Below are 57,671 nucleotides of genomic sequence, written 5' to 3' on the forward strand. Positions count from 1 at the left end.
GTTGAGGCCGGGCGGTAAAAATGGGCTCACATCGCCGCCGCTGCGGTACACATCGCGCACTATGCTCGAGGTGATGGGTGTGAGCTCAGGCGAGGTGAGCAGAAACACGGTTTCGATGTCGGCATCGAGCATGCGGTTTACCTGACCTATTCCGCGCTCAAACTCAAAGTCGGCCGAGGTTCGCAGCCCCCTCAGAATGTAACCGGCGCCAATGCGACGGCAATAATCCACCGTAAGCCCTTCGTAATGGTCAATGCTGACTTTGGGATAATCTTTGAAAATGCTGCTGAGCCATTCGAGTCTTTTCCCGAGCGGGAAAAAATACTGCTTCTGCGCATTATGCCCGATAGCTACAACCAATTGGTCGAACAGCGGCATGGCCCGAAGCACAAGGTGGTAATGTCCGAGGGTAACCGGATCGAAAGAGCCAGGAAAGACAGCGATCTTGCTCATTATTCTGCGATTTCGGTTCAAATATATTACAAAAGACAGGGTGGCCGCTCAACAACTTTTTGCAGGCCTCACTTCATGTAAGCTATGATGAATCCGACGAGCATTTCTTTGATTGACCGGTAGGAACCGTCCAACACCTTTTTTATGTCGTTAGGCTCCACCCACATGAGGTCGCTTATTCCCTCATCCAACTGAGGCTTAAGCGGTTGATTTGCAGATGCATGCATCACATACCAGCGGGTATGTTTGAGTTGCCACCGGCCCTCGAGCAGATAGGCGTGCCAGGTATCGGGAGCCTGCGCAACAATGGTCAGATTCCGGAGTCCGGTTTCTTCACTCACTTCACGGATGGCAGCCGATTCGGCCGTTTCACCCTCGTCGAGATGTCCTTTTGGCAAGTCCGGCATGCCGTTGCGCAAAATCACCAGCAAACGCCCCAACGGATCAAGCACCAATCCTCCAGCCGCTTCACGCTTGCGGTAAGCCGGAAAATATTTGTCGAAAAAAGCTTCCGGCCCGCCTTTACACCATATATAAATGTCCTCAGGTGCATCCGGTTGGAGCAATTTTTCCAGCTGCGCCGGAAGCTCATGGCTTTCTTCGCTGCATTTTTTTGTGTCGTCGCAATCGAGGTGAATGCAAGTATGGCCGATAAAAACTTTGTAATTTTGGGGCATGAATGTAGCCGACCCTTCCACAGACATTTTGGCAGGATATTTACTGCAAATTAAGGCAATAAAACTCAGTCCTGCCAATCCATTCACCTGGGCTTCCGGGCTGAAAAGTCCAATTTATTGCGACAACCGCATCACCCTCTCCTACCCTACAATACGCAACCACATCCGCATCGAATTTGTGCGGCTCATACAGGAGCATTTTGGCACGCCCGATCTGATTGCCGGGGTTGCCACAGGTGGTATAGCGCATGGCGTGCTTGTGGCCCAGGAACTTGGGCTGCCTTTTGCTTATGTGAGGTCGGAAAAAAAATCGCACGGCCTTGAGAACCTGATCGAAGGCGTGGTCAATCAGGGGCAGACGGTGGTTGTGATCGAAGACCTCATTTCGACCGGCAGCAGCAGCCTCAAGGCAGTGCAGGCCCTGCGCGATGCAGGCGCCAATGTGAAAGGCATGCTCGCCATTTTTTCCTACAACCTTGCACAGGCAACCGAAAATTTCAAAGTCCACAACTGCCCCCTCCACACCCTGACCAACTTTAACATCCTGGTTGAAAAAGCACTGAACGACAACTACATAGACGAACAGGCCTACGCTTCGCTGATCGAATGGCGAAAAGACCCCAAAGCATGGAGCGACGCGCGTTGAAAAAGTAAACCTCAGAAAAAAACATCTTCAATTATGAACTTTACCAGCGAATGGGTGAATGTGAATGCACCGGCCGAAAAGGTTTTTGCCAAAGCAACCGACCTGAAAAATCTTGGTGAGGTGATGCCGGAGCAAATTGTGAACTGGCAGGCCGACGACACGCATTGTTCGTTTACGATAAAAGGCATGACCAGCCTGAAGCTTAGGGTGGATGAGAAAAATCCGTCAAGACTGATGCGGCTCGTGCCCGATGGCAAGTCGCCTGTGGAATTCGAGCTTTTGTTTTATGTGAAGCCGGCGGGCGATCAGGCCTCGTCGGTAATGGTGGAAGTTGAAGCCGACCTCAACCCTATGCTTGCACTGATGGCCCGCCGTCCGCTGCAGAACCTGGTCGACACCATAGCGGCAGGTCTCGGCCGCTGGAATTATTGAACCATCCTGGCTTCCGAAAGGTCGTACGCTTGCAGCTGGCCGGGCGCAGTCGCAAGCTGAATGCGGCCAAACTCATCAACGCCCGCAATCTTACAATCCACCAGATTACCACCGATACGGAACTGCCTGATCTCGCCCAATCCCCGCAGGCGATTCAGATAGTTGATGCGCAGCAACTTCGCATCCCCCTGCTCAATGCGGCCGATTTCCTTTTTCATGTAATCCATCAGCTCAGCCAACAGGCCGTGGCGGTCGTAAATTCTGCCCGAAAGCATCCGCATCGAAACAGGATTAGGGAGCTCCTCCGGAAAATCCAATTGATTGACATTGAGCCCGATGCTGATGATGGAATGGGTGATGAGCGCACCCGAAACCGTGTTGCTGATCAGTACGCCGGCCAGTTTGCTGTTGCCCGACCAGATATCGTTGGGCCACTTGATGCTGACCGAGGGAATGGCAAATGCATCCATTAAACCCGCAATGGCGAGCGATACGGCCATAGTAATTTCAAACTGGCGTGAAGCAGCCAGGTGGCGCGGACACCAGCAAAAGCTCATCAAAAGGTTTTGACCCGGCGCGCTGTGCCAGGTGTTGTTTCCCTGACCACGTCCACCTGTCTGAAAATCAGCCGTAATCACTTTCCCGCAAACCGGTTCGCCCGCCTGAAGCATCTCACTCAGCAGCTTGTGGGTGGAAGTGGTCGGCCCGAGGCGCAGCATGTTATCCGCCATGAAGTCCGTCATTTTCCGGCAAATTTAAGGTTTGCCGCACTGTGCTTTGCTTCATCCCGCCGTGATAAACAATCCATAACAATAATTAACTGATTTTGAATACCTGATCAAAAGCAGCGCCGCAGGGGGTGTAAAGATTCTGTATTTTTGCAGATTCGAGCATCGGCTATAGCCGAACATTCGTTGTAAACCGTTTGTTTAAGGAGGACAATGCCCAGAAGAAAACCCCGGAAAACAGAAAACAGTATGCCCCTGCTGAGCACCGTTGTAGCCGCATTGCAGGATAAAAAAGGAAAAGACATTGTGAGTCTCGACCTCAGAACCACCCATTCATCGCTTACCGATTATTTTGTGATCTGCCACGGCACTTCCAAGACACAGGTAGATGCACTTGCCGGAGAAGTGATTGATAAGGCGCTGACAGTTGCAGGCGCAAAACCATACAACAAAGAAGGTTTTGAAAATTCGGAATGGATTTTGATTGACTTTGTGGACGTAGTGGTGCACATTTTCCTTGAGCAGACCCGGAAATTTTATCAGCTTGAGCAGCTCTGGGCAGATGCCGCACGCACCGAACATGCCTATGCAGAGTAGGCAGCAACAATTTTCTTACAAACCTTTGCACGACAAAAACCTCAAGATGAGCCAGGACAACTCAAATAAGACACCGAAAAAACCTCTGTCGCGGGAAAACGGCGACAAACCCAGGTTTAATTTTTACTGGATTTACGGCATACTTGCTGTGGTTTTTCTTTTGATACAGTTCTACAACTGGGAGCCAGGACCACAGCAGATCAACAAAGGCGAATTGCTCCGCATGCTGCAAAATGGTGATGTGCAACGCATCGACCTCGTAAACCGCGAAATTGCCGAGATCTATGTTAAACCCGACAAAATAGACCTTTATCTGCCAAAAGACGAGCAAGGCAAAAACCAGGAACGCCCGCTTGCTCCCAACAAACCGCATTTTACCTATCAGATCGGAGAAGTAGGCGCGTTTGAACGGGATGTAGCGCAAGCGCAGGAAGGTCAGGAAAACCCGATCTATGTGAACAACATCACCCGGCGCAACTGGACCACAGAAATCCTGGGATGGATCTTCCCGCTGCTGCTGCTCATTGGCGTTTGGTTTTTCATTATGCGTATGATGAGCCGTGGCGCCGGAGGCGCTGGCGGCCAGATCTTTAACATTGGCAAATCGAAGGCCCAGCTTTTCGACAAAAACACCATGGTCAACGTCACTTTTAAAGATGTTGCAGGCCTGGACGAAGCCAAGGTGGAGATCATGGAGATTGTTGATTTCCTGCGCAACCCGGAAAAATACACCAAACTTGGAGGTAAAATCCCGAAAGGCGTCTTGCTTGTTGGCCCTCCCGGTACTGGTAAAACGCTGTTGGCCAAGTCGGTAGCCGGCGAAGCCCACGTGCCCTTCTTTTCCATATCGGGTTCCGACTTTGTTGAGATGTTTGTGGGGGTGGGCGCCTCGCGCGTGCGCGACCTGTTCAAGCAAGCCAAAGAAAAATCGCCCTGCATCATCTTCATCGACGAGATTGATGCAATTGGCAGGGCGCGTGGCAAAAACCCGGCCACCGGCGCCAACGATGAACGCGAAAACACATTGAACCAGCTGCTTACCGAAATGGACGGCTTTTCCACCAACTCAGGTGTGATTGTGCTGGCTGCTACCAACCGTGCCGACATCCTCGACCGCGCCCTGATGCGTGCCGGCAGGTTCGACAGGCAGATCTATGTGGAATTGCCCGACCTGGAAGGCCGCAAGGAAATTTTTGCCGTACACATGCGCAATCTGAAACTCGACAGCAGTGTGGACAGGGACTTTCTGGCCAAGCAAACCCCCGGATTTTCGGGTGCCGACATTGCCAATGTGTGCAACGAAGCTGCCCTGATTGCTGCACGTCACAACCACGAGATGATTACCAAGCAGGACTTCATGGACGCCATCGACAGAATCATAGGCGGATTGGAGAAGAAAAACAAAATCATCTCGCCCAACGAAAAGAAAGTGGTTGCATACCACGAAGCCGGCCACGCCACAGTAAGTTGGCTGCTCGAGCATGCCCACCCGCTTGTAAAAGTAACCATTGTGCCCCGTGGCCGTTCGCTTGGAGCAGCCTGGTATCTGCCCGAAGAAAGAGCCATCGTAACTTACGAGCAAATGTTCGACGAAATGGTAGCTACGCTTGGGGGCCGGGCTGCAGAACAGGTCATTTTCGGCAGAGTGTCCACCGGCGCACTCAGCGACCTTGAGAAAGTAACCAAACAGGCCTATGCCATGGTTACCTACTACGGCCTGAGCAAAAGGCTGGGCAACATCAGTTTCTACGACTCCACCGGCCAGAACGAATTTGCTTTCAGCAAGCCATTCAGCGAAAAAACCAACGAAATCATTGATGAGGAAATCAGTTCGCTGGTTGAATCTGCTTACCAGAGAGCAGTACAATTGCTCGAAGAAAATAAAGAAGGACTGATCAGATTGGCAGAAAAACTGCTTGAGAAAGAAGTTATTTTCAGCGAAGACCTTGAAGCGATCTTCGGCAAGCGGCCCTGGCAACCAGAACCTGCCCAGCAGAACGTAGGCACGCCGGCTGCTCAACCAGAAACTGAGCCAGCCAACGAACCGGTAGCGGCCGAAGAACCAAACCAAAACCCGTCAGCCCATGAACATGAAAGACAGCACACCCAAGGAACAAATCCTGGCTAACATACGTAACGCTCTGATTGACAAGGCCACCAATGCCCACCCCGGAGTGGAAATGCAGGGACCTGTGTTCAAAGCTGCCGATCCCGACGAATCGCCGGACATCGTATTTGCCGACATGTTTTCGGAAGCAGGAGGTCAGTTTATTTATTGCGAAAACGAGTCGGTGATGGCCGATCTGCTTCAGCAGCTCATGCATAGCCGTGGTTGGACTGCCCTATGGTGCAAAAGCGAGCGCCTGGCCAATTTTCTCGAAGCTGCCGAGATCCCGTTTTTCATGCAGGCCCACGCCTCCGACGACGAGCTGGTAAGCATCACAACTTGCGAAAGGTTGATTTCCGAAACTGGAAGCATCATGATATCCGACCTGGTTGCCGGTGGACGTGAGCTTTATTCGATGCCTGACGTACACCTCGTGCTCGCTTTTGCCAGCCAGGTACGCACCTCGCTAAAGGCTGCTTTCAGCGACATGAAAGCCAAATATCCCAATGGCATGCCTCCCATGCTCACCACCATCACCGGACCCAGCCGCACAGCCGACATCGAGAAAACACTCGTCAAAGGCGCCCATGGCCCGAAAGAACTTTTCCTGTTCCTGATCGACGACCTGCAATAAGCTCCACTGCATTGGATACCAAGCTCAACAACCTGGTCACCCGCACCATTTATGGCCTGCTGTTTGCCGTAATCGTCGTTGGCAGCATGCTGTTTTCCAATGTGTTGTTTGCCGTGGTGATGCTCTTTGTGGTGTTCGAAGGCAGCCGCGAAATGGTCAGACTGCACAACAGTGTCAGGTTCAACCCGAACCACCGCACAGCCTTTTATCTCAATGCCCTGGCCGCCTACTTTCTGGCAGTTGTAGTATCAGCCGGGCTGATACACACCAAATGGCTCATCCTGTCGCTGCTTTCGTTGTTGTTTCCTTACATTCACGCGCTTTTCAGCAAGCGGCAGAACACAACTGCTATATTAATCGTTCATTGGCAGATACTTATTTTTATTGCGCTGCCGGCCAGCCTCATGGTCTTTCTTCAGCAAGGCCATATCCCTGCCGCCTCTTCAGGCGCTTATACCTTGCTCAGCATTATCCTGCTGATCTGGATCAACGATATTTTTGCTTATCTGACCGGCATTTCTTTCGGTAAGCACAAGCTGTTCAGCCGTATCTCGCCAAAGAAAACCTGGGAGGGCACAATAGGCGGACTGCTGGCTAGCCTCGCGGCAGCATGGGCAATTGGTCGTTACATCGGCTGGATTGCACAAGCCGACGCTATCCCACTGGCACTGATCATTGTGGTCAGCGGTAGCCTGGGCGACCTCACCGAATCCATGTTGAAACGGCAGTCGGGCATCAAAGATTCCGGCAGGCTCATCCCAGGCCACGGCGGCATACTCGATCGTTTCGACGCCAGCTTTTTCGCTGTGCCCGCAGCGTTTGTCTATCTTTTCTTAACTACCTGATTCACATGCACATTCACCGCGAAGGATTTAAAATCATTTTCACCACTGCCTTATTCCTTTTTGCAGTCAATGCTTTGATGTGGATGACCCTTCCTGAAACGGGGATCTTCCATTACATTATCCTGTTCATTTCGCTGGCCACTTTGGTCTGGGCTGTGAGTTTTTTCAGGGTTCCGCACCGGCAGATCATTGAAGCTGATGATGCCATTGTGGCTTCAGCCGACGGAACGGTAGTGGCCGTTGAAGAGGTTCAGGAAACTGAATATTTCAACGACAAACGCATACAGGTTTCGGTGTTTATGTCGCCTTTCAATGTGCATGTCAACTGGTTTCCATGCGATGGAACGGTGTCGTACGTCAAATACCATCCCGGTAAGTTTCTGATTGCCAACCATCCCAAATCGTCCACCCTGAACGAGCGGAACACCATCGTGGTGCGCGATACCAAAGGTCGTGAGGTGCTTGTCAGGCAGATTGCGGGCATGCTGGCGCGAAGGATTATTTGTTTTGTCGAACCCGGCGATAAAGCTACACTTGGTGGCGAATTCGGTTTGATCAGGTTTGGTTCCAGGGTAGATTTTCTGGTGCCAGCCGATGCAAAAGTGAATGTAAAGATTGGCGACAAAGTGCGCGCCAACCGCACCATCATCGCCTGGTTCAGTTAGTTTTTCACAGCAGGCTCATCAATTCCTTCAGGCTTCTGATTTCATATCCCGGCCTGATGGAGGTGCTTCGACCCCGGGCATTGTAATACACCGCATTGAGCCCAAACGCCATGGCACCTTCCACATCCACTTCCGGATCGTCGCCTACCATCAGGCTGTTGCTGGCCTCTGCCCCGGCCCGCTGCAATGCCAGGGCGAATATCCCGGGTTCAGGCTTCTTGACGCCGGCCTCTTCGGAGGTGATGATGTGTTCAAAATATTTTTCCAGGCCGGCTTCCTTGACCTTGGTGTACTGCACTTCGGCAAACCCATTGGTAATCAGGTGAAGTCTGTATTTCGGACAGAGGTACTCCAACACTTCGATGGCATATGGCTCAAGCCGTACGATGCGGGGCGCATGCCACAGATAAAAATCGGACATCTGCTCATCAAGCCCTGGCATGAATATCCCAAAGCTCTCCAGCGTCAGTCGGAAGCGTTTGCTGCGCAAGTCTTCCTTTTGTATTTTTCCTTCGCGATATAGCGCCCAAAGGGCATCGTTGTGCTGATGATAAATCCGGCTGAAATCGGTAAGGTTCAGGCCATGTATGGCTGCCAGACGAAAATGATCAAACATCAGCCGGAAAGCCTCGTTGGAGCTGGCCTCAAAATCCCAGATGGTGTTGTCGAGGTCGAAAAATATATGTTCAAGGCCCTTGGCAATCATGATTGGCGCATGTTTTGGAGCTTCTGTTGTATCCAGCCGAACAATACAAGTGCAGCGGCATGGCTTACATTGAGCGAGCGGGTAGGCCCCGGAACAGGGATATGCACACTGAGGCTGGCTCTTTGCAGCACAGGCGCGCTGATGCCATGCACCTCGTTGCCCACCACAAAAACCGGATGATCAGGCAGTTCTAAGTCGAACAGGCTTACAGAACAGCTTGTTGTTTCGATGGCCACCACACAGGCCCGGGATGGCAGGCTGTTCAGCCAGGTTTCAGTTTCCATGAATTTCCATGGCAGGTTGTTGCAGCTACTCGCCGCTACCCGTTTCACCCTGGAGAGGTTGACCTGTGTGCTGTCGCCTAAGAAAACAACTTCCGAAGCTCCGGCATTGTCGGCCAGCCGGATGAGGGCACCCATATTTTCGGGGTTACGCAGGTGGTCGGCCACCAGCACCGGGCGTCCATGCAATTGGAAGAAACGCTCCCAGGAATGGCCCGTAAACAGATCGTTCGACTTGATGTATTGATTTAGCAAGCGCAAACAGGTTTAAAAAAAAACTGCCCGGACATGCGGGCAGTCATAGATATTCTATCCAGGTCAGATGGCAGCCCTGGATGCCACTGTATGATCCACAAGGATACGTCCGCAGTATTCGCACACGATAACTTTCTTATGCATGCGGATATCCAGCTGGTGCTGAGGCGGAATCTTATTGAAGCAGCCACCGCAGGCATCGCGCTCAATCTGCACTACAGCCAGGCCGTTTCGTGCGTTATTCCGGATACGCTTGTAGGCGATCAGCAGGCGCTCTTCGATCTGCTCTTCGTAAAGCTTGGTTTTGGAAGCCAGTTCGAGCTCTTCTTTTTCAGTTTCTTCGATAATGGATTGAAGCTCTCCTTTTTTGACTTCGAGGTCCGAGTTCTTTTCGGCCAGCTTCTGGCGGGCAGCTTCAATCTCCCTGTTCAGCTCCTCGATGCGAGCGGTGTATTCGCGGATACGTTTTTCGGCCAGCTGGATTTCGAGCGTCTGGTATTCAATTTCCTTCGAAAGTGAGTCGTATTCGCGGTTGTTGCGCACATTCATCTGCTGCTCTTCGTAGCGTTTGATGAGCGCCTGGCTTTCCTTGATGGCGTTTTTCTTTTCTACAATGCTCTGGTTGAGGGCATTGGTTTCGTTCTCGAACTTTTCGATGCGCGTTTCGAGTCCGGCAATTTCATCTTCGAGGTCCTGCACTTCGAGCGGAAGCTCACCGCGAATACTTCTGATTTTGTCGATCTGCGAGTCGATCAGCTGCAATGAATAAAGCGCCAGCAACTTGCGTTCGATGCTGTACTCGAGCTGTTCGTCAACACTTGATGGGGAGGCCATGTTTTTGGCGTTGGTATCTTTCGACATATGTGCTATTGTGGTTTTACGAAGTAATGTACTGCCCTGTAGTCCTGCTCCGGAAACAGGACTGCAAAGGTAGGAAATTTTTCGTTGATGATGTTGGCCATGAGCTGAGTAGTAAACTGTTCGGTTTCGTAATGCCCGGCATCAACGAGCAGCAATCCGGCATCGAAGAAATCGTGGTATTTGACATCTGCTGTAATAAAAGCGTCGGCTCCGGCCCTGCGCGCATCGGGCAACAGAAAGGCTCCCGATCCTCCGCAAATGGCAACTTTTTGTATGCTTGCACCTTTCAGGGCGGTATGCCTCAGGGCAGGCGTTCCCAACACCTGCTGCACATGCTGCAGAAAACCTAACTCGGACATTGGCTCTGGCAGTATGCCAACCATGCCCGAACCCACTTTTTCGAAGGTGTTCTTCAGTGGATAAACATCGTAGGCCACCTCTTCGTAAGGGTGTGCGGCTTTCATGGCGGCAACCACCCTGCCCATAAGGTGCACCGGCAGAATAGTCTCGATGCGCAGCTCCGGCTCGGAGTGCACCTGACCATGCTGTCCGACAAAGGGATTGGTGCCTTCGCCAGCCCTGAACGTACCTGCACCCTCGGCATTGAAACTGCAGCTGTCGTAGTTGCCGATATGTCCGGCCCCGGCATCGAACATGGCCTGACGAACCTTGGCTGCGTAATCGACCGGACAAAATGTCACCAGCTTGCACAATGCCCCCTCAGCCGGACGTAGGATGCGCAGATCCTGCAAACCAAGGCGTTGCGCCAGCATATGGTTTACACCTCGGTACACATTATCCAGATTGGTGTGCATGGCCATGATGCTGAGGCCGTTGCGAATTGCGGAAACCACAATACGTTCCACTTCGGTGCGCGCACCAATACTTTTCAGACCTTTGAAAATGACAGGGTGATGCGAAATGATGAGGTTGCATCCTTTTTGTGCTGCTTCGGCTACAATGGCTTCGCTCAGATCCAGACAAAGCATCACCCTGTCCACTTCCTGATCTGGTGAGCCCACCAAAAGCCCGGCATTGTCGTAGCTTTCCTGAAACGAGAGCGGAGCAGTGGTTTCAAAAAGGTCAATAAAGTCTTTAACCCTTAATTTGCTCATGCGCAAAATTTATTTTGTAAAGAAAAGTGAATGAAACTATTATGCAAAATTAACGTATGAGTGTGCAATTACTGCACATGGCTTTTTAATTTAGCGGTCATATATAAACGATGCGAAAGTTATTATTACCGCTGGCGGCTGTTTATCAGTTAATTTTGATTATACGACACTGGTTGTACGACCTGGGATTGCTGAAAAGCAAGACCTACACGATCCCGCTGATTGGTGTGGGCAATCTGAGTTTTGGCGGAACGGGAAAGACCCCTATGGTCGAACACCTGGTCAGGCTGCTTGGCACCGCTTACACAACTGCCATTCTGAGCCGGGGTTATAAAAGAAAGCGAAAAGGGGCTTTTCTGCTCGACAGCAGCTCAAGTGCATATGAAGCTGGCGACGAGGCAAGACAATACAAGCTGAAATTCCCGCATATTCAGGTGGCTGTTGCCGAAAAACGCGTGGAGGGTATGAAACTTTTGCTCGATTCCATCAACCCGCCAGAGGTGGTTGTGCTGGACGATGTTTTTCAGCACAGAGCTATCAGGCCCGGGCTCAATATCCTGCTCACGGACTATCATAAGCTATATGCTGACGATTTCTTGTTTCCTGCCGGAACCTTGCGCGACACCGTGCTGGCCGCGAAAAGGGCTGACATCATCGTGGTAACCAAAACGCCCGCCGTGATGTCGCCCTACATATGGGAGGAAATCATGCGCTCGCTCAAACTAAAGCCACACCAAAAAGTCTTTTTGTCGTATCTGGAGTTTGGCGACCCTTACCCTATTGGCAAGCCCGACAAACCCCAGCCTTTCAAAGATTTCTCCAGCATCCTGCTGGTCACCGGAATTGTGAACCCTTACCCTTTGATTGAGCACGCCAGGAGAAAATGTAACGACCTGTTTCACAGAGCCTATCCTGATCACCACGCTTTTTCAGAAAAGGACTTATTTGAAATTCGCCAGGCTTTTCAGCATATCATCGGAAGCAACAAAATCATCCTTACTACGGAAAAGGATGCCGCCCGTTTGGCAGATTCTCCGTACTTTAGCCGACTTGAATCGCTACCCATACTCGTGCAGCCGGTGCAGGTAGCCTTCCATGATTCGGTGTACGGAAATTTTGACCAAACCATCATTGATTATGTTCGAAAAGCTTCAGCAAACAGTTGAATTTTTAAAAGCAAATACCAGTATCACCCCTGAAATCGGAATCATCCTCGGCACAGGTCTGGGAGGTCTTGTTGACGACATTGACATTGTGCACAGCTTTGGTTACGAGCAGATTCCCAACTTCCCTGTCTCAACTGTGCAGGGCCACCAGGGCAGATTGATTTTTGGCAGGCTGGCCGGCAGGGATATCGTAGCCATGCAGGGGCGTTTTCATTTTTATGAAGGCTACAGCATGCAGGAAGTTACCTTTCCTGTGCGGGTGATGAAAATGCTGGGCGTTCGGCTGCTTATTGTATCGAATGCCAGCGGCGGGCTGAGTCCGGATTTTGCCATTGGCGACCTGATGTTTATCCGCGACCATATCAACCTGATGCCCAATCCCTTACTCGGGCCGAACGACGACAGGCTGGGACCTCGTTTTCCGGACATGAGCGAAAGCTACGACCACAAGGTGTTGCAACTGGCCCACAAAGTGGCACGCAGGGCAGGCATCAGGGTGCACGAGGGGGTTTACGTGGCAGTAACAGGTCCAACCTATGAAACCCCTGCCGAATACAATTTCATCCGGGTGATCGGAGGCGATGCCGTGGGTATGTCAACGGTGCCCGAAGTGATTGTGGCCAGGCAGATGAGCCTGCCGGTGTTTGCAGTATCCGTGATTTCGGACTTAGGGGTGAAAGGCAAGATAGTCGAAATCTCCCACGAAGAAGTAATCGAAGCTGCCAAAGGCGCACAGCCAAAACTCAAAACCATCATTCACGAGCTCCTGAAAGAGTACACCGCCTGACGCATTCGTCTGATGCATCAAGTTCGACAGAAAACATATTTTGTCTCTGATTTTCATTTCGGGGTGCCCGACCATGCCTCGAGCCTGAAGCGCGAACGCTTGCTGGTGCGCTGGTTCGAACAAACCCGCGACAATGCCGCAGCCTATTATCTGATGGGTGATGTGTTCGATTTCTGGTTCGAATACAAAACCGTGGTTCCTAAAGGATTTGTACGTCTGCTGGGGACGATAGCCTCCCTCACCGACCAGGGAATTCCGGTGCACGTTTTCCGTGGCAACCACGACATTTGGGCATTCGATTACCTGTCGAAGGAAGCCGGGGTGGTGCTTCACCGCAAGCCCATGATCGTACAAATCGGCGGAAAAAACTTTTTCCTGGCACATGGCGATGGCCTGGGACCGGGCGATACAGGCTACAAGCTGATGAAAAAAATCTTCGAAAACAGGGTCAACCAGTGGCTGTTCCGCTGGTTGCACCCCGACATCGGCACCACCATGGGCCTGTATTTCTCGCGCAGAAGCAGGATAGCAAACATTGCCCGCGAACAAAAAGAAACCGGGCCACTGGTGGTCGAAAACGAAATGCTGTACGCCTATTGCCTGCGCAAACTGCAATCGCAGCCCGAAATTGACTATTTCATCTTCGGACACCGCCACAATCCGCTGATTCATCCATTGAACGAAAAATCACGCATGGTCATCCTTGGCGACTGGGTGAACCACTACACATACGCAGAATTTGACGGCAATAAGCTGGAACTCCTTTATTATAACGACATGGTTTAGACCGGCCTAAAAGGGAAACGTGCAGGGTCAACTTCTGCATCTATGCCGGATTTACCTTCCATAAGCTCAGCAAGATAACGGGCCAGAGGCGGGGCAAGCAACCCCCCACGGGAACCTAAACCATTGAAAACAAACATATTACCTACTGCCGGCAAAGCGCCTACAACGGGTCTTCTGTCGGCCATGGCCGGTCGCACACCAGCAGTATGCTGCACTACTTCGACCGGTTGACTGATCACTGTCCTGAGTTGTTGCAACAACTTCTCTGCCATTTCCGGACGGGGCACCTCGTCAGTAAACTCCCACACATAGGTGGAACCCAGCCTGAACATTTCGTCGCCCAATGGCACCAGAAAGAAATTTTTATTCAGTATGTATTCTGTTCTGAAACCGGGGATTCGAACGAGGAGCACATCGCCTTTCACCGGCCGGAAGGGGATAAAAGTCAACCAGGGATTGTCAACCGCACGGTAACCCTCGCAAAAGACAACTTTGCTGTAGGCTTTTTCAAGAAACATATAAACGCCATCCCTGGACTCAATTTGATTGTGACTCCAGCGGAACTCAGATATCAGTCCTCTGGCCGACAACAACTCACGCACTTTTGCCACAAACGCTGCCGTGTCGAGCCATGCAGCGGCCTGCACCACCCCAGCTCCAAATGGCAGCTCCGCTCCGGCCAAAGATGCGATAGGCTCTTTTTGCATGAAATGGTCAAAGGGTGAGGTTGAGGCCTTTTTTTCCCACATGGCCTGCTCGTCTTGCCCAAAAATCCGGAGCAGGGGCACCTCGTGCAGGATGCGACAATGCTGCTTTTGCTGAAACTGCCGGTAGAAATGTTTGCTGAAGTCGAGGTAATCCACTGCCCGCCAGCTCAGGGTGTAATATCTGAATATCAATGTATTAAGAATTCCTGCAGCCACCTTTGATGACATACTAAGCGTGGGATGATCCACCACATGAAACGGTAACCCACGGCCAAGCAACTCCAGTGCCAGGCAGCTTCCGGCCATTCCCTGGCCCAGGATCAGCACCGGGAGTTCATTCATTGTCTCAGGCATAAAGCTTTACAAGTTCTGCAAGGCGGCTGGCATAACCCATTTCGTTGTCGTACCAGGCCACCACTTTCACAAGACGTTGGTCTTCGCCCAGCACAACCGTTAGCCTTGCGTCGAAAACAGCGGAGTGTGTGTTGCCGATTACATCGACCGATACAATCGGGTGATCGGTATATTCGAGTATTCCTTTGAGTTCGCCCTCGGCTGCATCGCGAAATGCCCTGTTGATCGCCTCAATATCAGCAGGCTGGCGGAGTGTGCAAGTCAGATCGGTGAGCGAGCCGTCGGGTACAGGCACCCGGATGCCAGCGCCTCCAAGTTTCCCCCTGAGATGGGGAAAGATTCTGGTGGCAGCTTTGGCCGCTCCGGTGGTGGTTGGCACAATCGAAGTTGCAGCAGCCCTGCCCTTTCGCCAGTCTTTATGCGGACCATCCACCAGCAGCTGGTCTCTGGTATAGGAATGCACGGTGGTGATAAAACCTTCGCGTATGCCCCAGATGCGGTCGAGGATCATGATGAGAGGCGCCACATTGTTGGTGGTGCAGCTGGCGTTCGAGATTATCCTTGCTGATTTGTCGAGGGTGTGATGGTTGACACCAATCACGTAAAAAGGCACGCGTTGATCCTCGTCGGATGCAGGCGCACTGATGATCACTTTCCGGGCTCCGGCTTTGAGGTGTTGCGCGGCCTGATCATGCGCTGTGAACATGCCGGTTGATTCGATCACGATATCAATCCCAAGCTCTTTCCAGGGGAGTTTGAGCGGGTCGGGCTGGGTGAGTACCAAAACTCTCCGGCCGCTGCAACACATGGCTTCGTTGTCGTTTTCGAGTGGAAAAGGAAAACGGCCGTGCACCGAATCGTATCGCAGCAGATGCGTCAAGGTGTGTACATCCGCCAGGTCATTTATTGCAACAATCTCAATTTCAGAATGTTGCATCATACACCTGAAAGCAATGCGACCGATCCGGCCAAATCCGTTGATGGCGACTTTTATCATGACAATCCGAGGGAAATTTTGATGCAAGTTTACCGAATTTTTATGCTGGTCTTTTTGCCAGGCAGCGCTCCGGCCGGGTCTTTCCAAGCCCAATATGATTATTTTTGCTTTCTGCAAACTGAAGCTTGATGCCCCGGGCTATACTTTATGTAGTTTCATTTCTTCTGATTACCTCACTCCGCGTTGATGCACAGGTGGTTGAGCCGGCGCGCCTCGAACTTCCCGCACGCATCGACCAGCCTTCATACTATGTTGAGCCCCTTGGCGAAAAAGGCGTGCTTGTTTTCTACGAAAGCACCGAAACAGAGGAAAGCAGGCGCAAGTGGTATTTCAGCCTGGTGGATACCAGTTTGAAGGAAAAATGGTTGCAGTATGTGTTGTTGACCGACGGACTCGTACATCTGGCCACGCAATCGGATCAGAATCAGGTGGTCATGTTTTTTGGTCGCAGCGAGGGGAAGCGGCAAAATCAGAACACTTATGAACTGTTGCGCGTTGACCTTGGCACGGGCGTTATTGTACGATTCACCGGTCAGCTGCCCGACCGGGCCGAGCTCAGCAGCATGGCTGCACTGGGACAGGATGTGTTGCTTGGACTCAACCTGCCCGGCTACAATGCCGATTTGCTCCGCTTCAGCATGTCGGACGGAAGCATGCAGAGTTTACCCTTGGCCGGCGGAAGCCAGGCATGGGTGCAGGAAATTAAAGCCAAACCCTGGTCAGGCACTTATGTGATGGCCATTCGCCGGTTCGAACGCAACAGGCTCGTCGAAGACCTGTTTGTGGAGATCGACCGTCAGGGCAACGAGCTTAACCGATGGAGGTTTTCCGACGAAGACCATTTCCTATTAACAGTGAGCATGCTTCCGGAGGAAAATGCACTGGTGGTGAGCGGCACCTTCGACACCGACCGCCGCCGAATCAGCGCGCGCGAGCTCACCTCGATGGGTGAAGCAGGCGATGCCAAAGGCTTTTATTTTCTCAGGTTTCAGCCCGAAGCACCTTACAATGCCTCGTTCTGGCGCTTCGAAAACTTTACCAACCTCATCCGCAACCTGCCACCTGATATGGTGCTGCGCAACATCCGAAGCCGCAATTACCGCTACCGCATGGCAGAACCTGACCTTCGCATCGCCTTGCAGTTTTTTGCCGGCCAGTTGCTTAAAGTGGGCGACAAATATGTCTATTCGGCTGAAGCATTCCGGCCGCAATACCGGCTCGAGACGAGAATGGATTACGACTTTTACGGCCGGCTCGTTCCCTACACCTACAGTGTGTTCGAAGGTTATCAGGTTTTTGCCGGGCTGGCCGCGGCCTTTACCCCCGAAGGACATCTGACCTGGAGCCACAACCTCGAGCTCCGTCAGGTGGTTGTGCCCGCTGTACGCAGCATGGTCAGCGTAACAGTTGACGACCAGACCCTGGTGATGGCAAGCATTCAGCAAGCTGTGCTGACCAGTAAAATCATCGACAACAACGGACAACAGCTCGGGCAGACCGAACAATCGCGCATCGAACCCATCTATGCCGCCGATCGCGTGCTGGAAGAACGTTTCAGCAAGCTAAACCACTGGTATGCAAACTATTATCTGGCAACAGGGTATCAACGCATCAGCAACAACAGGCTGCGCTCCAACAACCCACGCACCGTATTCTATCTTCAGAAACTTGTGCTGGAATAAATGCTCCAGTTTAAAATGCAACCATTGGATGTTCTGATACATCAAAAGCATTTAAATCTCACTTGTTGTTGCATTCTACTACTTAATTACCGACACAAACTCCCCGAAATGCCTGATCACCTGTTCCGTTTTGTGAACCTGCTCGAATATCACACCCGAAAAAAGGGGCTGCACAGCCTGCATTCTCCCTTTGTTTATAAGCTGGCTACCGAAGTGCTCAGAAGTCGCGAGGCACACCCTTCGTTCGACCTGATTAAAAAAGCCAGACGCTTGATGCTCAGCAACCGCAATGTGATTGAGACAGTGGATTTTGGGGCAAATGCAGGAAACAGCGACTTCAAAACCTACCGGATCAGGGTAAACAAACTTGCAAAAAAAAGGATAAGTGGCCATAAGGAGATGGAAATCCTGAACAGGCTGGCCAGGTACATGGAGGCAAAACACATCCTTGAGTTTGGCACCTCTACCGGCCTGAGCAGCGTGGCCCTGGCCACGTCGCACTCTCAGGCTCACCTCACCACGATGGAAGGTTGCGCCTCGGTGGCTTCAGTGGCGCAGGCGGTTTTCGAGAAACTGGGGATCAGCAACATAGAGCTTGAGATCGGCAATTTCAATAGCTTATTGCCTATCGTTCTGCAAAAATTGCCCCGGCTGGATATGGTGTTTTTCGACGGCAACCACCGCAAACAAGCGACTATCAACTATTTCCACCACTGCCTGACCAAGGCGCACCCCGGAAGTGTGTTCGTGTTCGACGATATCCGCTGGTCGGCCGAGATGTATGAAGCCTGGAAGGAAATTGCTGCAGCGCCTGAGGTTTCGGTGAGCATCGAACTAAAAAAGCTGGGGATTGTTTTTTTCAGGCAGGGGATCGAAAAACAGCATTTTGTGCTGTCATAAAAGTATCTTTGCCCCTGCCTTAATCCGGATACAATTATGCCAGACGAAGTAATCAGGCTCAGAGGAATTTCGCGTCACTACAAAGTTGGGTCGGAAGTTGTGAAAGCACTGCGTTCGATCGACCTCGACATCAAACGCAATGAATATGTAGCGCTAATGGGGCCGTCAGGTTCGGGCAAGTCCACCCTCATGAACCTTATTGGTTGCCTCGACACCCCAACCTCGGGCTGTTACTGGCTGAATGGCAAAGATGTAAGCGGCCTCGACGATAACGAGCTGGCGGAGATAAGGAACAAGGAAATTGGATTTATCTTTCAGACTTTCAACCTGTTGCCAAGGTCAACTGCCCTGGAAAACGTCATGCTTCCGCTGGTTTATGCGGGTGTGAGCAAAGCCGAGCGCATTGCACGGGCCGAAAAAGTGCTTGCCGACGTGCAGCTGAGCGACCGCACCCACCACAAGCCAAACGAATTATCCGGAGGACAAAGGCAACGCGTGGCTATTGCACGGGCATTGGTCAACCAACCCTCCATCCTGCTGGCCGACGAACCGACCGGTAACCTGGACAGCAAAACCTCGATCGAAATCATGGCCTTACTTGAAGAAATCCACCGCAAAGGCAACACCATCATCCTGGTCACCCACGAAGAAGACATCGCCAAACATGCCCACCGTATTGTGCGCCTGCGCGATGGCAACATCGAATCGGATGAAATTAACCCCGACATCATCAGGGTAAGCAGAACCGTTACCGCCTGAACGGAACTTTTTTTGCCAATGGTTGTTTATTCAGCAATCACTTAGCACATGAAAATTTACACCAAGACTGGCGACAAAGGCCAAACCTCACTTATAGGCGGCACACGCGTACCAAAATACCATGAACGCATCGAGGCTTACGGAACAGTTGACGAGCTCAATGCCTTTATCGGACTATTGCGCGATTACCTCGAGTCCGGCGACCCTAACAGGGATGTGTTGCTCAACATACAGGAAAAACTTTTCCGGATTGAAGCACATCTGGCTGAAGATCCGGCAGGTGTGAAGACCAGGATGATGCCTTCGCTCACCGATGCGGATGTGCAGGTACTCGAGCAGGAGATGGACCGCATGAACGAGCGCCTGCCTGAGCTTAGCAATTTCATCCTGCCAGGTGGGCACAAGGTTGTTTCGTATTGCCATGTTGCCCGCACGGTGTGCCGCAGGGCCGAACGTATTTGCACGCGACTGGCCGCGTATAACGAAGTAGATGATCTCGACCTGAAGTATCTCAACAGGTTGTCGGACTACTTCTTTATGCTCGGACGACACTACAGCCAATATTACGGGGTGGATGAAATAATCTGGAAAACAAGAGATTAGACTGTTTTCTTAAATAAATTCAATCCACTTGACAAGCGCTGAAAATAATATACTTTTGCAAAAATTTTCACTAAACCCCTAAGCGATGTACTGGACACTGGAATTAGCTTCAAAACTTGAAGATGCTCCCTGGCCTGCAACCAAGGAGGAGCTGCTGGAGTGGGCCATCCGAACCGGCGTGCCCAAGGAAGTCATCGAGAATCTTGAAGAAATTGAAGATGAGGGTGAAGTATATGAAGGCATAGAAGACATCTGGCCGGATTATCCCACCAAAGAGGACTTTTTCTTCCACGAAGACGAATACTAAAATCGAACCGGCGCCTCGCCGGTTTTTTCCTGACTTCCGCAAATTAACACCCTATATCAAAGATTTGGGCCAGTTTCATTTGCTCTTCGGTCAGCAGTAGGATTTTCTTGATTTTTTCTTTTTGTTTTGGGGTGGTAATTTCGATTTCGTAAATGCTTTGTGCGATTTCAATTACTTTTTCTGCTGAGAGATCTGAACATTTCTCTTTTAACTGTCTTTCAAGCTCTTTGAAAACTTTATATGCCACAAAATTCAGGCAGATGTGTGCTTCAATCCTTCTTTGCTTATAGTGGAAGATTGGTCTGATTTTCAGATCTGTTTTAGCAATTCTGAAAGCACGCTCAATTAGCCACAGTTGGTTGTAGTTTTCAAGTATTTCCTCTTTGGGCAGGGTAGAATTGGTCAAGTATCCCTTTAAGCCATCCCATCTTTGGTCTTGCTGTATCTTTTGCTGATCAATGCGAACTTGAACTTGCCCATCTATTTCCAGGAATTTGTTGTAGCCTCGATTGTTGATAGCTGCTTTTGTAAGCCTGCCTGTCTTGATTGCTTTTTCTAATCGTTTAAGCCCCTTTTCCCGGTTGTATTTATCTTTTTCTGCTCTTTGATGGGAGTAGTTGACTAAAAGCCTGAACCCTTCTTTCTCAATGACTATTGTGTCACCATCATTAAAAGTATGGCTGCAGATCTTTTCTTTTATCCACTGAGCTTCATTTTGATCCTTGCTCCTAAAATAAAATCATGTCCGTTGACTGTAAGCTCTTCAATGTTAGATTGCGACAGCAAACCTGAATCAGCTACAACAGTCAGTTTTTCGATGTTATACTTTTGCTTGAACCCATTGATAACGGGTAACATGGTATGCCCTTCGAATTTTTTCCATCAAAAACATCGTAAGCCAAAGGATAGCCTCCTTGACTGACAAGCAGCCCTAAAACAATTTGTGGATTTTGATGCCTTCCTTCTTTCGAAAATCCCGTGCGCCGAAAATCATCTTCACCGTCGGTCTCAAAATAAATCGTCGTTACATCATAAAACACCACTTGAACCCTTTGGGCAAGTATACGCATCGTGTGCTTATAGCTGATTTGCTGAACAAGCTCCTTCTGAGTGTTATAAAGCTTGTCCATGTATCGATAAATATTGTCCTCCGAAATGGATTTCTGGGCATACCGGTAAAGGTATTCTGTTGTCTTTAATTTACTCCTGGGATAAACCAACCTGTACAAAACCAAGTATTTAAACAACGGATCAATGACCTGATTAAAACCAATCTCATCAAATATCTTTCCCAGAATCAGATCGATACCAACAAGCTTGTGGGATGTGATAGCGTCGAGCAGACCCGCATAAACGGCTCTCTCCTGGTCAAAGTCAAACTCCGCTAACGACTGATACTCTTTAATCCATTGTTGAGCCCGTCTTACCAGAGCCTCTAAAGCATCCTCATCAGTGGCAGCCCCAAAACTCTTCCTAACTTTATACTTGCGGTTGAGCTTCTCAACTACTTGTACATAGATCCTGCCGCTTTTATGCTTTAGCTTCCTGACAAACACCCGCAAATATCATAACAAAAACCAAATTAACACCCAAAATTCCAAACACCCAATTTTTAAAACACAGACATACAACAACTTACAATGCAAAATTCAAAAATTCAAAAAAGTCTGCGGAAGTCAGGAGATTAGACTGTTTTCTTAAATAAATTCAATCCACTTGACAAGCGCTGAAAATAATATACTTTTGCAAAAATTTTCACTAAACCCCTAAGCGATGTACTGGACACTGGAATTAGCTTCAAAACTTGAAGATGCTCCCTGGCCTGCAACCAAGGAGGAGCTGCTGGAGTGGGCCATCCGAACCGGCGTGCCCAAGGAAGTCATCGAGAATCTTGAAGAAATTGAAGATGAGGGTGAAGTATATGAAGGCATAGAAGACATCTGGCCGGATTATCCCACCAAAGAGGACTTTTTCTTCCACGAAGACGAATACTAAAATCGAACCGGCGCCTCGCCGGTTTTTTATTTCCTGAAGAAGCTGAAGTTGACCTTGCTGTAGTGGCGATGGTCAAAAAATCCGGGTACATCATTGAAGGCCACCGAGGAGGGATGCTCAATCACCAGCAAGCCGCCATTGGCCAGCAGGTTGGCACTGAGGATGATCTGTGGCAGCAACAGGAACCGTTCGGGGTCCATGTCGTAAGGCGGATCGGCAAAAATCAGGTGGAAAGGCCTGAGAGGCTGAGTAAGCCATCGAAATACATCGGCTCGTATCGCACTGAGCTCCTGCATATTAAATTGCCTGGCGGTGTCGGTTATGAAACGCACACAACGCGGGTTTTCGTCCACCGCAGTCACGCTTGCGCATCCCCTCGAAACGAGTTCGTAGGCGATGCTCCCGGTGCCGGAGAAAAGGTCGAGGGCGCGCAGGCCTTCCAATCCAATCAGATTGTCCAGGATGTTGAACAAGCTTTCTTTGGCAAGGTCGGTGGTCGGGCGCACGGGCAAGCCTGCGGGTACCCTGATGATGCGTCGTTGAAATTTACCCCTTATAATGCGCATTGCAAGGCAGAGAAGAGCAGGTAAAACTGGTGAAGCTGAATATCTTCGAGCACATAGCTGTATTCGAAAGCCGGATTGGGGGCAGCAAACTGCACATTGCGCACATACTTCCAGACTGCTTCATAAACCGGGTGATCGGGCGTGATATTGCCCATCAGCCGGAGCTGGGTGGTTTCGGGATTCAGGCCCTGCTGGTCGAACGAGAAGAGCAGGAAATAGAGGAAGTCTTCAGGATTTCTGGCTTTGAAATAATTGTAAAACAGCAATTTATCACCTGTAGTCGTGACAAGGTCAAAACCATTAGAACGCACATGGCCAAAAGCTTCAGGTTCGGGAGTCTGGTTTCTGTTGGCAACAAGAAGCGATTCGATGAGTGCGGAACTCAGGTGAACGATTCTGGCATTGGCCCAGACTTCCTTTATTTTGTGGACCAGCACATGCGCAAGGTAATACACATTCCATGCTCCTGCCGATTTCAATTCGTCGGCCACCACCCGCGAGTTGTCGCGATATGGTTGCATAAAGGCAAGATAAGCCGCCTTTTCCCTGTCGTCGAACAAAGGCGCAGGCACCAGGGTGTTGTGGGTGTGGTCGATAAGCACCAGGACCGACTGAAATGGATAGGCCAGCCATGGTTTTTGCATGATTGCTTCGTCGATGCCCGAGGCAATGCGCACATCGGTATCGGCTTTCAGAAAGCTCCAGCTTTCGAGGGCAATGTAGCGCTGTTTTTCGTTGCTGAACAGCACAAAAGAAAGACCATCCGCTCCTATGCGGATGGTCAGGTGATACTGTCGTGAGTGGTCTTCACGGGAAGGCCTTGTCGAACCTGCTGAGCGTAGGTCTTGCCGCGATGATCATCCCGGATTAGGTTACTCCCAGTTGCCGTTTACGGTAGGCTCGGTGAGCGAACCCACTTTCAGGCCGGGATATTTTTCGAGGCTTTTCTCTGCAGCAATCAGGTTGCGAATACGTTGTTCATCCAGTCCTTTGAGATAAACCTCATAAGGAACCTTTGCTTCGAACACACTCACCTTCACACCACCTCGCTCGATTTCGCCCGCATCCATTTCGATTTTTGCACCATCAGTAAATGGAACAAAAGCTAGCCGCTTCATATCAAAATTGCGGCGCTTGCCGAACAGGGAGTCGATAACTTTGACATATCCGAGTGTATCGGAAATGGTCAATGTGAAGGTGGTATCATTCGGGTCGGGAATAATTTTCACCACCGGAATCTCACCGTAGGCTGCATAAGCAATGAGCGAGTCGAAACTTGCTGTATATGAGCCTTTTGCGTTTTTGTAATAGATCTGCAGGTCACGAATATCCTTCAGCCTCTGGATGATTTCCACATCGCGGTGGCGTTTTTCTTTGAGGAACTCGATGGGCTGCATGATGCTGTCGTAAACGAGGTAAGCCAGCACAACAATAACGACAGCCAAAACGATCTTTAGTATGTTAAGCTTCATAACATTTGGTTTTCACAGGCAAAAGTAGGTTTTTTCGCCAAACTTTCGCCGGAGTTTGAAACTTTATTGCTACTCAATTAACAGCTTAATAATTTTTGAACAATTGCTCGAGTATGGGTAGCAGAAGCCGTGGTTTGATGGGCTTGGCCACATAGCCATCGCATCCTGCTGCGAAGCAGGCTTCTTTCTCGTTAGCCATGGCGTAGGCTGTGTGAGCTATAACAGGCAGTTCAGGACGGATCTGCTTGATCTGACGTGTGGCATCCAGGCCGTTGATTCCCGGCAGCTGTATATCCATTAGCACCAGGTCAATATCCCCCTGACGGGCACAGATGTTGACCGCTTCCTCGCCCGAAATTGTCTGTATTACAATGGCTCCAGCTCCCTCTAGTATAATTTTGAGCAGTTCGGAATTTGATTGGGTATCCTCAACTACAAGAATCTTTTTTCCTTTGAGTTTTGTTACTTTCTCAACCTCTTTTACTACCGGACGAATTGCTGCCTGTTCCTGGAATTCTGGCTGAAACACAAGCTCGAAACGAGTGCCCTTTCCGGCAGAGGAGCGCATATCAAGCCGGACACCCATGATAAGCGCAAGTTTCCGGGCGATGCTCAGTCCAAGACCGGCACCGGAATGAAGTGGTTCGCCAGCTGAATAGCGGAAGAAAGGTTCAAACACCTTTGTCGAAAGCTCCTGAGGGATGCCCGGACCGGAATCTTCGACAAAGGCCAGGATATTGCGCTGCTGGCCATCGCCGGAAATTTCGTAGCCGAGGGTGATTGTTCCCTGCTTTGTAAAGCGCAGGGCATTGTCGGCCAACACATCGAGCAGATGCTGCCATTTTTCTTCATCGCCTGAAACAACGCAAGGGCCTTGAGGAATGCTCAGCTTCACCTGCAGCTGATGTTTTCCCAGCTCGATGGCCCGGCTGATAAGCCGGGCGTGGAGGGTTGTAAATATCTCCCTGAAATTGAACGCGTTGACGGCAAGCGGCACATCGCCCAGGTGAAGCGAAGAAAACAGCACAAGCTCTTCGGTTAGCCTGAGCAGGGTTGAGCTGTTGCGCTGGATGATGCGTGCGTACTGACGACGTTTGGCCTGATCGGTTTCATCTTCTGTCAGCATATCGCTGAAGCCTACGATGGCGTTCAAAGGGGTGCGCAATTCATGCGAAATTACCGACAATGCTTCATGCAAGTATTGCTGCCTACTTTGGGGACTAAATTGTTCATTGTCCGCCGGAATGGCATAAATCACCAGGAACTTAGGCTCACCGTTTTGTTCAAAAACCGGCACCCTGATAATGCGGAATTTCCCCAGGTCCTCCCCTTCCTCTGCATGCAGGTGTTCGAGCGTAATAGTAGTTTTACCTTTCATCCAGGTGAGCTCCTCGGCCACCTCGAGCATGCGAAGCAATTCGGGGGTGCGTATGGTTGCCGCCATGAGTTGCTCCCGAGTGCACTGGTTCAGTTTACCTTCGGGCACACCGAGCAGATGACACATTCCGGAGTTGCCTGTGATCCAGAAACTATCTTTTCGCTTAATGCCCAATGGGTTAGGATAGGAATTGACCAAATATTCAAAATGTTCTCGCAATTCGAGGTTGGTGCGGCTTAACTGACTTACTTGGTCTTTAAGCTCATCCATCTGAGACAGGCGCTCCTGCATCATCTCTTTCTCGTTTTCCAGCACCTGGATCCTGCGTCTTTTTTTCAGAGTCCGGATCAACAAGACTAAAATTGCGGTCAGCGACAAACCGAGTAAAATCCAGAGACTAAGGTTTGTCCTCTGTGTGGATGATGCTCTTTGTGAAAGCACATGATTGGCCATCCTGAGCGAATCGGCCAGCGTGTTAAGGTTTGCCAGATTGAAATGCAACTCGATGATGTTGTTTTTCAGAGAGTCGTTTTCATCGCGCACCAGATCGGTTTCTTCGGCATATTCATTCAAAAGCTTGTATGCGGACCTGAAATCGCTTCGCAAGGCAAACATCTGAGCAAGTTCGTGCAATATTTTGAGTCGCAGCACGGCATCGTTTCCCTTGCCCACATTGTCGAGTGCCTGCTGATAATAGGAGAAGGCCAGTTCGTTGAGTCCTTTCATTTTGTAGGCCCTGGCCATTCCCAGGTAGAGTTTTGAAAGGTTCAGGCTCATGTCGCGCGAAGCCAGCCTGGCTGCCTCGAAGTAACGCAAAGCGCTGTCGGGCTGGTTCTGGCTCATCCAGAAAGTTCCGAAATTGATATTGACACCGGCAGCCAGCTGCTGGTTTCCAAGATTGCGTGCTTTGAAGAGTGCTTTACGGTAGGCCTCTTCCGCTTTCACCGGCTGTGCACTGAGTTCGTAAACCGTGGCTATGTTCCCCAGCGTATTCACCAATTCCTCATCAAAACTATGTTGCTCGGCAATCTGAATCGCCTTGTTGTAGTAGTACATGGCCGTATTGTAATCGCGGAGGTATTGGTAAAGCGAGCCGATGTTGTTGTTGATGATGATTGAGCCCCTGATGTTGTTTTGTGCCTGGTAAATAGTCCGGGCTTTGAGGTATTCGTCGATAGCACGCTGGAACAAGCTGAGTTGGGTGTACGCAGCACCTTTGTTGTTGTAAATGCGTGCCTGTTCGATGGAGTCGTTTAGCCGAATAAAATAGTATAGCGCTGAATCGTAATGCTTTAATGAACTATTGAAATCCGACAGGTAATAATAAGAGATGCCGCTGAACCGGTGTGCTTTAGCTTTGAGGCTGTCGATGCCGGCAGCTCTGGCCATGCCAAGGGCCTCGAGTGCCTTTTCATTGGCCTTGTGGTTGTTGCTGCCAAGAAAACCTCTCGAAACCACAATCAGGTCTCTGATCTGATCGATGTCGGGTCGGGCTTGCGCATGCAACGTGGAAGCAGGATTGTGAAAACAAATCATGAGCAGTGCAACCACGGCAGCCCGTATTCGTGCAGCTGCAGTACAAATGAAACAAGACGTTGGCAAATCATTCATACGCAGGCATTTTATCAAGAAACAGAAAACTTTCACCGTTTTGGCCAAGCTTAGCGCAATATTGTTCTATTCCATTGGTAATCAATACATATTGCACCGGAAGCAAAAGACTGTAGGCGATGACCTGATCAAGGGTTGACTGGTTGAGGCGTACCCCTGCAGCTTTGCATTCCACCATCATCCAGGGTTGGGTGCTGGACGAGAACACCAGCAAGTCGCAGCGACGTTCCAGTTTTTGACCCTTCAGGGTGTATTCGGGCGCAATCCGGCCAGGGGGATACCCGTACTCGGTGACAAGCCGGTGAGCGGTGAGCTGGCGCACCTCTTCCTCGGGGGTGAGCGTCACGTATTTGCGGCGCAAGGGATCGAACACCTCGATGCGGCCACCTTCTGAGCGGGTTTTAAACCAGTTCATGGCATGATGAAAGCCCTTGCAAGTTAAAAAACAATTAATTTACCACTTCAAATGCAGCAAAAGTTAATATGGCATGAGCTTGGAAAGGGCATCGTGGCAATTCTTCAAAAAGGCTAACTTTGTGCGGATATACAATTTCACAAAAGAAATCGAAGGATGAAGACCAAACAAGAGATCGTAGAAAACTGGTTGCCACGCTACACGGGCATGCCGGTGGAAGACTTCGGAAAGTATATCCTGCTCACAAATTTCAATCAGTATCTGGAATTGTTTGCCCATTGGCACAATGTCCCTGTTGTAGGTCATGACCGCCCCATGCCGTGCGCTACCTCGGGCGACATCAGCATTGTCAATTTCAGCATGGGGAGCGCCAATGCAGCCACAATTATGGACCTGCTGAGCGCTGTAGAACCCAAAGCTGTCCTGTTTTTGGGCAAGTGCGGGGGGCTCAAGAAGAAAAACCAGGTGGGCGATTTTATTCTGCCTATTGCAGCCATACGGGGCGAAGGTACGTCGAACGACTATTTCCCCCCTGAGGTGCCCGCACTGCCCGCATTTAGTTTGCAAAAAGCCATCTCGTACAGCATCCGTGAGCATGGCCGGGACTACTGGACCGGAACAGTGTACACCACCAACCGCAGGGTGTGGGAACACGATGAAGAATTCAAGGAATATTTGATCAAAACAAGGAGCATGGCAGTGGATATGGAAACTGCCACCATTTTTATAGTTGGTTTTGCAAACGACATACCCACCGGAGCACTTCTTCTGGTCTCGGACCAACCCATGACCCCGGAAGGCGTAAAAACATCGGACAGCGACCGCAGGGTAAACCAGAAATTTGTCCACGAACACCTGAAGATCGGAATTGAGGCCCTGCAAACCCTGATCAACAATGGCATTACCGTAAAACACCTGCGATTCTGAGCTTGTGACCTACGATCAGATAATCAACGACATACGGAATAAAATCTTCAGACCGGTTTATTTTCTTCAGGGCGAAGAGCCATTCTACATTGACGCCATCACCGAGATGCTCGAGGCCCATGTGGTGGAAGATGGTTTCCGTGATTTTTGCCAAACGGTTGTTTACGGACGCGATGTAAGCCCGAAAGAAGTAGCCTCATTGTGCAAAGCCTATCCGATGATGGGCACCCATCAGCTGGTTGTGGTGCGCGAGGCACAGGACATGGATAAAATTGAAGAGCTTGAAGCTGAGGTTGATCGTTTCCCACCTAGTACCGTGCTGGTTATCAATTACAAATACAAGAAACTCGATGGCCGGAAGTCCTTTGCCAAAAAGGTAGCCCAGAAAGGGGTCTTGTTCGAGTCGAAACGTCCGTACGAAAATCAGATTCCCGACTGGATATCAAAATACCTGAAACAAAAAAACTACACCATTACGCCCACTGCTGCCCAGCTCATGGCCGACTATCTGGGCAACGACCTTTCGAAACTGCGCAACGAGCTCGAAAAACTCATCATTTCCCTCCCCGGCGGTGGCAAGATCGGCGAAAAGGAGGTGGAGACCAACATTGGCATCAGCAAGGATTTCAGCATCTTCGAGTTGCAAAAGGCCCTAGGGCAGCGGAACTTTGAAAAGTCGTTCCGCATTGTGCAGTACTTTGGCGCCAATAGCAAGGAATATCCCCTCATCCGGAGCATCATCCTGCTCTATCAGTTTTTTGGCAAGGTGGTGCGCTATCATCAAACTGCCGACAAAACGCGCAACAATGTAGCCAGTGTGCTTGGGGTAAATCCGTTTTTTGTGGAGGACTATGCCACGGCCGCACGCGCCTATCCACTGCCCAAGGCTTTGGATGCGATACACCTGCTTTTGGAATACGACCTGAAGTCGAAAGGCGTAGGCGTGAATAACCTATCGGATGAGGAGCTTTACAAGGAGCTGATATTCAAGCTTATGAATCTTTAATCAGGCAAAAAGGGCTTCTATTTGTGAAGCATACTTTTGGGTGATGAACGCGCGTTTGAGCTTCAGATTGGCTGTGAGCTCGCCTGTTTGCACCGACCACTCGTGATCAATGAGGTCGAATTTTTTGATTTGCTCGTAATCGCCGAATTGCTTGTTAAGTTCGTCCACCTCAGCTTTGATGCGTTTGCGCACTTCTTTGTGCTGAATCATTTCGCTATCGGTGGTGTAACTGATGCCTTGCTGGCGGCACCAGGCACGCAGGTGCTCGAATGAGGGGGTGATGAGCGCTGCCGCAAATTTCTGGTTTTCGCCCAGCACAATGATGCCATCGATGAAAGGCGATTCTTTAAACTTGTTTTCGATCAGGGCGGGGCTGATGTATTTCCCCATGGAGGTTTTGAAAATTTCTTTTATTCTCCCGGTGATCCGTAGGTGTCCTGTTGGTTCGAGCTGACCTTTGTCGCCGGTATGAAACCATCCCCCGGCATCAATTGCTGCTGCGGTGAGTTCGGGAGCGTTGAAATAGCCTTTCATCACGTTCGGGCCTTTGACGAGTATTTCGCCCTCGTCGGAGATGCGCACGGCGACATCTTTGATGACTTTGCCCACCGTTCCGGGCATCATGCCGTTGGGTTCGAGGGTGTTCACGGCAATCACGGGCGAGGTTTCGGTGAGGCCGTATCCTTCGAGCACCGGAATGCCGGCTGCTGCAAAAATCCGGACAAGACGTGGCTGCAAGGCTGCACCACCCGATACAATTACACGCATTCTGCCGCCCAGGGCTTCCTGCCACTTGCTGAACACAAGCTTCCGCATCAGCCACAACCGCAGCCGGAACCAGAGGCTGTTGCCGGCATACGGATCATACTGCATGCCAAGCTCCACAGCCCGGTGGAACAAGATTCGTTTCAGTCCTTTGAGTTTCTCCCCTTTGGCCATGATTTTGTCGAAAACCTTCTCGAGCAGGCGGGGCACGGTGGTGAGTATTTCGGGAGATACCTCGCGGATGTTGTCGGCAATGGTTCCCATGTTTTCGGCATAATACACCGAAACACCCAGATAATGATAGGTGTAGATATTCATCCGCTCATACACATGGCATAGCGGGAGGTAGCTCACAGCCCTGCATGTCTGATCAACCGGAAAAATATGTTTGACTGCCAGTACATTGCTGAGCAGGTTGGCATGTGTGAGCATCACCCCTTTCGGATTGCCGGTGGTGCCGCTGGTGTAGATCAGGGTGGCCACATCGCCCGGCTTTACTGCACTTTTGCGTTTTTCCAGTTCCTCACGACAGGGGTTCGACCTGCCTTGGTCGATCAGTTCGCTTAGCAGGCTGATGTTTTCGCAGGGGCGAAAGGAATAAACCTTTTCGATGGCAGGCAGTTCCGGCAGGATATCTTTGATCTTGCGATACATATCGCAACCCGAGATAAATACCAGACGCACCCCGGAGTGGCTGAGGATGTAGCGATAGTCGGCTTCGCTGATGGTGGGGTAAATGGGCACGTGAACGGCGCCAATCTGCAGAATGGCCATGTCCACAAAGTTCCATTCGGGCATGCTCACCGCGATGGTTGCTATCTTGTCACCAGGCTGGATGCCCAATCCGATGAGTGCACAGCTGATGGCGTCCACGGCTTCGCGATATTGCTTCAAGCTGTATCCCACCCACTTGCCGTTGACCTTACCGGCCAGCACATCGGTTTTGGGGCGAAAGTTGGCCTCGTAGTAAGGCAATAGGTCAAAGATGCGTTCTACCATTTTGCTCAGATAAGTTTTCGAATGGTTTCAGCCCTGAAAAAACAAGTCGCAAAGGTAGAAAATGAGATTACAACGCAAAAATTTTCCAACTGCCTGATTATAGGCCGCTTTCTTCGAATACCCTCACAAACAGGCAATTTCAAACATGAAGTAACTAATTAATTCCTGCCCGCAATCGAATGCAATTTTGTAAAAAAAAGAGATATTGATCTGACTACCTGATGGTTATCTGATTATTCTGGTATTGACTTATTGGATAGCGGCATGAATCCATGAAGATAAGACATTTATAATAAAGCTGTTGATGACGATTTTACGTCAGGATGCAAGAACAAAAACTCCGAGATCAGCCTCTGTGAATCATTGTGGCCGAGGCCTGGGCAGCGGGCATTACCACCACGTCGTGGATGCTCACATGCGGGGGCACGTTGGCACAATACCAGACCACATCGGCCACATCGCCGGCAGTGAGGGGCCGGAAGTTTTCGTAAACTTTGGCCGCACGCTGGCTGTCGCCTTTGAAACGCACTTCGGAAAACTCCGTCTCTACCGCGCCTGGTGCCACCTGCGTTACCCGGATGCCATGCGCATACAAATCCATCCGCATGGCACGTGTGAGTCCGTCAACGGCATGTTTTGTGGCACAATACACATTTCCGTTCGGGTAAGCTTCCTTGCCGGCAATGCTGCCAATATTGATGATGTGCCCCGAACACCTTTCGACCATCATGGGGCTGATGACCCTTGTGATATAGAGCAATCCTTTGATATTGGTGTCAATCATCCGCTCCCAGTCGTCAATCTGCCCGGCATGGATGGGATCGAGGCCCACCGCAAGGCCGGCATTGTTGATAAGCAGGTCGGGAGTTTGCTGATGTTGAACCAACCAGCGGGCCAGCTCATCGGCATGCTCCTTGTGCCTCACGTCGAGCACCAGCGCATGAACCTGCACACCGTATTCCTGTTGCAGCTGTTCGCTGAGCTGATACAAGCGTTCGGCGCGGCGTGCCAGAAGCATCAGGTGCCATCCCCCCGAAGCAAAACGGCGTGCACAAGCTTCGCCAATGCCACTGCTGGCGCCTGTAATAACAGCAAAAGGATGAACGCTCATAAGATTCGATTTTGGTACAAAGTTACGATTTGCCAGAGGGACTGAGCGATTTGTTTTTTTTGCCTTAAACTGGTTTGGAAAAATCATGGTAATTAAATTTGTTAGCAACAACCATAAACATGCGGTTATGAAGAAACTTTACCTCACCCTCCTGATTCTCACCTCTTTTCTTGGTTTACACGCACAACAAACCATCAGTATCCTGTATGTGAACGACAATGCTGCTTTTGCGCCAAACACCGAAACCCTCATTGCAGCGTTGCAACAAACCGGATACAGCTTTGCCATTTTCGATGCAGTGGCTCAACAGCGCTCGCCGGAGTTTAACGAGCTGAAAGACTACGACCTTGTGCTCTGGCACACTTCCACGGATGGCGTGGGACTTTACTTCTGGAACGGCAACGATCAGGACAACCCCCACATCATGGCGTATCTAAATAATGGAGGAAACCTGGTGGTGATGGGCAACGACTTTCTCTACGACCGTTATTTTACCCCGACAACCTTTGCTGCCGGAGATTTTGTGCACGACTACCTCGGCACCATGGTTTACCATGCCCAGAGTTATGGTGACGACGGTGGGCAAGGTGTGCCACAGCTCGATCTGGTTCCCGGCCACAACATCACCAGCCTCAATCCGGTGACCTGGATTTTTTCGACCTTGTGGTGGGCCGATGCCTGCCTGCCCGTGCCGGGGGCTGTGCCTGTTTACAAAATGGGGCCGGCTTCCTATCCCCTGTCAAACTATTATGCATCAATATTTTACCAGGGTAGCAACTTCGCCACCCTGTCCATGTTTTTCGACCCTGCCCTGATTGACACCGATGCCAACCGGACTGCACTCATGGGCGATGTGATCAATTATTTTCAGAATCTTGTGGGATTGCGCCAGCAAAAGGCAAATGACAAAATCCTGAAAGTATTCCCCTCCCCTGCCAATCAGTATGTTCAGTTTGTGTTGCCGGATGACCAGGCTACAAGGCTTATCATCACCGACGCATCGGGCAAACAGCGTGGCAACCTGCCTGTTGCAATTGGAGATCAGGTGCTGCGACTTGATGTAAGTTCGTTCGGGCCGGGCATATACCAAATCAGCACATACCCCGGAAACCACAGCCAGCGCTTCATCATTTCCCGTTGAATCTGATTCGGACAACATGCCGCTCAGAGTGCCGGGCATCATAGGCCCAAATGCAGGAAATTGCCCGCAGCAGCTCTATGAATTTGGCGTGGAGCTGGGTCGAAAAATTGCCACGGTTGCACCAGCAATAGTCTGCGGAGGGATGGGCGGTTTCATGGAGGCTGTATGTCGGGGTGCAAAAAGTAACACACAGCACAATTGCCTGACCATAGGCATCTTACCCGGCTCGGACCCGCAATCGGGCAATCGCTGGCTGGATATCGTCATCCCCAGCGGATTGGGGCTGGCCCGGAATGTGCTGGTGGTTCAATCGGCCCATGTGGTTGTCGCTGCAGGAGGCGGAGCAGGAACACTGTCGGAAATAGCCTTTGCGCTGCAAACGGGCAAAACGGTTATCTGTGTGCATGGCTTCGGCGGGTTCAGCGAGTGGATGTTGAGGTGTTTCATTGTGCAGGTGTTTTAGTGGATTTAGCACGACTAAAACATCAATATTATATTTTTGTTCAACTTTTTAGTTTAAATATTAAACAATTTTGGCCATAATTACGCGAATCGTTGTCGCCGCAATGGGTTGCAAACGGAAAAACCTAACCACAGGAAATAAGTACGGAAATCCAGATCGTCGGATTCTTAAATATCACATTGTTATTCAAAATATTGAATAATAAACCTATCTTCTCCTTGAATAATAAACAAGGCAGCAACGGATCCGGACAGGGAGATTGATGATATGAATACTGGCCTATCGCTTGTGTAGTTCCACCCATTTGCGGGCATTGACAAAGGCTTCGATCCATGGTGAAACCTCGTCACCGCGGTGGTTCTCGGGATAGTAGGGCCATTGCCAGGGCAGGAATGCCCGTTCGATGTGGGGCATCATGGCCAGATGGCGGCCGTTGTTGGAGCAGATGGCGGCTGTGGCCCAATCGCTTCCGTTCGGATTGCCGGGGTATTCGTCCTGACCATAATGCATTACGATGTTAAAGTTGTCGCGATAGGACGGGAAGCTGAACTTTCCTTCCCCATGAGCCACCCACACGCCCAGCCTGCGGCCGCTCAGGCTGCCCAGCATCACGCTGTTGTTCTCGGGAATTTCCACTGCCACAAAAGCCGATTCAAACTTACCTGAGTCGTTGTGGAGCATGCGAATGCGCTCGGGATGTTCCGGGTAAATCAGATTGAGTTCCACCATCAGCTGGCAGCCGTTGCACACCCCCAGGCTCAGGGTATCGGGGCGGGCATAGAAATCTTCGAGCGCTTTGCGCGCTTTCTCGTTGTGGAGAAACGCGCCTGCCCAGCCTTTGGCCGAACCAAGCACATCGGAATTGGAAAATCCGCCCACGAACACAATCATCTGCACATCGCTCAGGTCGTCGCGTCCGCTGATCAGGTCGGTCATATGCACATCTTTCACTTCGAAGCCTGCCAACCATAGGGCATAAGCCATTTCGCGGTCGCCGTTCACGCCCTTTTCGCGTATGATTGCTGCCTTTGCAACCGATGAATTCGTGCGCTGATGACTGAGACCATAATGCGCAAGCGTGCCAACGAATCGGGTGCCGAAGGCAAATGCGAGGTCCTGCTTTTTATAGTTTCTGAATCGTGCCAGGGCAAGCTGTGCGCCGCTCTGTTTGCGGTCGAGCAGATAGGACGATTTGAACCAGATGTCGCGCAACTGATTGATATCGAATATGTAACGCTCATTCTGATGATGCACATACAAAAACCGCTCAGCCACGGGATGACCCAGGTAATTGAATTGTACCCCGGCCTCCGAAAGCATGCGTTCGGCTTCGCCATCGCCAGGCACCTGAACGACAACTGCAGGTTGCTCGCTGAACAGGAGATGCAGCAGGTCGGTTTCGCCGAAAGACTCAGTGTGGATGCGCATGCCCCATTCGCTGTTCGGGAAGTTCATTTCGAGCAGGGTAGTAATCAGACCGCCGGCTGAGACGTCATGTCCGGAAAGCACAAGACCGTTTGCAATGAGCTGTTGCACAGCGCCAAAGGCCCTGACGAAGCTATCAGCCCCGGTAGTGTCGGGGGCATGCCCTCCCACCTTGTTGAGGGTCTGGTAGAAGCTGCTGCCCCCAAGATGAAATTGTTGATCCGCAAAACTGATGTAAAGGAGTTTCGATTTGAAGTCGGGCACGAGCACCGGATTCACCACCTTTTTCACGTCGGAGGTTTGCCCCACGGCGGTTACGATGACCGTCCCGGGTGCGAGCACTTTTGTACCGTCGGGGTATTTCTGGGTCATCGAGAGCGAGTCCTTACCGGTGGGCACGTTGATGCCCAGCTCAATACAAAAATCGCTGAGTGCTTTCACGGCCAGAAACAGGCGGGTATTTTCGCCGGGGTTTTTGGCGGGCCACATCCAGTTGGCGCTGAGCGATATCCCTTTCAATCCATCTTCGATCGGCGCCCAGATGAGGTTAGTGAGGGCTTCGGCCACAGCAAGGCGCGAACCTTTGCGCGGATCGATGAGCGCAGCAACAGGCGCATGACCGAGTGCGGTGGCAATACCTTGTGTGCCGGTATAATCAAGCGCCACGACTCCCAGGTTGTTGAGTGGCAGTTGCAATGGTCCGGCTGTTTGCTGCACAGCCACCCGCCCGGTTACCGAGCGGTCCACCTTGTTGGTGAGCCAGTCTTTGCAGGCCACAGCCTCGAGCTGTAAAACAGCTTGCAGGTATTGATTGATCTTGTGGTGCTCCAGGGCAGGTTCGCTGTATTGGCGCTTAATGGTGGTGTCGGTGAGCGTGGTTTTGGGTGGTTTGCCGAAGAAATGCTCCAGGCTCAGGTCAATTGGGTTTTGCCCGTTTCTGCCTACGAAACGCAGCTTGCGGTCGCCGGTGGTTCGTCCTACCACATACATGGGTGCGCGTTCGCGGGCTGCAATGGCTTCGAGCATTGGCAGGTGTTCAGGTGCAATCACCAGCCCCATGCGTTCCTGCGATTCGTTGCCAATAATTTCTTTTTCCGATAGGGTGGGGTCGCCAACCGGCAGTTTGCCGATTTCGATGATGCCTCCTGTTTCTTCCACCAGTTCCGACAGGCAGTTGAGGTGGCCGCCTGCACCGTGGTCGTGTATTGTCTTGATGAAGTTTTCGTCCGACTCGGCCATGGCGCGCACCACGTTGGCCACACGTTTCTGCATTTCGGGATTGGCCCGCTGCACTGCATTGAGCTCGAGCGATTGTTCAAACTGGCCGGTATCCACACTCGACACAGCTCCGCCGCCCATTCCGATGCGGTAGTTGTCGCCTCCGAGCACCACAATGCTGTCGCCTGCCGCGGGCGTTTGTTTGGTCAGGTCGCGTTCGTTGGCATAACCTACCCCGCCGGCCAGCATCACCACTTTGTCGTAGCCGGACCATTCGCCCTCAAAGTGTTCAAAGGTCAGCAAGCTGCCATTGATCAGAGGTTGTCCGAATTTGTTGCCGAAGTCGGAGGCCCCGTTGGAAGCCTTGATGAGGATGTCGTCGGGTTTGTGATAAAGCCAGGGCCGTGCTTTGAAAGGCACTTCCCAGGGGCGGTTTTCCTCGGTACGCGGATAGGCAGTCATGTAAACCGCCGTGCCGGCCAGCGGAATGCTGCCCTGTCCTCCGGCCATGCGGTCGCGGATCTCGCCACCGGTGCCAGTGGAAGCCCCATTGAAAGGCTCGACTGTGGTAGGAAAATTATGTGTTTCGGCCTTGAGCGAAATAACCGATTGGATGGGTTTGAGCCTGAAATAGTCCGGCTGATGGGCAGTGGCCGGCGCAAATTGCAGGATTTGCGGGCCACGGAAAAAAGCCACATTGTCGCGATAGGCCGAAACCACCCTGTTCGGATGGGTAGCCGTAGTTTTGCGGATCATGCCAAACAGGCTTTCGGGCATCGTTTTGCCATCGATGACAAATTGCCCGTTGAATATCTTATGCCTGCAATGCTCGGAGTTTACCTGGGCAAAACCGTAAATTTCGCTGTCGGTGAGCGGACGGCCAAGGCTTTGGGCCACCTCGTACAGGTAGGCCACTTCATCGTCGGTGAGGGCAAGCCCCTCGGCCTGGTTGTAGGCTTCAATGTCGGTGATATGCTGCACCGGTTCCGGATTGCGGTGGATGGTGAACACATCCTGATCAAGACCCTGATATACAGCCTGAAGCATGGGGTCGAAGGTGGCCTCCATCAGATGCGCCGGCCAAAACTGTTCGATGCGGCTGATGCCGCTCAGGCCCATGTTTTGAGTAATCTCAACCGCATTGGTGCTCCAGGGGGTTACCATTTCGCGGCGGGGGCCAATAAAACGGCCTTCAACCGCAGGCATGTCGTGCAGATTGACCTCACCAAACAACCAATGTAAAATCTTTAACGCCTCTTCCGAGGGTGGCTGATGCGTTTCGACTGCAAATACCGGATATTCTTTTTTCGGGGAGGTGAAAAACAGGATCATAGTTTTGCGGTTTAAGCCCTGAAACGCATCAGTGCCGGTGACCCTGCAAAGATAGGCAAAGGCATTTTACCCCTGCCGGAGCCCCTCCAAAAAACTTTTAATAATTGATATTCAGCTGTTTACTCTAAATCCTCATGCGACACCCCAAACGCCTCAGCAGGGTTGTAGTCGCCCGTAGGCTCCACGTGTACCACCACATCGTAGGTCGAAGGAATGGCGAGGCGGATCTGGTCTTCCACTTCGTGGCCAATGCGGTGCCCGTCGAAAAGCGTCTTATTGCCGTCCACCTCAATGTCGAGGGCTATCATATAATAATGTGCCATCTTGCGCGCCCTTATACGGTGCGGATTGCCGGCGCCTTTCACCTTCGAAACTGCTTCCACAATGGCTGCGTAAATGCTCTGGTCTTCCACCCCGTCCATCAGTTCGCGGCTCGAGCTGATGATGATGCGCACCGCCACAAACATGATCCAGATACTGACGGCCAGGGCAGTGATCACATCAAGCATCGGATAATGAAACACATGGGTAAGCACAAGTCCAAGCAAGACCGAAGCCGAAATGATCACATCGTTCTGCATGTTTCGCCCGTTGGCACGCAGCATGGGGCTGTCGATTTTCCGGCCAAGATGAAGCAGGTATTGCGAGAGCAGTTGCTTGCCAAATATGGACACCACCACTATACCCAGGGCAAAGAGCGAAGGCATTTCTGTCTGCTCGCCCGAGATCAGCCTTCCGATAGTGGCTATGGCCAGTTGTGCGCCAGCAAAAAAGATGACAAAAGCCACCAGTTTCGAGGCCACCGTATCGGCCTTGTCGTAACCATAAGGGTGTCGTTTATCCGGAGGGCGCATGATGATGCGTGCCGTGAACAGGGTGATCAGCGAGGCCAGCACATCGGTGAAAGAGTCAATCCCGTCGGCCACCACTGCAAGCGAGCCTGCAAGAAAACCCACCACTACTTTAAGCACCGAAAGCAACAAATTGATGGCCACACTGATGTATGACGCGCGGCTGATTTGCTTTTGCCGGTATGATAAACGATCCATCGCCCTCTGTTGGCCACAAATTTAATCCAATCTGCGGCAAAGAAAAAACATCCGCTTTTACCGGACAACTTTCTTTCGCATTTGAGCTGTTCTATTTAGAACGATTATATCTTTTGGTAAGCCAGCCAAAGTTTGGCTTGTTAAAGTTTTAACAAAGTATCAGGAAATCTAATTTTGCCGCCACTTTGCCGGAGCAATTCATGAGCCGGCCTAAAATGGAAACCCTATGCTGAACATCTATTTGCTGATTGTGGTGGCCTATTTTGCAGCCATCATTCTGCTTTCGGTTTTCACCCGAAAAGTAGCTTCACGCTCGGTGGCCGATTACCTGGTGGCCGGACGCAACCTGGGTGTAAGTTTCTGTGCGGTGGTTGTTGCTGCCGAATGGCTGGGTGGCATGAGCACCATAGGCGTGAGCGAGAAGGCTTTTACTACCCTGTCGTTTCAGCCGATACTGTATAACATTTCCACCGCGATTGGGATGATCATCATTGGTTTTACGGTTGCCTCGGTATATCGCAGGCAGAATGTGCACACCGTAAGCGAAATGATTGATTTTCTGTTTGGAAGGGAGGCAAAAAAGATATCGGCCATCGCGTTTCTTGTGGCTTATCTCACGCTGGCCTATGTGCAGATGCAAACTGCGGCAAGTGTGCTCAGTGCAATATTTGGTATCAGCTGGCTCAGCGCCATCATCATTTCGGCTGTGGTAATCACTTTTTACACCTATCTGGGAGGCATGCATGCCCTGGCACTCACATCCATTGTGCACACTTTCATGATGTTTTTCGGGGTGGGTGCTGCCACAATTATTGGCATGAACAAAGTGGGTGGTTTTGGTGAGTTGCAGCATGTGTTGGGTGCGCAGGGCGCTGGTAATATTTACAATCCCTTTGGGGCCGGACTGTCGGGCGCATTCAGCTTGTTGCTTGGAGGCGTGCTGGGAGGCATGGCTGCACAGGCCAGCATCCAGCCCATCTTTGCTGCCAAAGATGCGCCCACAGCCAAAAAGGCCAGCATCGTTTCGGCATTTCTCATCGCTCCTTTCGGCATTATGACTGCACTTCTGGGATTGATCGGCGCCACCGGTATCTTTATTTCCAAAACCACCAACCCCAAGCTGGTGCTCACCACACTTCTGACCAATCCCGACTTTATCCATCCGGTTTTCGGGGGATTGGCGCTGGCGGGTATTCTGGCCGCCATCCTGTCCACCGTCGGGCCGGTCAACTTTGCTGTAGTTACCATTGCCACCAAGGATATTTACAGCGGATTCATCAATCCGCAGGCCGACGAACAGAAGGTCATCCGTATGGCCCGTCGGCTGGTGGTCCTGGTTACCCTGGTCACCCTGCCCCTGGCGATATTGTTCCAGAGAGGCATACTCGACGCGGCCTATGTGAGTTATGCCATACGTTCCATTGGCGCAATCGTAATTTTGCTTGGCATATATAAACGCAACTGGATCAATACCTTAGGTGTGAAAATGGCTTTTATCGGAGGCACCGCAGCCATTTTTATCTGCATTCTGGCCGACCAGATGAAATGGTTCCATGTGGACAAAACCTATGGTGCTGTGGCAATTGGCCTGGCATTCGTTATCATCGGAAAACTGCTCAAGCCTGAATCAAAATAATCAACGCTATGCTCAACGACATACTGGTGCTCGAACTGGCCAGCGTGCTTGCCGGACCCGGCGTAGCCGCCACTTTTGCCGAGCTCGGGGCCAAGGTAGTGAAAGTGGAAAACCTTCGCACCCGAGGCGACGTGACCCGCACCTGGAAGCTCACCACCGAAGACCCCGACAACGATATTTCGGCTTATTTCAGTTGTGCCAACTGGGGCAAATCGTCTCTGGCGCTCGACCTTCAGCGCCCCGAAGGTCTCGAAATTGTGTATGCACTCGCTGCCAGGGCCGACATTGTGGTGGCGAGCTATAAGCCGGGCGATGCCGAAAAACTGAAGGTGGACTACCCTACCCTGAGCCGTCGCAATCCACGTCTGATTTATGCACACCTGACCGGATACGGCCTTCAGAACGACCGTGCGGGTTACGACGCCATCATCCAGGCCGAAACAGGGTTCACCTACATGAACGGCGAAGCAGGCTGCAAACCCGTCAAAATGCCTGTGGCACTGATGGATATCCTTGCAGCGCACCACATGAAGGAAGCCATCCTGCTGGCGCTGCTTCAGCGCGAGCGCAGCGGACAGGGCGCTTATATTGATGTGTCGCTTTTCAGAAGCGGCATCAGTTCGCTGGCCAACCAGGCCACCAACTGGCTCGTGGGCGGTTGCATTCCCAAAGCCATGGGTTCCGACCATCCAAACATTGTGCCCTACGGAACCATCTTCTACACTTTGGATCATAAGCCCGTGGTGCTGGCTGTGGGCAGCGACAAACAGTTTGCCGACCTTTGCAAGGTGCTCGGCAAAGCTGAACTTGCACAGGATGAGCGCTTTGCAACCAATCAGCAACGCGTAGTACATCGTGAAATCCTCAACCCCATGCTTGCTGAACTGATTGGCAGCATCAGGCGCGACGACCTGCTCGGCGCCCTCCATGCACACAAAGTTCCCGCCGGCGGGGTATTTGATATGCAGGAAGTTTTTACCCTGCCCGAATCGCGTGAGATGCTCATTGAAGGGCGCACCGGAAACGGGCAACCGCTCAAAGGTGTGCGCAGTATTGCCTTCAGAATGAAAGCGCTTAACTTTGAAGCGCCGACTGCACCACCTCATTATGGCGAGCACTCTGCCGAAGTGCTGTCCGAACTGCTCGGCTACGAGGATGAGCGCATTGAAATGTTAATCAAAAACAACGTCATTTATGACCGAAACCACAGTTAAACCGGCCTTTACCGACGGTTCACGCCTGATCACAGAAGCATGTGTGCAGGCGGGCGCATCGGTATTTGTGGGCTACCCCATTACGCCTGCCAACCTGCTTTATTCCTATGCCAACCGCCGCTATCCGGTAATGCTGGCCGCCCCCGACGAGATCACCACCCTGCAGTGGATGTCGGGCTATGCTGCGCTGGGCATGATCCCTGTTACCGCCACAGCTTTTCCGGGCTATGCGCTGATGGTCGAATCCATCAACATGGCCATGATGATGGAGCTGCCCATGGTGATCATCCTGGTGCAGCGCCTTGGACCGGCCACCGGTACAGCCACCGCAGGAGCACAGGGCGACCTGAATGTGGTGCATGGCACCGTTTCGGGAGGTTTTCAGCTGCCCACTTTCTGCATCAGCAATTTCGACGACTGCTGGCAGCTGAGTGCAAAAGCCGTCCAAACCGCAGCCGCACTGCGCACACCGGTGATCCTGCTCACTTCCAAAGAAATGGTAATGACGCAGATGAGCTACGACCTTTCGCGCCTCGGCCCAATAGAAAAAGCTACCCTGCCTGCTTTTGTTGGCGATCACTACCTCCCTTACCAGGCCAACGGCAGCATGGTGCCCGGCTTCCTTCCACTCACACAAAACAGGCACCAGGTGAGGCTTACAGCTTCTACCCACAACAAAGCCGGAATCCTGCAAAATACCACCCCAGAGGCCCTGGACAACACCCGGCGCCTGAAAACAAAAGCCGACGAAGGCACTGAAGTCCTGTATGAATACGATGAACAAGCCGGTGCACATACGCTCGTGATGGCATTCGACCTCACCGCCCAGGCAGCCCGCGAAGCCGTATTGCGCCTCAGAGCCTACGGCACAAAGGTTTCGTTGCTCGTTCCCAAAACACTGTTTCCTTTACCCGCCAGATATGTCGAGCTGGCACAGCAATACACCAAAGTGATTGTGGCCGAAGAAAACCTCGACGGACAATACCGGCGGCTGTTGTTCGGGCCTTACCACGACAGCCGGATCATGGGCGTGAACGCCATGGGACGCATGATTAAACCCGAAGAAATTATGGAGGCAGCAGAAAACAATGGATAACACTTTTCTAATCGACAGCCGCGACCTCCCTTTTTGCAAAGGGTGCGGACACAGCTCGGTGGCACAGATGACCGAAAAAGCCCTGGCCAATCTGGGTTACCAGCCCCTCGACGTAATCATGGTGACCGACATCGGCTGCCACGGCATTATCGACAAAAGCCTGCGCACACACACCGTTCACGGATTGCACGGCAGATCGGTGGCCATAGCCGGAGGCATAGCCCACGGCCTGGGCAGAAATTCAGGGAAAAAGGTCATCGTCTTTCTTGGCGACGGTGGCGCAACCATCGGGTTGCAACATATCCTTATCGCTGCACACCACAACTTCCCCATGACAGTGGTGGTGCACAACAACATGCTCTATGGCATGACAGGCGGGCAACCGAGCGAATATACCCCGGATGGTTTCAACACTCCGACTTCGCCCAACCGATCCTCTGCCGGTGCCCTCGATATCGTGCAACTGGCCGAAGCTGCTGGCGCCGGCTATGTGAGCCGCATTGCCGGCATCGGTGATTTTTCGGCCGAGCTTGCCGAAGCTTTTGCCTACGACGGATTCTCCCTGGTTGAGGTGATGGAGATCTGCCCGAGCTACGGGGTGAAATCCAATCCTGGTATGAAACTCCGTCAGCTCATGGACGAAACAGGGTATCTGGCCACGAAAAAAGTCAGGCCCCCGCGTCCACATCATCAAGCTTTGTACGAGGGCTTCAACGAGTCGCTTATCAGCGACAGGCTGATTGTTGATCAAAGCCATATGCATAACCTGCCGGAAAATACGATCCGGCTGCTCCTGGCAGGGTCGGCCGGCGAAGGCACCCAGTCAGCCGCTGAGTTTCTGGCACGCGTAGCAATGCGCAATGGCCTGCAAACCAGCAAAAAAGGACATTATCCAGTGACCGTTGGTGTAGGATTCTCCGCGGCTGAGGTCATCCTGTCCACTTCGCCCATCTACTACACCGGAGGCACCAATCCTGATTATCTGCTCATTACCTCGGCCGACGGGCTCGACTATGCCAAACCCTATCTTGCACGGGCAACTGAAAAAGCTGTGGTGTTGCTCGACGAAAGTTTGCCCTTGCCTGAAACCCGCGCCAAAGTGTTGCCCATGCCCCTGCGCAACAGTGCAGGTGTGCGCAATGCTGCCATGATGAGCATCTTCAGGTGGGCCAAACTGACCGGCATGCTCCACCTGCAATCGCTAATCGAAGAGTACCAGCGTGGTAAACTGGCATCCAAAGTGCCGGTCGAAACTTTTGTCTGAGATGTTATTCAAAAAAATAGCAAGCCGTGCACGGGCTATCCGGCACGGCTTGCTTTTTTCGGATAAAGTTGTTTTACAACTTCTTGGTCAGCCCGAGACGTCCGCCCGAAATGGCGCTACCGCCACCTAACTCAAGGTTTACACCCCAGCTATCGGACCAGAAGTATCTTCCGCCAATCTGAAGATCAAGCCCAAGGGGCGAGTTCTTCGTTCCGGTGTACTTGCTGTCCCAGTTCCAGACAAAAAAGCCAAGGCTCAGGCCGGCATAAAGGTCCCATTCGCTTGGAATCTCCAGAAGGCGGTTAAAATGGTAGTTGCCCACCCCGGCAAAACCGAGCACCAACACATCGGGGTGCGAACGTGCCGATACCACGAATCCGGCAGTGACGTCTTCGTGCACGCCGAAGTCCATCCCGAAATAAAGCGGAATACCCCAACTGGATATGCCCGTTCCGAAATTAGCCTGCTTGCCACCTTTTCCTACCGGATTCTGGGCAAACACCGCCAGGCTGAACAGGCTCAAAACCAGCAATAACAATGTTTTTTGTCGCATGTAAATTGGTTTTAGGTTATTAATTGATTGGGTTTACTTGGCGTAACTGACCGCACGGGTTTCACGAATCACGGTTATTTTTATCTGTCCGGGATAAGTCATCTCGGTCTGGATGCGTTTCGAAAGTTCAAAAGCCAGTTTATCGGCGTCGCTGTCGCTCATGCGGTCGGCACCCACAATCACGCGAAGCTCACGACCGGCCTGGATGGCATAGGTCTTTACCACACCGTCGTACGACAAAGCTAACTCTTCGAGGCGTTTCAGGCGCTGGATGTAGGCTTCCACAACCTCGCGGCGTGCACCCGGGCGCGCCCCCGAAATGGCGTCGCACACCTGTACAATGGGAGCAATGAGGGTTTCCATCTCTATCTCGTCGTGGTGGGCGCCTATGGCGTTGCACACCTCTGGCTTCTCCTTATATTTTTCGGCAATTTTCATCCCCAGGATGGCATGGGGCAGTTCGGCCTCGTTGCTCTCAGCAATCTTACCGATATCGTGCAAAAGCCCGGCACGTTTTGCCAGCTTGACATTGAGCCCCAGCTCGGCTGCCATGGTAGCGCTCAGGCGGGCAACCTCGATGGAGTGTGCAAGCAGGTTCTGTCCGTAGGATGAACGGTATTTCATGCGGCCAACCATCCGGATGAGCTCGCTGGCCATGTTGTGGATACCCAGGTCGATGACCGTGCGTTTACCGGTTTCGATGATCTCCTGCTCAATTTGTTTCTCAGTCTTTTGTACCACCTCCTCAATGCGGGCAGGGTGAATGCGCCCATCGGTGATGAGTTTATGCAGCGAGAGGCGGGCAATTTCGCGGCGCACCGGGTCGAAACCCGAAAGCAGAATGGCATCCGGACTGTCGTCGATGATGATTTCCACGCCCGTGAGGGCTTCAAGCGCCCTGATGTTGCGGCCTTCGCGGCCGATGATGCGTCCTTTGATTTCTTCGCTTTCGATATTGAACACTGTGACGGTGTTCTCGATGGTGTGCTCTGCTGCGGTGCGCTGAATGGTTTCCACCACGATTTTCTTGGCTTCCATGGCAGCGGTGAGCTTGGCCTCTTCGGTAATTTCCTTGATATAGACCATGGCTTCCGATTTGGCCTCTTCCTTCATCTGCTCGATGAGCTGTTCTTTGGCCTCAATGGCCGAAAGGCCCGAGATGATTTCCAGCTGGCGCAAGTGTTGCTCCTGCACCTTGCCGAGCTCTTCTTTTATGCGGTCTATTTCCTCGTTGCGCCGCTGGAGATGCTCGGCCTGCAGGTCAAGCTGTTGTTTTTGCTGCTGCACTTCGCGCTGCTTCCGGTTGAACTCCTCCATCTTCTGGTTCAGCGCCTGTTCGCGCTGCTGAAGCCTGTTTTCGTTGCGCTGCAGATCTTTGTTCTTTTCGGCCACGATTTTGTCGTGCTCGGCTTTGAGCTGAAGAAATTTTTCCTTGGCCTGAAGTATTTTGTCTTTTTTGATGACTTCGGCCTTTTCTTTGGCCTCTTCGAGCAATGCCTCGCTTTTGCGTGTGAGCGATTTCCGGAGCACGGTGGTGGCAAGCGCCACGCCTGCCCCGCCTCCCAGGATGAAGAGCACAATGTTGATGATGATTCCTGCTTCCATTTTCTGATTCGTTGTTAAATGTTTGGTTATATGGAAGAAGGAAAGAAAAAAAGGCACCCGCTCAATTCAGGAGTTGGTAAACTCCTTTACGACAGGTTTTGGGCGCCTGCGCACGCAAACTTCCACTGGCCGGCCCGTGGGCTGGCACCCCGAAGGGTCGAGGCCTGTTTTTGTCCGACAGAGCATTCCCGGAATGGTTGTAATGTTGAGTTTACAATCACATCGATTGAGGCGGGTGCTTATCTTCAAAGAACGATGGAACAATGCCGCATCAAACAAACTACCCTATTGCCCGCTGAGCAATTGGTCAATCTGCATCAGCTTATCGGTCAGATGATGGTCTCTGAACTTGAGCTCCGATTCGAGTTGTATGGCCGATACCGCAAACTGCAAGGCTGTCATGGCCAGCAGATCCTGCCTGTCCTTGTATGCCACCTGACTTGCATAGGTGCGCACACTCTCGTTGATGGCAGCTGCTGCACGACGCACCACCTCCTCTTCCTGTCGCTGGATCGAAAGGCGATATGGCCGGTCGGCTATATTGATATTTATCGAAAGTTCATCTGCCACTTTACTCCATCTAACTGTTTATCAATGCTATACATTGTTCTATATCCCGCATCAGTAACTGAATCTTTTTTCTTCCTTCTTCAATTTCTTTGTCAGTGCCAAACGCATTGGCCATGACTTTTATGGTGTTATCCGCTTTTAATTGTTCAACTTCTGTTAACAAACGCCGGTTTTCCTGCCTGAGGGCATCAAGTTCGGCAAGCATCGCTGCGTTTTGCGCTTTTAGCTGCTCGTGCGCCAGGAGGAGCTTTCGCAGCTTCAGCTCAATTCCCGCAAGGAGAATGCCGGTTTGCGCCATCTTGCAAAAAAAACTTTGTTCAATACCAATTGCAAATGTACATAAGTATGACAGCTTACGCAAGTTATTCTGCATCCAACTGAAAATCAGCATGAAGCAGACATCCGCAAATTTGCCATATCGGACGGACCGAATTATTTCGGGCCACCCGGCCTGCTTTCTGCCATTTTCGTTTTAGCTTTGATACCGGAGCCAACCGTACGAGCCAATGTGAACACATTATGAATGAGCTCTTTCTGATTTATTTGTGGGAACAGAAATTGTTGCGCCCACCACTGCAGACCACTGATGGTCAACCAATTGAGGTGATTTACCCCGGCATACGGAATCACGATGCAGGTCCTGATTTTGCCCAGGCCCGCATCCGCATCGGGCCGACCTTATGGGCCGGGAGTGTGGAGATGCACATCAATGCCTCCGACTGGTACAAACACGGGCACGATACCGACCCGGCTTATGAGAATGTGGTATTGCACCTGGTGTATCAGGAAGACAAAAAAGTGTACGACCGTTCGCGCAACCCTATCCCGACGCTGCAGGTAAAAGGATGTTTCGACGAACATTTGCTGCTCAACTACAGGCGTTTTACCGACAGCCGTGCCTGGCTGCCTTGCGCCAGACTTGCCCCATCGGTTCAGCGTTTCACCTGGCTGGCCTGGCTCGACCGCATGGCTACCGAACGTCTGGAAGACAAAACACAGGTTGTGCTGGAGCTCGCCTCAAGCACCCAGTTCGACTGGGAAGAAACCTTCTGGCGCCTGCTGCTTATCAACCTGGGCTTCAAAGTGAATCAGGAAGCCTTTGAGCTATTGGGCCGCGCATTGCCATTCAACCTTATGCTCAGGCATGCCGACCAGCTGCACCAGCTTGAAGCGCTGCTGCTTGGCGTGGCCGGACTGCTTCCGGCCGAACCGACTGATGAGTACATGGCGAAATTAAATGCTGAGTATAATTTCCTGAAATCCAAATACAACCTCAAAACCATGCAGGCCTCCGCATGGAAATTCATGCGCATGCGACCGGCCAACTTTCCTACCATACGCATGGCGCAGGCGGCCATGCTTGTGCACAAGCACGGAAGAATATTTTCCAGAGTGCTCGCTGAACCACCGGAGAAACTTTCGGAGATGTTTGGCGTGGAAACAAGCCAGTACTGGCAAACCCATTACCGGCCCGGAGAACCCTCACCGGCAAGGAAAAAAATCATCGGGGAAGATGCCATCCGGCTCATCATGATCAATACCGTTGCCCGGGTGCTGTTTGCCTATGGATATGCACACAAGGACGAAACGCATAAAGACCGGGCCATGATGCTGCTCGAGCAATTGCCCGCCGAGAACAACAATCTTACAAGACGATTTTCTGAAGCCGGGATAACTGCCACGAATGCATTGCATTCGCAAGCCCTCCTGCATTTGCACCGCTACTATTGTGCTCCCCGTCAGTGCCTCGAATGCCGGATTGGCAGCCTGCTCATCCGCAACAGCAGTTTGGGAAACTGACAAAACATCACGTTGACCGGCGCGCTTTCATGCAGCCTGAAACATTTAGCTGATTCGATCCTGCTTTATTTTGGTAAGCCCGAACATTTTTTTCAAATTTGCCGCTTACGGCAGGCATTCCGGCCTGTTGACGAATCAGAAATCCCAAAAACCACAGCTGCATGCAACACATTCTGGAACTTATCGACAGCGGAATACAATGGTATAACGATTACGTGGGTGGCTACCTCATCCTGGCCATGCTGATTCCCACCGGTTTATGGTTTATGATTAAACTGCGTTTCATCAACCTGACCAAGATCGGGCATGCCATCAGGGTAGTTCAGGGAAAGTATGACGTCAAAGGGGCCGAGGGCGATGTCAACCACTTCAAGGCGCTTACTACAGCCCTTTCGGCCACAGTGGGCACCGGCAACATTGTGGGTGTAGCTCTGGCCATATATCTGGGCGGTCCGGGCGCTGTTTTCTGGATGTGGATCACCGGGCTGCTGGGCATGATGCTCAAATATTCTGAAGTAACCCTGGCTCAGAAATACAGGAAATTCAACAGCGACGGCACCGTTTCGGGAGGCCCGATGTATTATATGGAGTACGGGTTGCGCGACAAGCTTGGGCGCTGGGCAAAAGTCTTGGCATTGGTTTTTGCCTCAGCCACCGTACTTTGTTCGTTAGGCACGGGCAATATGGCTCAATCCAATTCCATTGCCGATGCACTTCTAACAAGCTACAGCGTGCCGGTATGGCTTTCAGGGAGCATCATCACAGCGCTTGTCCTTCTGGTTATTGTTGGCGGAATTAAACGCCTTGGCGAGGTAACCTCGAGGCTGGTGCCGATTATGGCCATCATATACGTGGCTGCAGCATTGACGGTGATCATTTCGGAATACGACCACATCCCCCGCGCATTTGCGATGATTTTTGAAGGCGCATTCACCGGCACAGGAGCCACCGGGGGTTTTGTGGGCAGCACATTCATTATGACCATGATCTGGGGAGTACGTCGCGGTTTGTTCAGCAACGAGGCCGGACAGGGCTCAGCCCCCATTGCCCATGCTGCTGCAAAAACAAAGTATCCCGCACGCGAAGGTGTGGTTGCGCTGCTCGAGCCCATGATCGACACCATCATTATCTGCACCATGACCGCCCTGATGATCATCGTAACCGATGCCTGGCAAAGCGGACTAAAAGGGGTAGGCATGACCGTGGAAGCTATGAACACTGGGCTGCATCGCTTTGGTATCGACGGGATGGGAGGACACATCATCACCCTGGGCATCCTGCTCTTTGCCTTTTCCACCATCATCAGCTGGTCCTATTACGGCTCGCGCGCTGCCATCTACCTGATTGGCGAGCATGCCGTGAAGCCTTTCCTATATCTGTATGCCCTGTTCGTGTTTTTTGGCTCGGTTTGGGGACTGGATATTGTGTGGCACTTTGTGGACATGGTGATTACTTTCATGACCATTCCGAACCTGATAGCCCTGTTGCTGCTTTCGGGGGTAGTAGTTAACGAAACAAAGGCCTATTTCGAAGCAATCAAAAAGACCAAAAGCGGAAAGTGATGCCTCTGAGCCGTTTGTTCTGGCTTGTTTTGTTTGTTGCTGCGATGTCGCTGACAGGTCCCGGGGCTTATGCCGCACCGCCTGCCGATAGCCTCGCCAGGGAGCCAAACAGCCCGGGTGCACGCATCAATAAGGCTTTTACCCCGCTCGTGCAGGGCTTGTCGGAAATACTTTTCTGGGATCCTTTTGAAGCCGCCGGCATCTACGACCCCGTGCAATACCATGCCGACGGAAGTCCGGTGCTCGACCAAGACGGCAATGTGGTTAAGGCGCCGCTCAAGCTCATCGTGGTATGGCTCATGGCCGGAGGGCTTTTCTTCACCCTCTTTCTGAGGTTTGTCAATATCCGGGCATTTGGCCATGCTTTCAGTTTGCTTCGCGGCAGGTTTGCGAAGCGGGATGATAAAGGGGAAGTAAGTCATTTTCAGGCGCTTACTACTGCACTCTCGGCCACTGTAGGCTTAGGAAACATTGCAGGGGTGGCTGTGGCCGTGTCGGTTGGAGGTCCCGGGGCAACGGTATGGATGATTCTGGCAGGTCTGCTGGGCATGTCGCTCAAATTTGCCGAATGTACCCTAGGTTTGAAATACCGAAGGATTGACGAATCGGGCCGGGTATCCGGCGGCGCCATGTATTACCTGCGCGATGGGCTGGCAGCCAGAGGATTAAAGAAAACGGGGTATGTGCTTTCAGTCATTTTTTCAGTAATGGTCGTAGGCGGGGCTGTTGGGGGCGGCAACATGCTTCAGGCCAATCAGGCATTTGAGCAAACGGCTATCTTTTTTCCGGTTTTGCGCGGCAACGGGTTTTGGTATGGCCTGGCCATGGCCTTGCTCGTCGGGCTGGTGATTGTGGGCGGCATCCGGAGCATCGCAAGGGTTACATCGCGCATCGTGCCTTTCATGGCAGCACTGTATGTGATTGCTTCGTTGGTGATCATTGGCTTGCATCTGGATTATCTGCCCGAGGCGATGAAACACATCTGGTATGGTGCGTTCGATGCCGATGCCATGCGGGGAGGGTTTATCGGGGTGTTGATCTACGGCTTCCAGCGAGGCGCTTTTTCCAACGAGGCCGGTATCGGCTCGGCAAGCATCGCCCATTCAGCTGCCCGAACCAGCGAACCGGTGAGCGAAGGCATCGTGGCCTTGCTTGAACCTTTCGTTGACACAGTGGTCATCTGTACCATGACAGCCCTGGTAATCATCTTTTCCGGCCTCGACACCAACAACAGCCTTCAGGGCGTGCAGCTCACCACTGCCGCATATGGTTCGGTCATATGGTGGTTTCCCTATGTTTTGCTGGTCGCCGTTACCCTGTTTGCTTTCAGCACCATGATATCGTGGTCGTACTACGGCCTTAAAGGCTTCGACTTTCTTTTTGGCTCACTGAGCCAGCGCCTGTTTGGCACCCGACAGGTTGCCGGCCAGGCATTCAATCTGTTTTTCCTGTTTTGTATCGTGGTAGGCACCAGCAGCGACCTTGGCCCGGTGATGGATTTTTCGGACATGATGATCCTGTGCATGGCATTGCCAAACATCCTGGGCCTTTATATCCTGGCGCCTGAGATAAAATCGGATTTGAAAAACTACCTGGAAAAAATCAGGGAAAGCAAAGCGGTTGTCAGATAGAGTAATCAGGGAGCCGGTTTAAAGGTGATGCTCGCCGAATTGACGCAATATCGCAGCCCGGTAGGTCGCGGCCCGTCGGTAAAGACATGCCCGAGGTGGCCATCGCATGCCGCACATTTGATCTCGGTACGAAACATTCCATAGCTGGTATCGGGCAATTCTTTGATGCGCTTTTTGTCCACAGCTGCAAAAAAACTCGGCCAGCCCGAGCCAGAATCGTATTTTGTGTCGGACGAGAAAAGCTCGGCGCCGCATCCGGCACAGTGATAGCTGCCTTTTTCCTTGTGGTTCCAGTACTTACCTGTGAAAGGTGGCTCCGTGCTGCATTGACGCATAATGCGGTAGCGCTCCGGACCCAGTTCGGCCAGCCATTCGGCTTCGGTTTTTTCAATGCGCTTGATCATATCTGTATTAATTTGAATTTCATGTTCATTCCCGGCTGGCTGGGCAGCCTGCCTCCGGCTCGTGCCGCAAGCCTGCATAGAAGCAAGAGTAATGATGAGCGAAAACAGCCACAACATGAACAGATGATTTGCCTATAAAACGAATGACGCTAAGTTCTTGTTCACCAAACTGCGTGCCTTGGCGGATGTTAGCTAAGATATAGCTTTTTGTATATTTGTCAGCATACTCCAACACAGCTCGACCCAGGCATGTCCAGGCCCTTTGCCCCATTCTTGTTTGCAACCTTTGTGCTCCTGACATTTTTTTTCGCAGGCGAAAAGGCATTTGCGCAGGCGGACGACACCACTATGGACGCAGGACAGCATCAGGTTGGTAGTGATACTACCCATCTCAGTGAGCTGATCCAGAACATCGACCAGCTGATGCAGCTGGAACTCAACGGCCCGGCTGAGGCATGGAAAAACACCCTGAGAAAAGAGCTAACAGATGCCGCAAAATCACCTGAGGACTGCCGTTTCGTTGCCGGCAAAGCAGCAATGCTCGGCAAACAGTATCGCAATAATTTCAGGATGCAGGAAAGCCTCTTCTGGCATAAGCTTGAGTACGAAATGGCGCAAAAAGGCAGGCATGACGAAGGCATCATACAAGCACTCAACAACTTAGGCCTCATTTACCGGCGTATTGACAAGTACGAACTCGCCATCGAATCGTATCAGCAAGCCATATTGCTGGCGGAAAAAACAGGACTGACCAATGGGATTGTATATGCCCTGAATGGACTAGGAAACATTCATCTGGAGCTGGGCAACTACGACGAGGCCATGCTGAATTTCAGGGAATGTCTGAGGCAGGAGCAGCAGCGAAACAACATGCTTGGCATTGCCATCAACCTGAACAACATCGGGCATGTGTATCGCCAACAGGGCGACAACGAACGTGCACTGGAATATTTCATGCTCTCGCTCGAAGTGAATCAGGAGATCCCTTCCCAACGTGGCATTGCCATCTGCTACAACGATATCGGGGAAATATACCAGCTCAGAGGCGACAAAAGCAAAGCCTTGAGCTACTATGAGTTAAGTCTGGGTCTCAATCAGCTCATTGGCGACATTTATTATCAGGGCATCAATCACCTGAAAATAGCTGAAATCTATTTTGACCGGGGCGAAATAAAAGCCGCACAAAATCACCTCGACGAAGCCATCAGGCTTTCGAAAAAAACACACAACCGGTCGAATCTGATGAAGGTTTACAGACTTAAATACAAAACGGAGCAGGCGTTGGGCAACAACCGTGAGGCGATGAATTACCTGGAAAAAGCCTGGGTGCTCAATGACAGCATTATGAACGAGAGCACACAACGCAAGCTGCTTCAGATGCAGGCCACTTTCAACCGCGAGCGTGCCAACAGCCAGATCGCCCTGCTTGAAAATGAAAAAATGCTGGCCGAGCTGCAGTTTAAGCGTCAGAAAGACTACAACCTGCTCGTGGTGGCAGGTCTGATCATCATGGTTGTGGTGCTGGTAATGATGGCACATCTTCTCTTCAGCAAAAACAAAGCCATGAAAGCCCTCGCAGAGAAAAACCGGGAAGTAGAGCAGGCTCAGCTGCAACTGGCCGAATACAACCAGCAGCTTCTCAAAGCCAAGCAGGAGGCCGAACAAAACAATAAGCTCAAAAGCCAGTTTCTGGCCAATATGAGCCACGAGATCCGTACCCCGCTCAATTCGGTGATCGGCTTCTCCGACCTGCTCTCGGAAAAAATTACCGATCCGGTGAAACTGTCCTACCTCGACAGCATTCGCTCGAGTGGCCGAAGCCTGCTGATGCTCATCGAAGATATCCTCGACCTGTCGAAGATCGAAGCGGGAAAGGTGAAGCCCGAACTGCACTCATTGAACCTCACTAACCTTTTCCTGGAACTGAAACGCATCTTCGAACTTCAGGCATTTCAGAAGAATATCCTCCTGCGGTTCGACACTTCACCCGACTTTCCGGAAATCATTCTGATGCACGAAGGCAGCCTGCGCCAGATCATGGTCAACCTGATAGGCAATGCCCTGAAATTTACCGATAGCGGACAAATCTCGGTGGAAGCAAGTGTGCTGGCAAGAAACGAAGACACCTGTGATATCATGCTCAGGGTGAGCGATACCGGCAGGGGTATTGATAGCACCGACCTCAACCATATCTTCGATGCCTTCTATCAATCGCAATCCAATGGCGACAAACAAAAAGGCACCGGCCTCGGCCTGACCATCACACGCAGACTGGTTGAGCTTTTGAACGGCAACATCGCAGTGGCAAGCAAGCCCGGAGAAGGAACAACCTTCGAAATCATTTTCCGCGATGTAAAAACCCTTGCCTACCGCACCTCGCTCCGGCTGGGAAGTGATGATAAACCCGCCTCACCAGTCGTCCTGCTCAGCACAGACAATACACTGATTGCCAGGCTCGACGGGCTATTTGGCGAACTTGGAATCACCTGCGACCTGATCGATCAGCCCGTTACAATGCAAAAACACTGCCTGCAGCCCAACTGTCGCATTGCCTTGTGGGACGACCGCATAAGAGACCAGGCAGAACCTTTGCCACACGATGCTTCCGAGTGCATCCACATTCTTCTCACGAATCAGCCATTGCAACAACAAGTTGCCTCCAGCTTCAATATGGTTATCAACCTGCCGGAAGATTTCGTCCTGCTCAAAGGAAAAATATCGGAGATCCTATTCGGAAAGGTGGTGCCAGAACCCGGGATCAATGGCGCCGAACTAAACCTCGATTTGATGAAAGAAGATGAAAAAGCCCTGGTTGACGCATACAGAAAAGCCCTTGATACCCAGCTTGTGCAGGATGTGGCTGCCTTTGCCAGGCAGCTTGAAGCTTTCGGCAAGCTGAGAAACCGCTCCCAGCTGATGCAAATGGGACAAAGTCTGGCACAGGCAGCCCATGCATTCGACATCGAAAAAATCAACTTTTTGCTCGACGAATTCGGACAGCTGCTCAAACTGCAAACGCACAACGCCTGAACAAACACCTGACTGATGGAAACTCCAAAACCCCGCATCCTGATAGTTGACGATAATTCGCGAAATATTCAGGTGGTAGCCAACATCCTTTCGGCCGACAACATGGATATTGCCTTTGCCACCAGCGGACAACGTGCACTGGAACTTGTTGCCAACCAGCAGTTCGACCTGATTCTTCTGGATATCATGATGCCGGGCATGGATGGTTTTGCAGTGTGCCGGGAACTGCGCACCAATCCCCAAACCTCCGGAATACCGGTTATTTTCCTCACTGCACGCAACTATCCGTCGAGTATTTTGCTGGGATTTTCGACCGGAGCCAACGATTATGTGACCAAACCTTTCAACAGCGCGGAGCTGAAAGCCCGGGTGCATACCCACCTTGAGTTGTATCGCCGGAGGAAAGAGCTGCAGCACCTGAACCAGCATCTCGAAAGCCTGGTCAGGGAACGCACCCGCGAGCTGGAAGCAGCCATGCGTCAACTGAGCCGGCTGGAAAAATCGAAAAGCGAATTCCTCTCCATCATAAGCCACGAACTTCGCGGCCCGCTCAGCGGCATCATCGGCATGGCCGAGATTCTTAAAACCAGCATCAACGATAGTGCACTTTCCGAACAACTGTTGATGCTCAGTCAGATTGCAGGCCGCCTGTCGAGATTTGCCGAAATGGCTTTGCTGATCACCAGCCTGAAAAGCAATGGCGACAGATTGACCACCATGCCCACCCTGGCCCACATTCCCGTGGAAATGGCGGTGGCCGAGTGTGCACCCCTGCTGGCCGAAAAACAAATACGGATTGAGCTCTTTGTTGATGCGCAGGATGTTGTGCTACATATCGACCCCGAAATGATCCGCCGATGCCTCGGGATTCTGATAGAGCATGCCAGCGCAAACCTTCCACGACAGTCGGAGATGCAACTGCGGCTCGAAAGCACTGAAAATCAGGCCACGATAAGCCTGATTACCAAAGGGATGAACTTCCCCGACGAGCTGATTCAAACCGTGAACGACCACATGCTCATCGGGCAGCTCATCAGCGAAGAAACCACCGGACTCTCGCTGGCTGCCGTCAAACTGATCCTCGATGCCCAGAACGGCCGGATGCAGCTTTGCAACAAGGGAAGCGACGGTTGTGTGAAACTGATTTTCGAAAAAGACAATAACGACATTTAAACCAAAACCATTCTATATGCAACGAACTTTCAACGCACCGGATTACTATCTGCTGGACGACCTGCTTACCGATGAGCACAAGATTGTGAGACAGGCTGTTCGCGACTGGGTGGACCGGTCAGTCAAGCCTTTCATTGAGGAGAATTATGAAAAAGCCGTTTTCCCCCGGCATCTGATCGGCGAGCTGGGGGCCATCGGAGCTTTTGGCCCGTTTATTCCACAGGAATACGGTGGTGCTGGCATGGATTACATCGCCTACGGCCTCATCATGCAGGAGCTCGAGCGTGGCGATTCGGGGGTGCGGTCGATGGCATCGGTGCAAACCTCGCTGGTCATGTATCCCATCTGGGCTTATGGCACCGAAGAGCAACGTCGTAAGTTTTTGCCAAAACTTGCCACTGGCGAGCTGGTGGGCTGTTTTGGGCTAACCGAACCCAACCACGGCTCGGATCCGGGAAGCATGCTCACCCGCTTTACTGACCAGGGCGACCACTACCTGCTCAATGGCGCCAAGATGTGGATCACAAACAGCGCAATAGCCGACGTGGCAGTGGTGTGGGCCAAAGACGAAGAAGGCGTGGTGCGTGGCTTGCTGGTCGAAAAAGGCATGGAAGGCTTTACAGCGCCCGAAACCCACGGCAAATGGTCGCTGCGAGCCTCGGTGACAGGCGAACTGGTTTTCGACAATGTGCGCGTACCCAAAGAAAACCTCTTGCCAGGTGTGAAAGGGCTTCGCGGACCGCTAAGCTGCCTAAGCTCAGCCCGTTATGGCATCGCCTGGGGGGTGATTGGCGCCGCAATGGACTGCTACGACACCGCCTTGCAATACAGCCTCGAACGCCATCAGTTTGGCAAACCAATCGCAAGCTTCCAGCTGCAGCAAAAGAAACTGGCCGAAGCCATCACCGAAATCACCAAAGCCCAGCTGCTGGCCTGGCGCCTGGGAACCCTGCGCAACGAAGGTAAGGCCACACCGGCACAAATCTCGATGGCCAAACGCAACAACGTGGCCATGGCGCTGCACATCGCCCGCGAAATGCGCCAGGTGCTGGGAGCCATGGGCATCACCAACGACTTTCCGATGATGCGCCACATGATGAACCTCGAATCGGTGATCACCTACGAAGGCACACACGATGTTCACCTGCTGATTACGGGTCACGACATCACCGGCATTGCTGCCTACAAATAAAACAGCATTTTTTTAACA

At 51.6% G+C, this 57,671-nt stretch carries 53 protein-coding genes and 1 pseudogene (1 of these 54 running past the window's edge); 30 read left to right on the plus strand and 24 right to left on the minus strand.

Features of this window, described 5'->3' with window-relative positions; all coding sequences use genetic code 11:
• Positions 1–453 carry the 5' portion of a pantetheine-phosphate adenylyltransferase gene (gene coaD, locus IPM52_06395; protein MBK9291237.1) on the minus strand. Its footprint begins 12 nt before the window's first position, so 453 of the gene's 465 nt are visible here — the first part of the coding sequence; its start codon is at positions 451–453; the stop codon falls past the left edge of the window.
• A gap of 68 nt (positions 454–521) precedes the next feature.
• Positions 522–1,157 (minus strand): NUDIX domain-containing protein, encoded by a 636-nt coding sequence (locus IPM52_06400; GenBank protein MBK9291238.1) that lies wholly within the window; start codon positions 1,155–1,157, stop codon positions 522–524.
• On the opposite strand from IPM52_06400, the gene IPM52_06405 reads away from it, so the two are divergent.
• A complete protein-coding gene (locus IPM52_06405) occupies positions 1,129–1,776 on the plus strand; it encodes an orotate phosphoribosyltransferase (protein MBK9291239.1) in 648 nt (215 codons plus the stop codon). The two genes, IPM52_06400 and IPM52_06405, sit on opposite strands and share 29 nt — an antisense overlap.
• 33 nt (positions 1,777–1,809) lie before the next feature.
• Positions 1,810–2,208, plus strand: a complete 399-nt coding sequence (locus IPM52_06410) for an SRPBCC family protein (protein MBK9291240.1) — start codon at positions 1,810–1,812, stop codon at positions 2,206–2,208.
• On the opposite strand, the gene IPM52_06415 is transcribed toward IPM52_06410, so the two are convergent.
• Positions 2,202–2,939 carry a biotin--[acetyl-CoA-carboxylase] ligase gene (locus tag IPM52_06415; protein ID MBK9291241.1) on the minus strand — a complete coding sequence of 246 codons (738 nt, stop codon included), beginning with the start codon at positions 2,937–2,939 and terminating at the stop codon, positions 2,202–2,204. The two genes, IPM52_06410 and IPM52_06415, sit on opposite strands and share 7 nt — an antisense overlap.
• A 246-nt stretch (positions 2,940–3,185) precedes the next feature.
• Here IPM52_06415 and rsfS point away from each other — a divergent pair, with 246 nt between their 5' ends.
• The 5 genes from rsfS to IPM52_06440 are packed head-to-tail and all read left to right on the plus strand — an operon-like array spanning position 3,186 to position 7,784.
• Positions 3,186–3,533: a ribosome silencing factor gene (rsfS, locus tag IPM52_06420; GenBank protein MBK9291242.1), complete on the plus strand. Its 348-nt coding sequence runs from the start codon at positions 3,186–3,188 to the stop codon at positions 3,531–3,533.
• A 46-nt stretch (positions 3,534–3,579) separates the two neighbouring features.
• Complete coding sequence (ftsH, locus tag IPM52_06425; protein MBK9291243.1) at positions 3,580–5,661, plus strand: ATP-dependent zinc metalloprotease FtsH; 2,082 nt, start codon at positions 3,580–3,582, stop codon at positions 5,659–5,661.
• Positions 5,618–6,274: an LUD domain-containing protein gene (locus IPM52_06430; GenBank protein ID MBK9291244.1), complete on the plus strand. Its 657-nt coding sequence runs from the start codon at positions 5,618–5,620 to the stop codon at positions 6,272–6,274. The genes ftsH and IPM52_06430 overlap by 44 nt, the downstream gene beginning before the upstream one ends.
• Before the next feature lie 11 nt (positions 6,275–6,285).
• A complete protein-coding gene (locus IPM52_06435; protein ID MBK9291245.1) occupies positions 6,286–7,119 on the plus strand; it encodes a phosphatidate cytidylyltransferase in 834 nt (277 codons plus the stop codon).
• Positions 7,120–7,124: 5 nt separating this feature from the next.
• Complete coding sequence (locus IPM52_06440; protein MBK9291246.1) at positions 7,125–7,784, plus strand: phosphatidylserine decarboxylase family protein; 660 nt, start codon at positions 7,125–7,127, stop codon at positions 7,782–7,784.
• Between the two features lie 4 nt (positions 7,785–7,788).
• Here the strand turns inward: IPM52_06440 and IPM52_06445 are convergent, their stop codons facing one another.
• The 4 genes from IPM52_06445 to IPM52_06460 all read right to left on the minus strand — a co-directional run bounded on the left by IPM52_06445 (position 7,789) and on the right by IPM52_06460 (position 11,002).
• Positions 7,789–8,490 carry a noncanonical pyrimidine nucleotidase, YjjG family gene (locus tag IPM52_06445; protein ID MBK9291247.1) on the minus strand — a complete coding sequence of 234 codons (702 nt, stop codon included), beginning with the start codon at positions 8,488–8,490 and terminating at the stop codon, positions 7,789–7,791.
• On the minus strand, positions 8,487–9,026 hold the full coding sequence (locus IPM52_06450; GenBank protein MBK9291248.1) for a TrmH family RNA methyltransferase: 540 nt from the start codon (positions 9,024–9,026) through the stop codon (positions 8,487–8,489). The genes IPM52_06445 and IPM52_06450 overlap by 4 nt, the downstream gene beginning before the upstream one ends.
• Before the next feature lie 63 nt (positions 9,027–9,089).
• Positions 9,090–9,860 (minus strand): hypothetical protein, encoded by a 771-nt coding sequence (locus IPM52_06455; GenBank protein MBK9291249.1) that lies wholly within the window; start codon positions 9,858–9,860, stop codon positions 9,090–9,092.
• A gap of 32 nt (positions 9,861–9,892) precedes the next feature.
• Complete coding sequence (locus tag IPM52_06460) at positions 9,893–11,002, minus strand: Nif3-like dinuclear metal center hexameric protein (GenBank protein MBK9291250.1); 1,110 nt, start codon at positions 11,000–11,002, stop codon at positions 9,893–9,895.
• Between the two features lie 110 nt (positions 11,003–11,112).
• Here IPM52_06460 and lpxK point away from each other — a divergent pair, with 110 nt between their 5' ends.
• From lpxK to IPM52_06475, 3 genes are read left to right on the plus strand one after another with little or no spacing between them, the layout of a single operon-like run.
• Complete coding sequence (lpxK, locus tag IPM52_06465; GenBank protein MBK9291251.1) at positions 11,113–12,168, plus strand: tetraacyldisaccharide 4'-kinase; 1,056 nt, start codon at positions 11,113–11,115, stop codon at positions 12,166–12,168.
• On the plus strand, positions 12,140–12,955 hold the full coding sequence (locus IPM52_06470) for a purine-nucleoside phosphorylase (protein MBK9291252.1): 816 nt from the start codon (positions 12,140–12,142) through the stop codon (positions 12,953–12,955). The genes lpxK and IPM52_06470 overlap by 29 nt, the downstream gene beginning before the upstream one ends.
• Positions 12,956–12,967: 12 nt before the next feature.
• Complete coding sequence (locus IPM52_06475; GenBank protein MBK9291253.1) at positions 12,968–13,741, plus strand: UDP-2,3-diacylglucosamine diphosphatase; 774 nt, start codon at positions 12,968–12,970, stop codon at positions 13,739–13,741.
• Here IPM52_06475 and IPM52_06480 read toward each other — a convergent pair.
• Together IPM52_06480 and gap are read right to left on the minus strand one after the other, a co-directional pair.
• Entirely contained in the window at positions 13,738–14,790 is a 1,053-nt protein-coding gene (locus IPM52_06480) for an FAD-binding oxidoreductase (protein ID MBK9291254.1), read from the minus strand. The genes IPM52_06475 and IPM52_06480 overlap by 4 nt on opposite strands.
• A 4-nt stretch (positions 14,791–14,794) precedes the next feature.
• A complete protein-coding gene (gap, locus tag IPM52_06485) occupies positions 14,795–15,799 on the minus strand; it encodes a type I glyceraldehyde-3-phosphate dehydrogenase (GenBank protein MBK9291255.1) in 1,005 nt (334 codons plus the stop codon).
• A 128-nt stretch (positions 15,800–15,927) separates the two neighbouring features.
• On the opposite strand from gap, the gene IPM52_06490 reads away from it, so the two are divergent.
• From IPM52_06490 to IPM52_06510, 5 genes are all read left to right on the plus strand, one after another.
• Positions 15,928–17,481 (plus strand): hypothetical protein, encoded by a 1,554-nt coding sequence (locus IPM52_06490; GenBank protein MBK9291256.1) that lies wholly within the window; start codon positions 15,928–15,930, stop codon positions 17,479–17,481.
• Positions 17,482–17,589: 108 nt separating this feature from the next.
• Positions 17,590–18,381, plus strand: coding sequence for a class I SAM-dependent methyltransferase (locus tag IPM52_06495; protein ID MBK9291257.1), 792 nt, complete (start codon positions 17,590–17,592; stop codon positions 18,379–18,381).
• Between the two features lie 36 nt (positions 18,382–18,417).
• Complete coding sequence (locus tag IPM52_06500; GenBank protein ID MBK9291258.1) at positions 18,418–19,140, plus strand: ABC transporter ATP-binding protein; 723 nt, start codon at positions 18,418–18,420, stop codon at positions 19,138–19,140.
• A gap of 48 nt (positions 19,141–19,188) precedes the next feature.
• Positions 19,189–19,743 carry a cob(I)yrinic acid a,c-diamide adenosyltransferase gene (locus tag IPM52_06505; GenBank protein MBK9291259.1) on the plus strand — a complete coding sequence of 185 codons (555 nt, stop codon included), beginning with the start codon at positions 19,189–19,191 and terminating at the stop codon, positions 19,741–19,743.
• 85 nt (positions 19,744–19,828) lie between these two features.
• On the plus strand, positions 19,829–20,050 hold the full coding sequence (locus IPM52_06510; protein ID MBK9291260.1) for a DUF2795 domain-containing protein: 222 nt from the start codon (positions 19,829–19,831) through the stop codon (positions 20,048–20,050).
• A gap of 43 nt (positions 20,051–20,093) precedes the next feature.
• Here IPM52_06510 and IPM52_06515 read toward each other — a convergent pair.
• Positions 20,094–21,606 (minus strand): annotated as a pseudogene (locus IPM52_06515) (IS1634 family transposase).
• Between the two features lie 217 nt (positions 21,607–21,823).
• On the opposite strand from IPM52_06515, the gene IPM52_06520 reads away from it, so the two are divergent.
• A complete protein-coding gene (locus IPM52_06520) occupies positions 21,824–22,045 on the plus strand; it encodes a DUF2795 domain-containing protein (protein ID MBK9291261.1) in 222 nt (73 codons plus the stop codon).
• A 26-nt stretch (positions 22,046–22,071) separates the two neighbouring features.
• On the opposite strand, the gene IPM52_06525 is transcribed toward IPM52_06520, so the two are convergent.
• The 5 genes from IPM52_06525 to IPM52_06545 form a co-directional block, all read right to left on the minus strand.
• Positions 22,072–22,611: an RsmD family RNA methyltransferase gene (locus tag IPM52_06525; GenBank protein ID MBK9291262.1), complete on the minus strand. Its 540-nt coding sequence runs from the start codon at positions 22,609–22,611 to the stop codon at positions 22,072–22,074.
• Positions 22,599–23,396, minus strand: coding sequence for a DUF3822 family protein (locus tag IPM52_06530; protein ID MBK9291263.1), 798 nt, complete (start codon positions 23,394–23,396; stop codon positions 22,599–22,601). Before IPM52_06530 ends, IPM52_06525 begins: the two co-directional genes overlap by 13 nt.
• Positions 23,397–23,483: 87 nt before the next feature.
• Positions 23,484–24,083 (minus strand): hypothetical protein, encoded by a 600-nt coding sequence (locus tag IPM52_06535; protein ID MBK9291264.1) that lies wholly within the window; start codon positions 24,081–24,083, stop codon positions 23,484–23,486.
• A gap of 85 nt (positions 24,084–24,168) precedes the next feature.
• Complete coding sequence (locus IPM52_06540; GenBank protein MBK9291265.1) at positions 24,169–27,012, minus strand: response regulator; 2,844 nt, start codon at positions 27,010–27,012, stop codon at positions 24,169–24,171.
• A 52-nt stretch (positions 27,013–27,064) separates the two neighbouring features.
• Positions 27,065–27,487: a type I restriction enzyme HsdR N-terminal domain-containing protein gene (locus tag IPM52_06545; protein MBK9291266.1), complete on the minus strand. Its 423-nt coding sequence runs from the start codon at positions 27,485–27,487 to the stop codon at positions 27,065–27,067.
• Between the two features lie 156 nt (positions 27,488–27,643).
• On the opposite strand from IPM52_06545, the gene IPM52_06550 reads away from it, so the two are divergent.
• Positions 27,644–28,414 carry an AMP nucleosidase gene (locus tag IPM52_06550; GenBank protein ID MBK9291267.1) on the plus strand — a complete coding sequence of 257 codons (771 nt, stop codon included), beginning with the start codon at positions 27,644–27,646 and terminating at the stop codon, positions 28,412–28,414.
• 4 nt (positions 28,415–28,418) lie between these two features.
• Positions 28,419–29,420, plus strand: coding sequence for a DNA polymerase III subunit delta (gene holA, locus IPM52_06555; protein MBK9291268.1), 1,002 nt, complete (start codon positions 28,419–28,421; stop codon positions 29,418–29,420).
• On the opposite strand, the gene IPM52_06560 is transcribed toward holA, so the two are convergent.
• Both IPM52_06560 and IPM52_06565 read right to left on the minus strand, forming a co-directional pair.
• A complete protein-coding gene (locus IPM52_06560) occupies positions 29,421–31,184 on the minus strand; it encodes a long-chain fatty acid--CoA ligase (GenBank protein MBK9291269.1) in 1,764 nt (587 codons plus the stop codon).
• Positions 31,185–31,530: 346 nt separating this feature from the next.
• Complete coding sequence (locus IPM52_06565; protein MBK9291270.1) at positions 31,531–32,295, minus strand: SDR family NAD(P)-dependent oxidoreductase; 765 nt, start codon at positions 32,293–32,295, stop codon at positions 31,531–31,533.
• Between the two features lie 127 nt (positions 32,296–32,422).
• Between IPM52_06565 and IPM52_06570 the strand changes: the two genes are divergently transcribed.
• Positions 32,423–33,436, plus strand: a complete 1,014-nt coding sequence (locus IPM52_06570; GenBank protein ID MBK9291271.1) for a hypothetical protein — start codon at positions 32,423–32,425, stop codon at positions 33,434–33,436.
• Positions 33,437–33,452: 16 nt separating this feature from the next.
• On the plus strand, positions 33,453–33,899 hold the full coding sequence (locus IPM52_06575) for a TIGR00725 family protein (GenBank protein MBK9291272.1): 447 nt from the start codon (positions 33,453–33,455) through the stop codon (positions 33,897–33,899).
• Positions 33,900–34,178: 279 nt separating this feature from the next.
• Here the strand turns inward: IPM52_06575 and purL are convergent, their stop codons facing one another.
• Complete coding sequence (purL, locus tag IPM52_06580; protein MBK9291273.1) at positions 34,179–37,874, minus strand: phosphoribosylformylglycinamidine synthase; 3,696 nt, start codon at positions 37,872–37,874, stop codon at positions 34,179–34,181.
• Positions 37,875–37,993: 119 nt separating this feature from the next.
• Positions 37,994–38,923: a cation transporter gene (locus IPM52_06585; protein MBK9291274.1), complete on the minus strand. Its 930-nt coding sequence runs from the start codon at positions 38,921–38,923 to the stop codon at positions 37,994–37,996.
• 226 nt (positions 38,924–39,149) lie between these two features.
• Between IPM52_06585 and IPM52_06590 the strand changes: the two genes are divergently transcribed.
• The 4 genes from IPM52_06590 to IPM52_06605 are packed head-to-tail and all read left to right on the plus strand — an operon-like array spanning position 39,150 to position 44,133.
• Complete coding sequence (locus IPM52_06590) at positions 39,150–40,559, plus strand: sodium:solute symporter family protein (GenBank protein ID MBK9291275.1); 1,410 nt, start codon at positions 39,150–39,152, stop codon at positions 40,557–40,559.
• Positions 40,560–40,567: 8 nt separating this feature from the next.
• The gene (locus IPM52_06595; GenBank protein MBK9291276.1) at positions 40,568–41,773 is read left to right on the plus strand and encodes a CoA transferase; all 1,206 of its coding nucleotides are present in this window, start codon (positions 40,568–40,570) and stop codon (positions 41,771–41,773) included.
• Positions 41,754–42,869 carry a hypothetical protein gene (locus IPM52_06600; GenBank protein MBK9291277.1) on the plus strand — a complete coding sequence of 372 codons (1,116 nt, stop codon included), beginning with the start codon at positions 41,754–41,756 and terminating at the stop codon, positions 42,867–42,869. Before IPM52_06595 ends, IPM52_06600 begins: the two co-directional genes overlap by 20 nt.
• Positions 42,862–44,133 carry a 2-oxoacid:acceptor oxidoreductase family protein gene (locus IPM52_06605; GenBank protein ID MBK9291278.1) on the plus strand — a complete coding sequence of 424 codons (1,272 nt, stop codon included), beginning with the start codon at positions 42,862–42,864 and terminating at the stop codon, positions 44,131–44,133. The genes IPM52_06600 and IPM52_06605 overlap by 8 nt, the downstream gene beginning before the upstream one ends.
• 73 nt (positions 44,134–44,206) lie before the next feature.
• Here the strand turns inward: IPM52_06605 and IPM52_06610 are convergent, their stop codons facing one another.
• The 4 genes from IPM52_06610 to IPM52_06625 form a co-directional block, all read right to left on the minus strand.
• A complete protein-coding gene (locus IPM52_06610) occupies positions 44,207–44,686 on the minus strand; it encodes a hypothetical protein (protein ID MBK9291279.1) in 480 nt (159 codons plus the stop codon).
• Between the two features lie 33 nt (positions 44,687–44,719).
• Positions 44,720–46,291, minus strand: a complete 1,572-nt coding sequence (gene rny / locus IPM52_06615; GenBank protein ID MBK9291280.1) for a ribonuclease Y — start codon at positions 46,289–46,291, stop codon at positions 44,720–44,722.
• A gap of 285 nt (positions 46,292–46,576) precedes the next feature.
• Entirely contained in the window at positions 46,577–46,861 is a 285-nt protein-coding gene (locus IPM52_06620) for a cell division protein ZapA (protein MBK9291281.1), read from the minus strand.
• A gap of 10 nt (positions 46,862–46,871) precedes the next feature.
• Entirely contained in the window at positions 46,872–47,222 is a 351-nt protein-coding gene (locus IPM52_06625; protein ID MBK9291282.1) for a hypothetical protein, read from the minus strand.
• 158 nt (positions 47,223–47,380) lie between these two features.
• Here IPM52_06625 and IPM52_06630 point away from each other — a divergent pair, with 158 nt between their 5' ends.
• The 3 genes from IPM52_06630 (at position 47,381) to IPM52_06640 (ending at position 51,854) form a co-directional block, all read left to right on the plus strand.
• The gene (locus IPM52_06630) at positions 47,381–48,661 is read left to right on the plus strand and encodes a DUF2851 family protein (protein ID MBK9291283.1); all 1,281 of its coding nucleotides are present in this window, start codon (positions 47,381–47,383) and stop codon (positions 48,659–48,661) included.
• 161 nt (positions 48,662–48,822) lie between these two features.
• Complete coding sequence (locus IPM52_06635; GenBank protein ID MBK9291284.1) at positions 48,823–50,223, plus strand: sodium:alanine symporter family protein; 1,401 nt, start codon at positions 48,823–48,825, stop codon at positions 50,221–50,223.
• Complete coding sequence (locus tag IPM52_06640) at positions 50,223–51,854, plus strand: alanine:cation symporter family protein (protein ID MBK9291285.1); 1,632 nt, start codon at positions 50,223–50,225, stop codon at positions 51,852–51,854. The genes IPM52_06635 and IPM52_06640 overlap by 1 nt, the downstream gene beginning before the upstream one ends.
• 5 nt (positions 51,855–51,859) lie before the next feature.
• Here IPM52_06640 and msrB read toward each other — a convergent pair whose 3' ends face one another.
• Positions 51,860–52,258: a peptide-methionine (R)-S-oxide reductase MsrB gene (gene msrB / locus IPM52_06645; GenBank protein MBK9291286.1), complete on the minus strand. Its 399-nt coding sequence runs from the start codon at positions 52,256–52,258 to the stop codon at positions 51,860–51,862.
• Between the two features lie 249 nt (positions 52,259–52,507).
• Between msrB and IPM52_06650 the strand changes: the two genes are divergently transcribed.
• The 3 genes from IPM52_06650 to IPM52_06660 are packed head-to-tail and all read left to right on the plus strand — an operon-like array spanning position 52,508 to position 57,653.
• Complete coding sequence (locus IPM52_06650) at positions 52,508–55,288, plus strand: tetratricopeptide repeat protein (protein ID MBK9291287.1); 2,781 nt, start codon at positions 52,508–52,510, stop codon at positions 55,286–55,288.
• A 15-nt stretch (positions 55,289–55,303) separates the two neighbouring features.
• Positions 55,304–56,461, plus strand: a complete 1,158-nt coding sequence (locus IPM52_06655; protein ID MBK9291288.1) for a response regulator — start codon at positions 55,304–55,306, stop codon at positions 56,459–56,461.
• Between the two features lie 16 nt (positions 56,462–56,477).
• Positions 56,478–57,653 carry an acyl-CoA dehydrogenase family protein gene (locus IPM52_06660; protein MBK9291289.1) on the plus strand — a complete coding sequence of 392 codons (1,176 nt, stop codon included), beginning with the start codon at positions 56,478–56,480 and terminating at the stop codon, positions 57,651–57,653.
• Positions 57,654–57,671 lie beyond the last annotated feature (18 nt).

This window comes from Bacteroidota bacterium (assembly GCA_016715945.1).
Classification (GTDB): Bacteria; Bacteroidota; Bacteroidia; order Bacteroidales; family F082; genus JALNZU01.

Bases quoted from the DNA above. Each gene is read 5' to 3' on its own strand.
- IPM52_06405 (MBK9291239.1), top strand. From the start codon at position 1,129: ATGAATGTAGCCGACCCTTCCACAGACATTTTGGCAGGATATTTACTG.
- IPM52_06400 (MBK9291238.1), bottom strand. From the start codon at position 1,157: ATGTCTGTGGAAGGGTCGGCTACATTCATGCCCCAAAATTACAAAGTT.
- IPM52_06410 (MBK9291240.1), top strand. From the start codon at position 1,810: ATGAACTTTACCAGCGAATGGGTGAATGTGAATGCACCGGCCGAAAAG.
- IPM52_06415 (MBK9291241.1), bottom strand. From the start codon at position 2,939: ATGGCGGATAACATGCTGCGCCTCGGGCCGACCACTTCCACCCACAAG.
- rsfS (MBK9291242.1), top strand. From the start codon at position 3,186: ATGCCCCTGCTGAGCACCGTTGTAGCCGCATTGCAGGATAAAAAAGGA.
- ftsH (MBK9291243.1), top strand. From the start codon at position 3,580: ATGAGCCAGGACAACTCAAATAAGACACCGAAAAAACCTCTGTCGCGG.
- IPM52_06430 (MBK9291244.1), top strand. From the start codon at position 5,618: ATGAACATGAAAGACAGCACACCCAAGGAACAAATCCTGGCTAACATA.
- IPM52_06440 (MBK9291246.1), top strand. From the start codon at position 7,125: ATGCACATTCACCGCGAAGGATTTAAAATCATTTTCACCACTGCCTTA.
- IPM52_06445 (MBK9291247.1), bottom strand. From the start codon at position 8,490: ATGATTGCCAAGGGCCTTGAACATATATTTTTCGACCTCGACAACACC.
- IPM52_06455 (MBK9291249.1), bottom strand. From the start codon at position 9,860: ATGGCCTCCCCATCAAGTGTTGACGAACAGCTCGAGTACAGCATCGAA.
- IPM52_06460 (MBK9291250.1), bottom strand. From the start codon at position 11,002: ATGAGCAAATTAAGGGTTAAAGACTTTATTGACCTTTTTGAAACCACT.
- lpxK (MBK9291251.1), top strand. From the start codon at position 11,113: ATGCGAAAGTTATTATTACCGCTGGCGGCTGTTTATCAGTTAATTTTG.
- IPM52_06470 (MBK9291252.1), top strand. From the start codon at position 12,140: ATGTTCGAAAAGCTTCAGCAAACAGTTGAATTTTTAAAAGCAAATACC.
- IPM52_06475 (MBK9291253.1), top strand. From the start codon at position 12,968: ATGCATCAAGTTCGACAGAAAACATATTTTGTCTCTGATTTTCATTTC.
- IPM52_06480 (MBK9291254.1), bottom strand. From the start codon at position 14,790: ATGAATGAACTCCCGGTGCTGATCCTGGGCCAGGGAATGGCCGGAAGC.
- gap (MBK9291255.1), bottom strand. From the start codon at position 15,799: ATGATAAAAGTCGCCATCAACGGATTTGGCCGGATCGGTCGCATTGCT.
- IPM52_06490 (MBK9291256.1), top strand. From the start codon at position 15,928: ATGCCCCGGGCTATACTTTATGTAGTTTCATTTCTTCTGATTACCTCA.
- IPM52_06495 (MBK9291257.1), top strand. From the start codon at position 17,590: ATGCCTGATCACCTGTTCCGTTTTGTGAACCTGCTCGAATATCACACC.
- IPM52_06500 (MBK9291258.1), top strand. From the start codon at position 18,418: ATGCCAGACGAAGTAATCAGGCTCAGAGGAATTTCGCGTCACTACAAA.
- IPM52_06505 (MBK9291259.1), top strand. From the start codon at position 19,189: ATGAAAATTTACACCAAGACTGGCGACAAAGGCCAAACCTCACTTATA.
- IPM52_06510 (MBK9291260.1), top strand. From the start codon at position 19,829: ATGTACTGGACACTGGAATTAGCTTCAAAACTTGAAGATGCTCCCTGG.
- IPM52_06520 (MBK9291261.1), top strand. From the start codon at position 21,824: ATGTACTGGACACTGGAATTAGCTTCAAAACTTGAAGATGCTCCCTGG.
- IPM52_06525 (MBK9291262.1), bottom strand. From the start codon at position 22,611: ATGCGCATTATAAGGGGTAAATTTCAACGACGCATCATCAGGGTACCC.
- IPM52_06535 (MBK9291264.1), bottom strand. From the start codon at position 24,083: ATGAAGCTTAACATACTAAAGATCGTTTTGGCTGTCGTTATTGTTGTG.
- IPM52_06545 (MBK9291266.1), bottom strand. From the start codon at position 27,487: ATGAACTGGTTTAAAACCCGCTCAGAAGGTGGCCGCATCGAGGTGTTC.
- IPM52_06550 (MBK9291267.1), top strand. From the start codon at position 27,644: ATGAAGACCAAACAAGAGATCGTAGAAAACTGGTTGCCACGCTACACG.
- IPM52_06560 (MBK9291269.1), bottom strand. From the start codon at position 31,184: ATGGTAGAACGCATCTTTGACCTATTGCCTTACTACGAGGCCAACTTT.
- IPM52_06565 (MBK9291270.1), bottom strand. From the start codon at position 32,295: ATGAGCGTTCATCCTTTTGCTGTTATTACAGGCGCCAGCAGTGGCATT.
- IPM52_06570 (MBK9291271.1), top strand. From the start codon at position 32,423: ATGAAGAAACTTTACCTCACCCTCCTGATTCTCACCTCTTTTCTTGGT.
- IPM52_06575 (MBK9291272.1), top strand. From the start codon at position 33,453: ATGCCGCTCAGAGTGCCGGGCATCATAGGCCCAAATGCAGGAAATTGC.
- purL (MBK9291273.1), bottom strand. From the start codon at position 37,874: ATGATCCTGTTTTTCACCTCCCCGAAAAAAGAATATCCGGTATTTGCA.
- IPM52_06585 (MBK9291274.1), bottom strand. From the start codon at position 38,923: ATGGATCGTTTATCATACCGGCAAAAGCAAATCAGCCGCGCGTCATAC.
- IPM52_06590 (MBK9291275.1), top strand. From the start codon at position 39,150: ATGCTGAACATCTATTTGCTGATTGTGGTGGCCTATTTTGCAGCCATC.
- IPM52_06595 (MBK9291276.1), top strand. From the start codon at position 40,568: ATGCTCAACGACATACTGGTGCTCGAACTGGCCAGCGTGCTTGCCGGA.
- IPM52_06600 (MBK9291277.1), top strand. From the start codon at position 41,754: ATGACCGAAACCACAGTTAAACCGGCCTTTACCGACGGTTCACGCCTG.
- IPM52_06605 (MBK9291278.1), top strand. From the start codon at position 42,862: ATGGATAACACTTTTCTAATCGACAGCCGCGACCTCCCTTTTTGCAAA.
- IPM52_06610 (MBK9291279.1), bottom strand. From the start codon at position 44,686: ATGCGACAAAAAACATTGTTATTGCTGGTTTTGAGCCTGTTCAGCCTG.
- rny (MBK9291280.1), bottom strand. From the start codon at position 46,291: ATGGAAGCAGGAATCATCATCAACATTGTGCTCTTCATCCTGGGAGGC.
- IPM52_06630 (MBK9291283.1), top strand. From the start codon at position 47,381: ATGAATGAGCTCTTTCTGATTTATTTGTGGGAACAGAAATTGTTGCGC.
- IPM52_06635 (MBK9291284.1), top strand. From the start codon at position 48,823: ATGCAACACATTCTGGAACTTATCGACAGCGGAATACAATGGTATAAC.
- IPM52_06640 (MBK9291285.1), top strand. From the start codon at position 50,223: ATGCCTCTGAGCCGTTTGTTCTGGCTTGTTTTGTTTGTTGCTGCGATG.
- msrB (MBK9291286.1), bottom strand. From the start codon at position 52,258: ATGATCAAGCGCATTGAAAAAACCGAAGCCGAATGGCTGGCCGAACTG.
- IPM52_06650 (MBK9291287.1), top strand. From the start codon at position 52,508: ATGTCCAGGCCCTTTGCCCCATTCTTGTTTGCAACCTTTGTGCTCCTG.
- IPM52_06655 (MBK9291288.1), top strand. From the start codon at position 55,304: ATGGAAACTCCAAAACCCCGCATCCTGATAGTTGACGATAATTCGCGA.
- IPM52_06660 (MBK9291289.1), top strand. From the start codon at position 56,478: ATGCAACGAACTTTCAACGCACCGGATTACTATCTGCTGGACGACCTG.